This is a genomic window from Massilia frigida, assembly GCF_011682175.1.
Classification (GTDB): domain Bacteria; phylum Pseudomonadota; class Gammaproteobacteria; order Burkholderiales; family Burkholderiaceae_D; genus Telluria_A; species Telluria_A frigida.
This window is the reverse complement of sequence record NZ_WHJG01000029.1, coordinates 57672-98504: the sequence shown is the minus strand read 5'-3', so window position 1 is coordinate 98504 and position 40833 is coordinate 57672. Positions and strand designations below refer to the sequence as shown.

General features: G+C 63.0%; 33 protein-coding genes and 1 pseudogene (1 of these 34 cut by a window edge). 5 read left to right on the top strand and 29 right to left on the bottom strand.

Features of this window, described 5'->3' with window-relative positions; all coding sequences use genetic code 11:
- Positions 1–158: pseudogene (locus F2P44_RS23850) on the bottom strand (IS5/IS1182 family transposase); the annotation flags it as partial.
- Between the two features lie 226 nt (positions 159–384).
- On the opposite strand from F2P44_RS23850, the gene F2P44_RS23845 reads away from it, so the two are divergent.
- Positions 385–1029: a response regulator gene (locus tag F2P44_RS23845; protein ID WP_054263975.1), complete on the top strand. Its 645-nt coding sequence runs from the start codon at positions 385–387 to the stop codon at positions 1027–1029.
- A 458-nt stretch (positions 1030–1487) separates the two neighbouring features.
- Positions 1488–2294, top strand: a complete 807-nt coding sequence (locus tag F2P44_RS23840; protein ID WP_167090002.1) for a Crp/Fnr family transcriptional regulator — start codon at positions 1488–1490, stop codon at positions 2292–2294.
- A 61-nt stretch (positions 2295–2355) separates the two neighbouring features.
- On the opposite strand, the gene F2P44_RS23835 is transcribed toward F2P44_RS23840, so the two are convergent.
- The 27 genes from F2P44_RS23835 to F2P44_RS23710 form a co-directional block, all read right to left on the bottom strand.
- A complete protein-coding gene (locus tag F2P44_RS23835) occupies positions 2356–3444 on the bottom strand; it encodes an outer membrane lipoprotein (RefSeq protein ID WP_167089988.1) in 1089 nt (362 codons plus the stop codon).
- Between the two features lie 105 nt (positions 3445–3549).
- Positions 3550–4200, bottom strand: coding sequence for a ligase-associated DNA damage response endonuclease PdeM (gene pdeM, locus F2P44_RS23830; protein WP_167089986.1), 651 nt, complete (start codon positions 4198–4200; stop codon positions 3550–3552).
- Positions 4197–6671: a ligase-associated DNA damage response DEXH box helicase gene (locus F2P44_RS23825; protein ID WP_167089984.1), complete on the bottom strand. Its 2475-nt coding sequence runs from the start codon at positions 6669–6671 to the stop codon at positions 4197–4199. Before F2P44_RS23825 ends, pdeM begins: the two co-directional genes overlap by 4 nt.
- Positions 6668–8299 carry an ATP-dependent DNA ligase gene (locus tag F2P44_RS23820; RefSeq protein WP_167089982.1) on the bottom strand — a complete coding sequence of 544 codons (1632 nt, stop codon included), beginning with the start codon at positions 8297–8299 and terminating at the stop codon, positions 6668–6670. The genes F2P44_RS23825 and F2P44_RS23820 overlap by 4 nt, the downstream gene beginning before the upstream one ends.
- Positions 8292–9380 (bottom strand): ligase-associated DNA damage response exonuclease, encoded by a 1089-nt coding sequence (locus tag F2P44_RS23815; protein WP_167089980.1) that lies wholly within the window; start codon positions 9378–9380, stop codon positions 8292–8294. The genes F2P44_RS23820 and F2P44_RS23815 overlap by 8 nt, the downstream gene beginning before the upstream one ends.
- A 61-nt stretch (positions 9381–9441) precedes the next feature.
- Positions 9442–11142 (bottom strand): RecQ family ATP-dependent DNA helicase, encoded by a 1701-nt coding sequence (locus tag F2P44_RS23810; RefSeq protein WP_167089978.1) that lies wholly within the window; start codon positions 11140–11142, stop codon positions 9442–9444.
- A 409-nt stretch (positions 11143–11551) separates the two neighbouring features.
- Positions 11552–14107 carry an excinuclease ABC subunit UvrA gene (locus tag F2P44_RS23805; RefSeq protein ID WP_167089976.1) on the bottom strand — a complete coding sequence of 852 codons (2556 nt, stop codon included), beginning with the start codon at positions 14105–14107 and terminating at the stop codon, positions 11552–11554.
- Between the two features lie 169 nt (positions 14108–14276).
- Entirely contained in the window at positions 14277–15419 is a 1143-nt protein-coding gene (locus tag F2P44_RS23800) for an OmpA family protein (protein WP_167089974.1), read from the bottom strand.
- Between the two features lie 22 nt (positions 15420–15441).
- A complete protein-coding gene (locus F2P44_RS23795; protein ID WP_229423710.1) occupies positions 15442–16878 on the bottom strand; it encodes an ice-binding family protein in 1437 nt (478 codons plus the stop codon).
- 301 nt (positions 16879–17179) lie between these two features.
- Positions 17180–18319, bottom strand: coding sequence for an OmpA family protein (locus F2P44_RS23790; RefSeq protein WP_167089969.1), 1140 nt, complete (start codon positions 18317–18319; stop codon positions 17180–17182).
- A gap of 44 nt (positions 18320–18363) precedes the next feature.
- Positions 18364–19779, bottom strand: a complete 1416-nt coding sequence (locus F2P44_RS23785) for an ice-binding family protein (RefSeq protein ID WP_167089967.1) — start codon at positions 19777–19779, stop codon at positions 18364–18366.
- A gap of 201 nt (positions 19780–19980) precedes the next feature.
- A complete protein-coding gene (locus F2P44_RS23780; RefSeq protein ID WP_308610346.1) occupies positions 19981–21078 on the bottom strand; it encodes an OmpA family protein in 1098 nt (365 codons plus the stop codon).
- 248 nt (positions 21079–21326) lie between these two features.
- Positions 21327–21830, bottom strand: a complete 504-nt coding sequence (locus F2P44_RS23775) for an acyl-CoA thioesterase (protein ID WP_167089965.1) — start codon at positions 21828–21830, stop codon at positions 21327–21329.
- 116 nt (positions 21831–21946) lie between these two features.
- On the bottom strand, positions 21947–22888 hold the full coding sequence (locus F2P44_RS23770) for a LysR family transcriptional regulator (RefSeq protein ID WP_167089998.1): 942 nt from the start codon (positions 22886–22888) through the stop codon (positions 21947–21949).
- 57 nt (positions 22889–22945) lie between these two features.
- Positions 22946–23899, bottom strand: coding sequence for a glycoside hydrolase family 43 protein (locus F2P44_RS23765; protein ID WP_167089963.1), 954 nt, complete (start codon positions 23897–23899; stop codon positions 22946–22948).
- A 93-nt stretch (positions 23900–23992) separates the two neighbouring features.
- Positions 23993–24955 carry a galactofuranose ABC transporter, permease protein YjfF gene (gene yjfF, locus F2P44_RS23760; protein ID WP_167089961.1) on the bottom strand — a complete coding sequence of 321 codons (963 nt, stop codon included), beginning with the start codon at positions 24953–24955 and terminating at the stop codon, positions 23993–23995.
- The gene (locus F2P44_RS23755) at positions 24952–25992 is read right to left on the bottom strand and encodes an ABC transporter permease (protein WP_167089959.1); all 1041 of its coding nucleotides are present in this window, start codon (positions 25990–25992) and stop codon (positions 24952–24954) included. Before F2P44_RS23755 ends, yjfF begins: the two co-directional genes overlap by 4 nt.
- On the bottom strand, positions 25992–27506 hold the full coding sequence (locus tag F2P44_RS23750) for a sugar ABC transporter ATP-binding protein (RefSeq protein WP_229423708.1): 1515 nt from the start codon (positions 27504–27506) through the stop codon (positions 25992–25994). The genes F2P44_RS23755 and F2P44_RS23750 overlap by 1 nt, the downstream gene beginning before the upstream one ends.
- 20 nt (positions 27507–27526) lie before the next feature.
- Entirely contained in the window at positions 27527–28486 is a 960-nt protein-coding gene (locus tag F2P44_RS23745; RefSeq protein ID WP_167089955.1) for an ABC transporter substrate-binding protein, read from the bottom strand.
- An 84-nt stretch (positions 28487–28570) separates the two neighbouring features.
- A complete protein-coding gene (locus F2P44_RS23740; protein ID WP_229423707.1) occupies positions 28571–29977 on the bottom strand; it encodes a DUF6805 domain-containing protein in 1407 nt (468 codons plus the stop codon).
- A 28-nt stretch (positions 29978–30005) separates the two neighbouring features.
- Complete coding sequence (locus F2P44_RS35745; RefSeq protein ID WP_229423706.1) at positions 30006–30680, bottom strand: beta-L-arabinofuranosidase domain-containing protein; 675 nt, start codon at positions 30678–30680, stop codon at positions 30006–30008.
- Between the two features lie 6 nt (positions 30681–30686).
- A complete protein-coding gene (locus F2P44_RS23735; protein ID WP_167089953.1) occupies positions 30687–31700 on the bottom strand; it encodes an arabinan endo-1,5-alpha-L-arabinosidase in 1014 nt (337 codons plus the stop codon).
- A 94-nt stretch (positions 31701–31794) separates the two neighbouring features.
- Positions 31795–33351, bottom strand: a complete 1557-nt coding sequence (locus F2P44_RS23730) for an alpha-N-arabinofuranosidase (RefSeq protein WP_167089951.1) — start codon at positions 33349–33351, stop codon at positions 31795–31797.
- A 47-nt stretch (positions 33352–33398) separates the two neighbouring features.
- On the bottom strand, positions 33399–34166 hold the full coding sequence (locus tag F2P44_RS23725) for an SDR family NAD(P)-dependent oxidoreductase (protein WP_167089949.1): 768 nt from the start codon (positions 34164–34166) through the stop codon (positions 33399–33401).
- Positions 34167–34234: 68 nt separating this feature from the next.
- Positions 34235–35806 (bottom strand): aldehyde dehydrogenase (NADP(+)), encoded by a 1572-nt coding sequence (locus F2P44_RS23720; RefSeq protein WP_167089947.1) that lies wholly within the window; start codon positions 35804–35806, stop codon positions 34235–34237.
- On the bottom strand, positions 35803–36795 hold the full coding sequence (gene araD1 / locus F2P44_RS23715) for an AraD1 family protein (protein ID WP_167089945.1): 993 nt from the start codon (positions 36793–36795) through the stop codon (positions 35803–35805). Before araD1 ends, F2P44_RS23720 begins: the two co-directional genes overlap by 4 nt.
- Positions 36796–36905: 110 nt before the next feature.
- Complete coding sequence (locus F2P44_RS23710; protein WP_167089943.1) at positions 36906–38645, bottom strand: IlvD/Edd family dehydratase; 1740 nt, start codon at positions 38643–38645, stop codon at positions 36906–36908.
- Positions 38646–39846: 1201 nt separating this feature from the next.
- Here F2P44_RS23710 and F2P44_RS34930 point away from each other — a divergent pair.
- Positions 39847–39939 (top strand): class III lanthipeptide, encoded by a 93-nt coding sequence (locus F2P44_RS34930; protein ID WP_187363408.1) that lies wholly within the window; start codon positions 39847–39849, stop codon positions 39937–39939.
- Here the strand turns inward: F2P44_RS34930 and F2P44_RS23705 are convergent.
- Entirely contained in the window at positions 39936–40100 is a 165-nt protein-coding gene (locus F2P44_RS23705; protein WP_167089941.1) for a hypothetical protein, read from the bottom strand. The genes F2P44_RS34930 and F2P44_RS23705 overlap by 4 nt on opposite strands.
- Positions 40101–40131: 31 nt before the next feature.
- Here F2P44_RS23705 and F2P44_RS34925 point away from each other — a divergent pair, with 31 nt between their 5' ends.
- Both F2P44_RS34925 and lanKC read left to right on the top strand, forming a co-directional pair.
- Positions 40132–40224 carry a class III lanthipeptide gene (locus F2P44_RS34925; protein ID WP_187363407.1) on the top strand — a complete coding sequence of 31 codons (93 nt, stop codon included), beginning with the start codon at positions 40132–40134 and terminating at the stop codon, positions 40222–40224.
- 512 nt (positions 40225–40736) lie between these two features.
- A protein-coding gene (gene lanKC, locus F2P44_RS23700) for a class III lanthionine synthetase LanKC (protein ID WP_167089938.1) crosses the window boundary here: on the top strand, positions 40737–40833 show its 5' portion. 2582 nt of this gene lie beyond the right edge of the window; the window shows 97 of its 2679 coding nt (coding positions 1–97); it begins with the start codon at positions 40737–40739; the stop codon falls past the right edge of the window.

Genomic DNA, 40833 nt, shown 5'->3' with positions numbered 1-40833 from the left:
CCGCCCCCGGCATACCGAGCATGAAAAGCGGATAGGTCGAGCGAGTCGATCGTATCGCTAATGTAATAGGCAAGGTGCCCGTCAGGGAGCCAGTCCTGCAGTGCGTGGGGCAGCAGCATTTGCTGCTGCGGCTCGTAGGGAAGATAGCTTGATGTCATCGGTCAAAAATGCGTTTGCTCGGTTGACATGGATGATATCAAGTTTCTGCCGCGCAGACTCCTAGCAGTTAGCTAGCAGATTTGCATATAGCGCAAGCGACCATTTTGCCGTACCCTGTCCCGGGCTGCGGGGCGTCCGCGCTGGCGTTGCCGCCGTCTTGCTGCCCAGTCGTCTTTTTCAGCGGCGTGTTTGCCGTCTCATGCTCACTTATCTGATTGTAATTTTATGATACGCATTGTTGTTGCCGATGACCACACGATCATGCGCGAGGGCCTCAAGCGCATCCTCGACGGCGCCCTCGACATCGATATTGTCGGGGAAGCCATCAACGGCTTTGAAGTGCTGTCGCACGTGCGCCAGGGCGGCTTCGACCTGCTGCTGCTGGACCTGTCGATGCCGGGGCGCAGCGGCGTCGACCTGATCCGCCAGATCCGCAGCGAAGCGCCCAAGCTGGCCATCCTGATCCTCACCATGCACGAGGAAGAGCAGTACGCCGTGCGTGCCATCCGGGCCGGTGCCCAGGGCTACCTGACCAAGGAAAGCGCCGGCACCCAGCTGGTGGGGGCGATCCGCAAGGTGGCCTCCGGGCGGCCCTACATCAGCACCGAAGTGGCCGAGCAGCTGGCGCTGAACATCATGACGCCCAACGAACAGTTGCTGCACAAGCAGTTGTCGGACCGTGAATTCGAAGTCTTTTCATTGTTGGTGGGCGGCAAGTCGATTACCGAGATCGCCAACAGCCTGCACCTGAGCGTGAAGACGGTCAGCACCCACAAAACGCGCATCATGCAAAAGATGGGCATGACCTCGCTATCGGAAATGGTGCAGTACGCCGTGGCCCATCGCCTGCTGTCGCCATTCAAGACGTAACAGGGGGCGGAAAGTTTTAGACACCGGCGCGATAAATTCGTGCCGAGAAACCTCAAGTAATCGCCTTTTGTACCCATCAGTAGCACGCACTCCGCCTCGCTCCCACGATCATGTTTTCACTCTGTGGATCGGCACTCACATTAGGAATAGTCCTACAATAGCGCGCCCTATCCTACTCCCAGATTCAGCGTTCGCTGATATCAATGCCGGGCTCGTGTTGGCATACTTAAATCCAGCGATTCGGCTTTCCTGCGGTTCATAAATTGTTCTTACGCAAGCTAGCCAGCCGTGCTGTACATCACTTTTGAAGCTCCGGTCGCAGGTCGTTCAGATCGTTGTTCAAGCCTGATACCCGCAGCCTGAAACTTCGAATTTTCCTTACCCTGGAGATGAGCATGCTGACCACGCCACCGCAAGACAACCGCAACACCCCCACGTCGACCATGCATTCCTCTCCGATGGAAGCAGGCCGGCAGCGCCAGGGCCGCCTCTGGTCCAATCTCAAGGAAGTCTGCGACCTGCTGCACATCAGCGCGGCGGTGTCGATCAACAGCGAAGAACTGCTGTTCCAGCATGTGCAATTCAAGACCGGCCAGCGCGTCCACACCATCGGCCAGGCCTTCGACACCCTCTACATCGTCAACTCCGGCTTCCTCAAGACCGTGCTCATCGACGAATTCGGCAACGAACAGGTACTCAGCTTCCCCATGAAGGGCGACATGCTCGGCGTCGATGGCATCCACACCCGCCACTACGCTTCCGAAGCGGTGGCCCTGTCCGACTGCGATCTGATCTTGCTGCCGTTCAAAAAGCTCACGGCCCTCGGCCGCGTGCACCTGGAACTGGAAAACGTCATGTACGGCGTGATGAGCCGCGAACTGGTGCGCGAACAAGCCATGATCGGCATGCTGGGCGCGCTCAGCGCGGAAGCCCGCGTGGCGCGCTTCCTGGTGTCGCTGGCCGACCGTTTCGCCGCCATGGGTTATTCCAGCAAGCTGTTCAACCTGCGCATGACGCGCCATGAAATCGGCAGCTACCTGGGCCTGACCCTGGAAACCGTCAGCCGCACCTTGTCGGCTTTCAACGAAATCGGGCTCATCACGGTCGACCAGCGCACCATCGGCATCAAGGATGCCGATGCCCTCAAGACCCTGCGCCGCCTGCCGCCATCGCGCTCGCGCGCCAAGCAGAACAGCGCCGCCAAGGCCAAGGCCGAAGCCGAACAGGCTGGCGACGCCAAGGTGCTGGCCACCACCACCGTCTGAAACGTTTCCGCTTGCAAAAACGGCGCCCCGCGGGGCGCCGTTTTCATTGCATCACACCATGTTACTGGTCGCGCGACAGCACGCCGTCCGTGATCCGGACCTTTTCGCCCACGCGCAGGCCTGGGTCGTTTTCGTACGTCACGGTCTGGGTACCGCCGTTGTTGAAGCGGATCACCACTTCGTAATGCTGGGTCTTGCGGGCATTGCGCTCGATATTGCGGCCCACATAGGCGCCGCCGACTGCGCCGGCGATCTGTGCCGCGGTACGGCCGTGGCCCTTGCCGACCTGGCTGCCCAGCACGGCGCCAAGCACGCCGCCACCGATGGTGCCGAGATAATTACCGTCGCCATTGACCTCGACCACATTGATCGCGTCCACCGTGGCGCAATTGGTGCAGTAACGCACTTCGCGTGGCGTTGGCGTGGCGGCCGCGACACGCAGCGGCTTGCCGAGGACGGCGGTCGACACGCGGCCGCCCACGCGCATGGTGGCCGTCACGGCGCTGTTCGGTGCAATCCGGTCGGCGCGGCGGATCGTATAACCGCCGCTGTATTCGCCCGGATTAACTTCCGGCAAGAAGAACACGCCACGGGTACCGGCGATGGTCATGTCGACCTTGGCGCCCGGCGTACCGTAGACCGAAAACACCAGTTCATTGCCCGGCGTTAAATCATCATCGCCCTGCACCTCGAAGCGCGCGATACGCGGCACATCGGCGGCGCGTTCGCGGCCCTGGTTGTCGCGCGGATGGCGGCCAACATCGCGCAGCAGCGATTCGCTGAGCACGCCACTGGTGACCTGGTTACCGACGCGCAGGTTGGCGGTCACGGCGCTGCCGCCCGTGATGTTGTCGCGCCCGCCGAGGGTGTAGGTGCCTTCGTACTGGCCCGGCTCGGTTTCGGTCAGGTTCAGGTTGCGGTTGGCGCCAGCGATGCTCAGGGTCGCGCGTCCGCCCGGGGTGCCATACAGGTTGAAGTTCAGCTCCACGCCGGGTTTCAGGCGGCGCACCTCTTCCACGTCGAAACCACGGATCACCGGGGTGTAGGCGGCGGCATTGTTGTTGTATTGCTGAGCCTGTGCAGGCGCGGCCAGGGTCACGGAAAAGAGTGGCAGCGCAGCCAGGAATGCGACGCGCGATGCGACGCGCAATATTGTTGTCGTTTTGATGATGATCTCCTCGGAGGTTGTACAGCGAAGCCGGATATTTCCAGCAGTCATGTCAAGTTACGCGCAACGCATACGGACGTCGGTGCGCTAGCGTACGCAATGCACAGCCTCGCCCGAGCTGACGCACACCTGCTCCCCCGGCCCCGGCGCGACCACCAAGCCGCCCGTAAATGCGCCGAAGGATGGCAGCACCATGCGCGCCGCTCCGATCAGGAAGCACGGCAGGCGCAGCGAATCGAGCCGGGTCGAGAGCCAGTACACCGGATGCACATGCCCCGCCAGCACGTAGCCCGGCGCGGCGATGTCGGGATGGTGGCAAAACGAGAACGGCGCCACCGTGTGCGGCTCATCGACCATGCCGATCGCCAGCGCCGCCGCCGGGTCGCCCGCGTGCTTGTCGTGGTTCCCGCGCACCAGGGTCAGGACCAGGTCCGGATGGCGCGCGCGCCACGCCAGCATCGCCGTCAGCGTGGCCGAGGCATGGGCGGCGCGCGCGTGCAAAAAGTCCCCCAGGAAGACGATCTCGCGGGTTGCATGCGCGGCCATCAGCGCGTCGAGGGCGTCAAGGTTCTCGGTGGTGGTCCCGCGCGGCACCGGCACGCCCTGTGCGCGGAACGAGGCCGCCTTGCCGAAGTGGATGTCGGCGATGACCAGCATCCGGCGCGCCGGCCAGTATAAGGCCTTTTCGGGCAGCAGCAAGACCGCCTCGCCGGCCAGCTGCATCTCGCGGAACGTCATGGCAGGGCCGCTTTCTCCAGTTCGCGCAGCATGCGCGCCACGCGGTCCGACAGCTTTTCGGTGCTGAGTTTTTCGCGGAAGCGCTCGACCATCAGCGCAAAGCCGAAGGGCGTGGCGCGTTTGACTTCGCGAAAGGCCACGCCGCGCGCATGCAGCTCGATCAAGGTGTCGCGCAGGCGCGTCAATTCCAGCTCCTGTTCCATCACCTCGCGCTGCGCCTGCGTGAGCAGCAGGTTGCCCGCATCGTGCTTGCGGAATACCTCGAAAAACAGCGACGACGATGCCTGGATCTGGCGCGTGCTTTTCGGCTGGCCCGGATAGCCCTGGAATACCAGCCCGGCGATGCGCGCCACTTCGCGGAAATGCTGCTGCGAAAGCTGGGTCGCGTTCAGGCTCGCCAGCACGTCTTCGAGCAGCAGTTCGGTGGAAAACAAGGGCACCTCAAGCCCCGTCACGTTCGCCGACGCCGCCACAAACGCGCGCGCCCAGTCCACCGGTTCGGCCGCCAGCAGCTCGAAGCCATAATCGTTGATCGCGATCGAAAACGTGATTGGCTGCACGCGCGCGATGCGGTAGGCGAACAGCGAGGCCAGTCCCATGTGCACGGAGCGTCCCGCGAACGGATACATGAACAGGTGATAGCCCTCGCGGCTGGTCATGGCCTCCACCACCAGCGTATCGATGGTCGGCAGCGCGGACCAGCGCTGCTGGATTTCCAGCAGCGGGCGGATCGCCTCCATTTCCGGACCTCGGAACTCGCCACGTGCCGCGTGGCGTAATTCTTCCAGCGCGGCGTGCGCCAGTTCCGACGACATCGGCATCTTGGCGCCCTGCCAGCGCGTCACCGCCCCGCGCGCCCCGGTGGCGCGCTTCACGAATGCGGTCATCTCGTGCACCCGTATGAATTCCAGGATCCGTCCACCGAACAGGAAATGGTCGCCCGCCTTCAGGCGCGAGATGAACGATTCCTCGACACTGCCGATGCGCCCTCCGCTCATGTACTTCACCTGCATCGTCGAATCGGACACAATGGTGCCGATGCCCATGCGGTGACGCCGTCCCAGCGCCACGCTCGGCACGCGGTACACGCCCTCCTCATCGGCGATCACGCGCTGGTATTCCGGATACGCGGTCAGGCTTTGCCCGCCGCGCGCCACGAAATCGAGCGCCCATTGCCACTCTTCCTGCGTGAGCGCACGGTACGACCAGGCGCTGCGCACCTCCTGGTACAGCTGTTCGGCGCGAAAGCCGCCGCCCAGCGCCACCGTCACCAGATGCTGCACCAGCACGTCGAACGGCTTGTTGGGCACCAGCCGCCCTTCGATGCGGCGCGCCGCGACAGCGTGCTTCGCGCCCGCCGCTTCCAGCAATTCCAGGCTGTGGGTCGGCACCAGCGTCACGCGCGAGACGCGCCCCGGCGCGTGGCCGCTGCGCCCGGCGCGCTGCAGCAAGCGCGCGATGCCCTTGGCGCTACCGATCTGCAGTACCCGTTCGACCGGCAGGAAGTCCACGCCCAGGTCCAGGCTGGCGGTGCAGATCACCGCTTTCAGTTCCCCCTTTTTCAAGCCGTTCTCGACCCACTCGCGCACCTCGCGGTCGAGCGAGCCGTGATGCAGCGCGATCACGCCAGCCCAGTCGGGGCGCGCTTCCAGGATGTTCTGGTACCACAGCTCCGACTGCGAACGGGTATTGGTAAACACCAGCGTGGCGTTGTATTCCTCGATTTCGTCGATCACCGGTTGCAGCATGGCGATGCCCAGATGTCCGCCCCATGGAAAGCGCGACACGTTGGCGGGAATCAGGGTATCGACCCGGATTTCCTTTTTCAGGTCGCCCTCGACCAGCGTGCCCTTGCCAACGCCGAGCAGCACATCCTGCGCCTGCGCCAGGTTGCCCATCGTGGCCGACAAGCCCCACACCACCAGTTGCGGGTTCCAGTAACGCAGGCGGGCCAGCGCCAGCTGCACCTGCACTCCGCGCTTGCTGCCCATCAGTTCATGCCACTCGTCGATGATGATCATGTCCAGGCTGGCGAACTGGGTCTGGGCCGCCGCGTGACTGAGCAGCAGCGAGAGGCTCTCGGGCGTGGTGATCAGCGCCGACGGCATGGCGCGCGACTGGCGTGCACGCTCGCTTGAGCTGGTGTCGCCGGTGCGCGCGCCGATCGTCCAGCCGGGCGCCAGCGCCGCCGCAGACTCCTCCAGCGCGCGCTGGGTATCGGCAGCCAGCGCGCGCATCGGCGTAATCCACAGCACGCGCAGGCCGGACGCCTTGCGCTTGCCGGCCAGCGCACCGCGCAGCAGCGCCGCCAGCCATACCGCGTACGTCTTGCCGGCGCCCGTGTTCGCGTGCAGCAGGCCCGATTCACCGGCCAGCGCGGCGCGCCACACCGCGCGCTGGAACGGGAATACCTTCCATTTGCGCTCTGCGAACCAGGCGTCGATGGCCTGCGCCATCTGGCTCTTGCTCATGAACCGGCGGCGGCCAGCAGGCCCTTGAGGGTATCGAGCGAATCGGCGTCGTCGACGGTCTTGTCGTCGCGCTTGCGCAAGATGCGCGGAAAGCGCACCGCGATACCGGCCTTGTGGCGGCTGGAGAGCGCAATGCCCTCGAAGCCGATTTCGAACACCATGGTCGGGCGCACCGAACGCACCGGCCCGAATTTTTCGACCGTGGTCTTGCGGACGGCATTGTCGACCACCGCGATTTCGGCGTCGGTCAGGCCCGAATACGCTTTGGCAAACGGCACCAGCTTGCGCTCGCCGTCCTCGCCGTCCCACACCGCGAAGGTGTAGTCGGTGTAGAGCGAGGCGCGCCGCCCGTGGCCCGCCTGCGCGTAGATCAGTACCGCGTCGATGGTGTACGGATCGACCTTCCATTTCCACCACGTGCCCACGTTCTTGGTGCGGCCAACGCCATACTGGGCGTCGCGCGCCTTGAGCATCATGCCCTCCACGCCGCGCGCGCGCGATTCGGTGCGCACCCTGGCCAGTTCGTGCCAGCTGGCCGTGCGGATCAGGGGCGACAACTTCAGTTGCGGCTTGGCCGTCTCGCGCACCAGCACCTCCAGCAGGGCGCGCCGTTCGTGCTGGGGCAGCGCGCGCAGGTCCACGCCATCCTGCTCCAGCAGGTCGTAGGCCACCAGCACCGCTGGCAGTTCGGCCAGCAGCTTGGCGGACAAGGTCTTGCGGCCGATGCGCTTTTGCAGGTCCGCAAACGCGGCCGGCGTGTCTTCCCCGGTCCAGATCAGCACTTCGCCATCGATGACCGTGCCTTCGGGCAGAGGCAGCGCCGCCAGCTCGGGAAAGCGTTCCGTGATCAGGTCTTCGCCGCGCGACCACAGGAAGTTTTGCGCGCCGCGCCGCACCAGTTGCGCGCGGATGCCGTCGTACTTCCATTCCACCTGCCAGTCGCCCACCTCCCCCAGTCCTTCCGGCTCGCCCTGCAACTGGTGCGCAAGGAAGAAGGGATAGGGCTGGCCGCCGCGCAGTTTGTGCTCATCGTCCGACTGGGCGGCGATCAGTTGCAGGAAGCCGGCCGCCGTGGGCCGCACACTGCCATCGGTCCAGCCCATCAGGCGCTGGGCAATCAGCTTGCTGTCGACCGCCGCCAGCGAGGACAGCGCGCGCGTGACCAGCAGTTTCGACACGCCGACCCGAAAGCCGCCACCGATCAATTTGGTCAGCAAAAAGCGTTCGCGCCAATCGAGTTCGTTCCAGAACCCGAACAAGGCCGTGCGAATGGTGGCCGGATCGGCGCCGCGCAAGGGACCGATGCGCTCCTGCATCCACTCGGCCAGGCCGATGTCGCTTTGCCGCCCGGGCGGCGGCAGGATGTGGGCGATGGTTTCGGCCATGTCGCCGACGGCGTGGTACGACTCCTCGAACAGCCACTCGTCGAGCTGCGCGTAGTCGATGGCGTACTGGCGCAGCAGCTTGCTCGGCACGGCCTGGCGCGGCTTGCCGCCAGCCAGGAAGTAGACCGCCCAGGCCGCGTTGTCGGGCGCCGCGCTGCCAAAGTAGGCTTGCAGCGCCTCGAGCTTGCGGTTGGTGGCGGTGGTCTCGTCGAGCTCGGTGTACAGGCGGGCAAACTCACGCATCCGTCACCTCGGGCGTCCCATAGGGCGTCCCATAGGGCGTCCCATCGGGCGTCCCATCGGGCGCGGGATCGGCCACCGGCGCCGCCACTTCCACGGCTTCATCCTCGTCGCCGTATTCGGTATCGAAACCCGAGGCGTCCAGGCCCACCTGGCACAGCCAGCGCACCATGATAGGAATCGAGCCGTGGGTGACGATCACGCGTAGCGCCTCGGTGGCGCGAATGGCCGTCATCAGGCCGGGCCAGTCGGCATGGTCGGACAGCACGAAGCCGCGGTCCACGCCACGCCGGCGGCGCGCGCCGCGCAACTGCATCCAGCCGCTGGCGAAGGAATCGCTGTAGTCGCCAAAGCGCTTCATCCAGGTGGAATTGCCCGCCGATGGCGGCGCGATCACAATCGAACGCCTGATGGCCGCCTTCTCGACCTGGGTCACCAGCACGGTGGGCGGCAGGGCCACGCCGCCTTCGCGGTAGACGCGGTTGATCGGTTCGGCCGCGCCGTGGCAGATGATGGTGCCGATCGATGGATCGAGGCCGGACAGGATGCGCTGTGCCTTGCCGAACGAATAGGCGAAGACCACGCTGGCGCGGCCCTGGTCGGCATTCTTGCGCCACCAGCGATTGATGTCGTCGAAAATTTCCTGCTCCGGCTGCCAGCGGTAGATCGGCAGCCCGAAGGTCGATTCGGTGATGAAGGTATCGCAGCGCACCGGCTCGAACGGCGCGCAGGTGCGGTCCGGTTCGACCTTGTAGTCGCCGGAAGCGACCCACACTTCGCCGCGATGCTCCATGCGCACCTGGGCCGAGCCAAGCACGTGACCGGCCGGATGCAGCGAGACCGTCACGCCGTTGTGCACGATGCGCTCGCCGTATTCGAGGCCGTCGATGTGGATGTCGCCCAGGCGCGAGCGCAGCACATTCACGCCGCTGGCTGCCGCCAGGTAGTGGCCGTGGCCGACGCGCGCGTGGTCGCCATGCGCGTGGGTGATCACGGCGCGGTCCACCGGCCGCCACGGGTCGATGTAGAACTGCCCCGGGACGCAAAACAGTCCCTCCTTGCGTACCACTACCATGTCCGACATGCGTGCACTCCTATGTTTTTCTCCTCGCGCCGCTGGACGGCGCTGACGCTCAGACCGCTGCTCAGGCGACTTCCACGTAATCGGCCAGGAAGGTCTTTTCGCCATGTTCGGGGAAGACGATAGTCACCTGGTCGCCCGCCATCGACACCACCGTGCCGACGTCGAACCTGGGCACGCGCACCTGGGTGCCCGGTTCAAAACGCGGCGCGGCCGGCGCGGGTTCGGGATCGCGCTCGAATTCGTCGTCGCGGATCGCGATCTCGGCCACCGCCGGCGGATTGAGGCAGTTATCGCAGCGGCAGCACTTGTCGAAGCCCTCGACTTCATCCTTGAAGTAATCGAGCAGCACCTTCCAGCGGCAAAAGCCGCTCACCGCGTACGACACCATCTGCTCCAGCGATTCGCGGTCGCGCTCCTGCTTGTGCGCGTAAATGGCGGACAGCTCCTCGAACAGGCCGGCGCTGGCCACTTTCGGCGTCACGATGTAATCGAGCTTGCGGTTCTGGCGCAGCAGCTTGCCGTCCTTGAGCAGCTTGAGGCAGATTTTCAGTTTGCCCGATGCCAGTTCATCGAGTTCACCGTTCAAGCGCTCGAAACCGACCTTCTCTTCCTGCGCCATCGCGCACACGGTATCGTAGACCGCTTTCAGGTCGTTCGCAGTCGGGTAGTGCTTCACGAGGAAGAACTGCTGCAGGCGCTTATCGTCCTGGAAGTACAACAGGGTGCACTCGGCGTCGAGCCCATCGCGCCCGGCGCGGCCGGACTCCTGGTAGTAGGCTTCCAGGTTGGCCGGCAGCTGCAAGTGCAGCACGAAACGGGTATCCGGCTTGTCGATCCCCATGCCGAAGGCGTTGGTGGCGACCATCACGCGCTTTTCGCCGGACATGAATTCATCCTGGTTGCGCTTGCGCACAGCCGCAGGCAGCTTGCCGTGATAGAGCGTGGCGCTTTCGCCGGCATTGACCAGGATGGCGAGCATCTCTTCGGCCGCCTTGACGGTGGCCGCGTAGACGATGCCCACGCCCTGCGAGGCCTGCACATAGTCCAGCGCGCGCGCATAGCGCTCGTCGTTGTTGGTGACCTGCGCCACGCGGTAATGCAGCTTGGGACGGTAAATGCCGGTATTGACCACGTTCATGCGCGCGCGGCCAAGCTGGCGGGCGATGTCGGTCATCACGTCGTCGGTCGCGGTGGCGGTCAGCGCCAGCAGCGGCGGGCGTTTCAAGGCATCGATGGCGGCCGCCATGTCGAGGTAAGCGGGCCGGAAATCGTGGCCCCACTGCGAAATGCAATGAGCTTCGTCGATCACCAGCAGCGCCACCTCGATCTGCCTGAACGCGTCGAGGAAAGATGGCATCGACAGCCGCTCCGGCGTGCAGAACACGATTTCGTGAAAGCCGCTGCGGATGCCCTCCATGGCCGCGTCTTCCTCTTCGCGCGTCAGGCTGCTGTTGACCTGCACAGCACGCACGCCGAGTGCGTCGAGCTTTTCAAGCTGGTCTTTCATGAGGGAAATCAACGGCGAGACGACAATCGTCGTCCCTTGCAAGATGCGCGCTGGAATCTGGTAGCAAAGCGATTTACCGCTACCGGTCGGCATGATCGCAAGCGTATCCTTGCCGTCGAGGACGCTGTCGATCACTTGTTGCTGGCCATCCCGCAAACTCTCCACCCCAAAAATCGAGCGCAGCAGTTTGTTGATGGTATGACGGCGGGCGGCGCGGGCGCCGTTGTGGAGGAGTTGTTGGTTGTGAGTAGTCATGGCACAACTTTATGGCGCACGCCAACGGTTCACCATAGGACGTCGCCTACATTTTTCGTAGGATAATGGCAACAGCGAAACTGGCGAGCCAAAGTCCTACATGTCGTCGGACGTTTTACCGATAGTTTCTACAGAGAACATTGACTAAGATGATCACATACCGAAAGCAATTCTCTTAACGCACGACCGGAGGACATCATGATGCGCTTATTTCCACTGACTTGGGCTGCCCTGCACGTCGCCCTGGCTAGCGCCGCAACGTATTTGTTGTGCTCCACCGATGTGTTAAGCGGTACCGCGGCGGCCTTGTTTTTTCATTAAACCGGTGAACGCTCCAAGCGGTGCGCCCTTGGCGCGCATCTGGAGCCGCCGCAAGCGTCACGACTGACCTTCCTTTCCCTACGCCGCATCAGCTTTTCGCCGCCAGGAATTTGACCAGATACGGTGCGGTGCGGCTGCGTTTCTCGCGCGCCAGCACGGCCGGCGGCCCTGAGCACACCACCTTCCCGCCCGCGTCCCCGGCGCCCGGACCGATATCGATCACCCAGTCGCTGGCGGCCACCACCCGCATCGTGTGTTCGACCACGATCACGCTGTTGCCCGCTTCGACCAGCCGTTCCAGCTGCACCAGCAGCTTGTCGACGTCGGACGGATGCAAGCCGGTGGTCGGTTCGTCGAGGACATACAGCATGCTGCCGCGCGCGGCGCGCTGCAATTCCGTAGCCAGCTTGATGCGCTGCGCCTCCCCGCCCGACAGCTCGGTGGCCGGCTGGCCGAGGCGCAGGTAGCCCAGGCCGACATCGCGCAGCACGTCCAGCGAACGCGCCACCGGCGCTTCCTGCGCGAAGAAGGCGGCGGCGGCATCGACCGTCATGGCCAGCACCTCGGCGATATTCTTGCCGTTGTACGTCACCTCCAGCGTTTTCGCGTTGTAGCGCGCGCCGTTGCAGGTCGGGCATGGCGCGTACACGCTGGGCAGGAACAGCAGTTCGACCATGACCTGTCCCTCGCCTTCGCAATGCGCGCAGCGTCCCTTGGCCACGTTGAACGAAAAGCGGCCCGCGTCGTAACGCCGCGCGCGTGCGGTGCCGGTGGAGGCGAACAGCTTGCGCACATGGTCGAACAGGCCGGTGTAGGTGGCCAGGTTGGAACGCGGCGTGCGCCCGATCGGCTTCTGGTCGACCCGCACCAGGCGCTTGATGTGCTCCATGCCCGACACGATGCGCCCCTCGGTGGCAATGATCTCTTCGTGTTCCGGCTCCTCGGCTTCGTCGGCCTGCGCCGCCTGCGGCTGGCCAAGCGCGGCGCCCACCAGTTCCACCAGCACCTGGCTGACCAGGGTCGATTTGCCCGAGCCGGAGACGCCAGTCACGCTGGCCAGCACGCCGAGCGGCAGGTCGATATCGAGGCGGTCGAGGTTATTGCGGCTGACGCCTTCGAGACGCAGCCAGGCGCCTGGCGTGCGTGGCGTGCGCGGCGCCGGCGGGTCGGCCGCGAACAGATAGCGGCGCGTGTGCGATGCCTCGATATGGCGCAGGCCGTCGGGCGGGCCGCTGTACAGGACATGGCCGCCCTGCTCGCCCGCCTCGGGGCCGACGTCGACAATCCAGTCGGCGTGGCGGATCACGTCGAGCGCATGTTCGACCACGAACAGCGAATTGCCGGCCGCCTTGAGCTGGGCCAGCGCGGTGAGCAAGGCTTCGGTATCGGCCGGATGCAGGCCGGCGGACGGCTCGTCGAGCACATACACCACGCCGAACAGGTTGGAGCGCACCTGGGTCGCCAGGCGCAGGCGCTGCAACTCGCCCGGCGACAGGGTCGGCGTGCTGCGTTCGAGCGAGAGGTAGCCCAGGCCCAGCGCCAGCAGCACGTCCAGGCGCGCGACCAGGTCTTCGGCGATGCGGCGCGTGACGATGGTTTTTTCGGGATGCAGCGCCGCCGCCCTGGCATTGCGCGGCGCGCTGCCATCGGCGAAGGGCCGCAGCAGTGTCGACAAGCGTTCCAGCGGCAGGCGCGCGATGTCGGCGATGTCCATGCCCCCAAACGTCACCGACAGCGATTCCTGGCGCAGGCGCTTGCCGCGGCATAGCGGGCATTCGGCGCTGACCATGTAGCGCGCCACGCGCTTTTTCATCGAGGCGCTTTCGGTGCTGGCAAAGGTGTGCAGCACGTAGCGGCGCGCACCCGTGAAGGTGCCCTGGTAGCTCGGCGTTTCCCTGCGCTTGAGCGCCGCGCGCACTTCGTCGGGCGTGAAGCCCGCGTACACCGGCACGCTTGGCTGCTCGTCGGTGAACAGGATCCAGTTGCGCACCTTTTTGGGCAGGTCGCGCCAGGGCCTATCCACATCGTGGCCGAGCGTGACGAGGATATCGCGCAGGTTCTGGCCGTGCCAGGCGGTGGGCCAGGCGGCAACGGCGCGTTCGCGGATGGTCAGGCTGTCGTCGGGGACCATCGATTGTTCCGTGACCTGGTACACGCGGCCCAGCCCATGGCACTCGGTGCACGCCCCTTCCGGGGTATTCGGCGAAAACGATTCGGCGTACAGGAGCGGCTGGCGCGCCGGATAGTCGCCGGCGCGCGAATACAGCATGCGCAGGGAATTGGACAAGGTGCTCACGCTGCCGACCGACGAGCGGGTGGTGGGCGAGCCGCGCTGCTGCTGCAGGGCGACGGCGGGCGGCAAGCCGTCGATATCGTCGAGGTCGGGCACCGGCATCTGGTGGAACAGGCGGCGCGCGTAGGGCGACACCGATTCGAGGTAGCGCCGCTGGGCCTCGGCGTACAGGGTACCGAAAGCGAGCGAGGACTTGCCCGAGCCGGACACGCCGGTGAACACGACCAGTGCGTCGCGCGGTATGTCGACATCGACGTTCTTGAGATTATGCTCGCGCGCGCCGCGCACCTGGACGAAGCCGGGCCGGGCCAGCGCTGCGATGGCGTGGGCGTCGCCGTTTTTCTTGCGCATGGGGAGCTGCCGATGATATGCCAGCCGCCATTACACCCCCGCCAGCCTCGGCCGACCGTACGCTGCCACACAAAAATTGATCGATGGCATGCGTAAACGCCGCTCATCGACGAAAAAAAACCGCAAGGCGCGCAGCCCGGCGGTTTTTTGCACAGCAAGCCGGATCGGCTTAGCGGCGCGTACCGACCACTTCCACCGTCACGCGGCGGTTCTTGGCGCGGCCTTCGGCCGTTTTGTTGTCGGCCACCGGCTGGGTTTCGCCCTTGCCTTCGGTGTAGACGCGCGCGGCGTCGACGCCCTTCGACACCAGGTAAGCCTTGACCGACTCGGCGCGGCGCAGCGACAGCTTCTCGTTGTAGGCGGCGCGCCCGATCGAGTCGGTGTGGCCAACCGTGATCATGACGTCCGCATCCATGCCTTGCAGCTTGGTCAGCAGCCCATCGAGCGATTCCTTGCCCGCCGGACGCAGCACGGCGCTGTCGAAGGCAAACGCGGCTTCGGCCGAGAAGGTGGTTTTTTCGGCGACCGGTTTCAGCGGCTTGGCTGGTTCAAGCTGTGGCTGGGCCGCTTCCGGCGCCACGGTCGGCACCACTGGCGCCGGTGCCGGCGCAACCGGTGCCGGTGCGGCCTTGGCGGCCGGACGGCCGATCTTGTAGACCAGGCCGAACGAGAACAGATCGACATCGCCACGGTTGCCCACGGCATCGTTGACGCGGTAGCGCTCGACTTCGCCGCGCAAGGCCAGCGCTTCGCTGAACTTGTATTCCAGGCCCAAGCCGGCCTTGGCGTTGAGCTTGCGCTCGCTCGGGCTCGGATTGGTCACCGCGAACAGGCGGTTACCATTGAAGCGCGTGCTCGCCTTGGCATAGTTCATGCCAGCACGGCCGAATACCGAGAAGCGCTGCGACAGCGGCACTTGCGCCACCAGGTCCAGATTGGCGCCACGGAAACCGGCTTCGCCGTTGAGTGTGCCGTTCTGGGTGGTGGTCGACTTAAAGCTGAACTTGCCCAGGTCGAAGAAGCCGGCCTCGACCGCGAAGTACTGGTTCAGCTGCTTGCCGACGTACAGCTTGTAGCCGACATCTTTCTCGTCCGCGTTGAACGAGTTCAGGCCGGCGCCGTTGGCGGTCAGGCTGCGGATCAGGCGCACGTCGTCGATGTTGGCGCGCGACTGGCCGATGTTGCCACCCACGTACCAGGCGCTGTTGGCCCACTCCGGGTTGATGAAGACGTCGTCCGCCGCCATTGCCTGGCCAGCCACCAGGGCGCAGCCAATGGCGCCCATGAGGCCCGCTTTTTTAGTAAATGTCATTGCTCTCTCTCGAAAATTATTATTATTTGGTGATCTTGTTGTTGCGCAGCGTTACAGCCTTGCCGCTCAGCAAACGACCGTTCAACACCGTCGCGCCGTCGCCGACCGTGATGTCTTCGCCACGGCTCAGGATCGTTCCCTTGAACGCGCTGTTGGCGCCCAGGGTGGTCGCTTCGACCGGTACCCAGAACAGATTGTCGGCGCGTGCACCGTTGGTCAGCTCAATGCTGGAGTTGGCCATCGTGGTCAGCGTCGACTTGGCGCGGAAGATGTAGGTACCGTTGCCGCTCAGGGTCAGTTTGCCGGTCAGGCTGATCGCGCCGGAATAGCAGTACACGCCAGGCTGGAGCACCAGTCCGCCGAGGTCGATGCCGGCGTCGGACAGGATGGCGCAAGGACGGTTGTTGGCATTGATCACGGCCACTTGCAGATCTTCATATGGACCACTCAGCTCGAAGCCGGACTTGACGTTGCGGAAGCCGATAGGCTGCGGCGGTTCGACATTCTGGACGGGCGCACCGACGTCACCGGTCACCAGGGTGGTGCCGCCAGCGTTGTTGGTGATGGTGGTCACTGCCAGCACGGCAAATTCGCGCGCGCGGCCAAGGCCGATGCCGCCATCGGCAGGCACGTCAATGGCGGGTGGCGTCACCACTGGCGGGGTGGTCACTGGCGGCACCACTGGCGGCACGACCGGTGGCACCACTGGCGGCACGACTGGTGGAACGACTGGTGGAACGACTGGCGGAACGACGGGTGGAACCACCGGCGGCGGGTCGATAATCAATGCCGGGGTGACGGTCAGCGCGCCGCTGGCGCTCTTGTCACCCGAGGTGGCCGTGATCAGGGTATTGCCAACGGCAACGCCGGTCGCGCTGCCCGAAGCGGCAACGGTAGCGATGGCGGTGCTGCCCGAAGCCCACTTCACGTCATTCGTGACGACGGCGGTCGAGCTGTCGGAATACGTGGCGATCGCGGTGAACTGCTGGCTGGCGCCAACGCGCACGCTGGCAGCGGCCGGGGTGACCGACAGGCCGCTCAGGCTGATGACCACAGGCGGATTGACCGGTACTTGTGCGTTGACCACCAGGGTCGCCGCGCCGGTTTTGGCGCCGAAGGCGGCGGTGATGGCGGCGCTGCCAGGGGTCAGGCCGGTGGCCAGGCCGCTGGACGGGGTCACGCGGGCGATGGTCGGCGAGGCCGAGGCCCACACCGACACATCGGTCACATTCCGCGACGTACCGTCGGCGTAGCTGGCGGTTGCCGTGAATTGCTGGCTGGCGCCGGTCAGTACGGTGGCCGTTGGCGGCGTGACCGTGACGCTGACCAGTTCCGCAGCCGGCAGGCCAAGAATCGGATCGCGGCCGTGGTCACTGCTACCGCCGCACGCTGCCAGCAGGGACGCGGCCAGCAGGCCGGTCGCGCATAACAGGGTTGTTGTATATTTTGTAATGTTCATCAAAGCATCCTTGGGAATGAAAATTTCTTGCCGCTACGAAGTGCATTCAACACTATTCTCCTACGCATCAGGGTCTTCCGTGCGTCAGCGAACATAACGACTTAAAGATTGGCAACATTGTACTAAAACGCAACGGGAAAGTCCTGCGGGCGCCATGGAACGCCCTTTCCGGGCAAAAAATGGGCCGCTGGCCCATTCAAAGTTCCTGCCGCGCATGCAACTGTCGTCATCAATGCGAAGGGGTCTGACCCCGATGCAAAGGGGGTCTGACCCCGGTCAGACAACAGTTGCTGGCGGCGCTTTATTGATTGACGCTGCGGGTACCGACGACTTCCACCGTCACGCGGCGGTTCTTGGCACGTCCTTCGGCTGTCTTGTTGTCGGCAACCGGCTGCGATTCGCCCTTGCCTTCCGTGTAGACGCGTGCCGCCTCCACACCTTTCGAGACGATGTAGGCCTTGACCGCTTCGGCACGGCGCATCGACAGCTTCTGGTTGTAGGCATCGGTACCGACCGAATCGGTGTGGCCAACCGTGACCATCACTTCGGTGTTCATGCCTTGCAGCTTGCCCAGCAGGTCGTCGAGCGCGGCCTTGCCTTCCGGCTTGACCACCGACTTGTCGAAGTCGAACAGCGCTTCGGCGGCGAAGGATACTTTTTCCGATACGGCAACCGGTGCGGCAGACGCTGGCGCAACGGGCGCCGGTGCCGCCGCGACCGGCGCTGGCGCCGGCATCGGCTCGACCGGGGCCGGCCGGCTCGCGGCCGGACGACCCAGCTTGTACACCAGGCTCACCGATGCCATATCGACATCGCCGCGATTACCGACGGCATCGTTGACGCGGTAGCGTTCGACTTCGCCGCGCAGGGCCAGCGCTTCGCTGAATTTGAATTCCAGACCCAGCCCGGCCTTGGCATTGAGCTTGCGCTCGCTCGGGTTCGGATTGGTCACCGCGAACAGGCGGTTGCCCCTGAAGTGCGTGCTGGCCTTGGCGTAATTCATGCCGACCCGGCCCAGTACCGAAAAGCGGTCCGACAGCGGCAACTGCGCCACCAGATCCATGTTGACGCCGCGGAAGCCCGCTTCGCCGACCAGACGGCCATTCTGGGACGTGCTGGCATCGAAGCCGAACTTGCCCAGGTCGAAAAAGCCTGCCTCGACCGCGAAGTAGCGGTTCAGTTGCTTGCCGACAAACAGCTTGTAAGCCAGGTCGCGCTCATCGACCTTGAAGGAGTTCAGGACCGCGCCATTGGCCGTCAGGCTGCGCGTCAGGCGCTCATTGTCGATATTGGCGCGCGATTGGCCGATCCCGGCGCCGATGTACCAGGCGCTGTTGGCCCACTCCGGGTTGACGAAGGGCTCGTCGGCGCGTGCCGCCTGGCTTGCCAGCAGGGCGCAGCCGATGACGCTCAGGGCGCCGATGTGTTTTGCTAATGTCATGATGTGCTTTCGAAAAATGGAGGTCGGCCTGGGGGGGGGGCGGATTATTTGCTGATCTTGTTATTGCGCAGGGTGACCGCGGCGCCGCTCAGTACACGGCCGCTCAACAGGCTCGTGTTGTCGCCGACGGTAATGGCGGCGGACTGGCTCAGGACAGCTCCCTTGAAGACGCCGTTCGCGCCCAGGGTGGTCGGGCCAGCCGGAATCCAGTACAGGCTGCCGTCCGATGCGCCGCCGGTCAGCGCCACGATGGCATTGGCCGTGCTGTTGAGCGTCGAGGCGGTGCGGAAGATGTAGACGCCGGGACCGTTGAGCGTCAGCGTGCCGGTGATGCTGATGGCGCCGGCATAGCAGTACACGCCCGGCGTGAGCACCAGCCCGCCAAGATCGACACCCGACGCCGAGCTGACAGTACAGGTCTGGCTATTGGCGCTGGTCACGGCAATTTGCAAGTCTTCCAGTGCACCCGCCAGGATCGCGCCGGAGCTGTAGTTCGCGTAGCCGGCGGACTGGGTTGGCGCGGTGGTTTGCGATGGGGCACCAACGTCACCGGTGACCAAGGTGGTGCCGCCGGAATTATTGGTGATCGAGGTACCGGCGAGCACGGCAAAGCTGGCGGCGCGGCCCAGGCTGATATCGGTAGCTGGTGGCACGACCGGTGGAACGACTGGCGGCACGACTGGTGGCACGACCGGTGGCACGACTGGCGGCACGACTGGCGGTACGACTGGCGGTACGACCGGTGGTACGACTGGCGGAACGACCGGCGGCACGACTGGCGGCACGACCGGCAACGCGGTGACCGTCAGGACGGCGCTGGCGGTTTTGCCGCCGCTGCTGGCGCTGATCGCAGTGGTGCCGGCAGCGACGCCGGAGGCCATGCCGGACGCCACGATGGTGCCGCTGGCATTCGTGGCCGAGTTCCAGGTCACCGCGTTGGTGATGATGGCGGTCGAGTTGTCCGAGTAAGTGCCGATCGCAATGAATTGCTGGGTCGATCCCACGGTAATGGACGCAGTCGCCGGCGTGACCGCGATGGACGACAGGGTGACCACCGGCGGTGGCGGCGGCAACGGTGTCGTCACGGCCAGGGTGGCGGCGCCGGTCTTGCTGGAAAAAGTGGCGGTGATGGCAGCGCTGCCGGCAGTCACGCCGGTGGCCAGGCCGCTGGCGGGGGCCACGCCGGCAATGCCGGGCGAGGCGGACAGCCAGGCCGAGGCCGATGTCACATCGCGCGACGTCCCATCGGCGTAGGTGGCGGTGGCGGTGAACTGGCGGGTTTCAGCGGTGAGTACCGTGGCGTTGGCGGGCGTGACGGCGACGCTGACCAGGGCCGCGGCCGGCTGGCCCAGGATCGGATCGCGTCCCTGGTCCCCGCCGCCGCCGCATGCGGCTAATAGGGAAACGGCGAACAGTCCTGCGGCGCAGATGAGCCCCCTCGCGTGTGTCGTAATTTTCATTGTGGTCCTTGGGTGTGAGCATGTAGCCGGAAAGCAGCAACGTCAGTCACTATTGCCCTTTACCACTCGCCACTCCGTTCGCCACCGTACATAGCCTTTTAATCGTGGAAATATCCATTACCACAGCAACACACTCATCTGTAAACGTAAAAAAAGCCGCCGGCCCTTGCGGGCACGGCGGCTTTTTAGTACAGCGGAAGATTACTTGGTGGTGGTACGGGTACCGACCACTTCAACCGTCACGCGACGGTTTTTAGCGCGGCCTTCTGCCGTTTTGTTGTCAGCAACTGGCTGGGACTCGCCCTTGCCTTCGGTGTAGACGCGCGACGCTTCCACGCCTTTCGACACGATGTAGGCTTTGACGGCTTCAGCGCGGCGCAGCGACAGTTTCTGGTTGTACGCGTCCGAACCGACCGAGTCGGTGTGGCCAACGGTAACCATGACTTCGGTGTTCATGCCTTGCAGCTTGTTCAGCAGATCGTCCAGAGCGGCTTTGCCTTCTGCCTTGACGACCGATTTGTCGAAGTCGAACAGGGCTTCAGCAGCGAACGAGACTTTTTCCGACACTGGCACTGGTGCGGCCGGTGCTGGTGCTGGCATCGGTGCCGGTGCTGGCGTTGCTTCCGGCATTGGCGCTGGTGCTGGTGCTGGTGCTGGCATTGGCGCCGATGCTGCCGGACGGCCCAGTTTGTAGACCAGATTCATCGAGTACAGCTTGGTGTTGCCGTTGCTGCGCAGAGTATCGTCGATGCGATAGTTTTCAGCTTCGGCGCGCAGTGCCAGCGCTTCGGTGAACTTGTATTCCAAGCCCACGCCGAATTTCGGATTCAGCTTCTTCTCGCTCTTTTCGCCTGCGAACATGCCAACAGCGCGGGTCCCCGTGAAGCGGGTCGATGCCTTGGTGTAATGCATACCGGCACGGCCGTAGACCGAGAAACGCTCGCCCATCGGCACTTGTGCGATCAGGTCCAGGTTGACGCCCTTGTATTTCTGTTCGGCGTTGACCGTGCCACCCAGGTTGTTGGTGGTTTTCACGTTGAAATTGCCCAGGTCAAAGAAACCAGCTTCGACGGAAAAGACACGGTTCAGTTGCTTACCAACGAACAGTTTGTAACCCATGTCTTTTTCGTCGGTATTCCACGAATTGACGAAACCGCCCTGGGCATTCAGGTTCTTGATCACCGGAGCCGCCTTGGTGTAGCTGCGCGACTGGCCGATACCGGCGCCGATGTAGGTGGCGCTGTTTGCCCACTCTGGATTCACGAACTGGTCTTGTGCCGATGCTTGTCCTGCCAGCATGGCGAGGCCGATTGCGCTCAGAGTACCGATTTTCTTAGTCAAGGTCATGTTGTATTCTCTCGTTTGTGTGTTGGGGCAGGCTTGGCCTACCCATTGGTTTATCGCTGATTGGGTCATCGCTAATGCGTTTGTGCTTAGCTCGGTGACCACTATTCCTTATCCACAAGAGTGGTTCGGTTCGGTAGCGTACATAACTGTTTGGAAATTGAAAAGTTTTCACCAAAAAACCACGAACTGTGGCATTTCAGTCACACCGGTGGCGTCGTTTCGGTCGCCTGCAACTCGTCTTCTTGCTCTTTACGCAAGGCGGCCATGTGAATGGCGTACTGCTCGAAACGCTGGTCATCCTCGCTCACCGGGGTCCAGCCCGGCACCTTGACGGTATCGCCCGCATTGTCGACCGCCACGAACACGATCAGGCAGCGCGTGGTGCGCTTGCGCGCGCCGGTCTTCGGTTCCGTGGCCGAGACATCGATGGCGATGTGCATGCTGGAGTTGCCCGTATGCACAACCATCGCCTTCACTTCCACGATTTGGCCGATGAAGATGGGTTTATAGAAGCGGATGCCGCCGATATACACGGTGACGCAGTAATAGCCGCTCCAGCCGACCGCGCAGGCGTAGCCGGCCTGGCCGATCCATTTCATCACGGCGCCGCCGTGCACCTTGCCGCCGAAATTGACGTCGGTCGGCTCGGCCAGGAAACGCAGGGTGATTTCGCGCGGTCGCACGGGGGTAATGTCGTTGCTCATGAAAGTACTCGCAAAGGTGGTGTTTCAGTCGTCCCCGCGCAAGGCTGGGCGCCCCCGCGGCAACCCAAGTTCGTCGTTGCGCCAGCAGTTGCCCGCCTGAAGCCAGGCTCACCAGTTCAAACCATTTCCTGCGCGGTGTCGCGCACCGCCTGCAGCAGCAGTTCCGCGCCCGGCGAGAGCAAATGGTCTTTCTGGCGGATGATACCGAAGGCATCCATCTTGCACGGCAACTCGATCGGCAGGATGCTCAGCACATTGAGCGAGGCGTAATACTGCGCCACGTCGACCGGCATCACGTGCAGCGAATCGGTCTGCTGCAACAGCGCCGTGATCAGGAGCAGTGCCGTGGTGTCGACCACATTCACCGGAATGTCGAGTCCGGCGCGGCGGAACATCATGTCGAAGCGGTGGCGCAAAATGCTGCCGTGCGGCGGCAAGATCCAGGGCTGGTCGGCGATGTGCCTGAGCTCCAGCTTGGGCACGTCCAGCAGCGGATGGCCGACGCGCACGACCGCGCAAGCCGGTTCCTCGTTCAATTCTTCATAGATCAGGCCAGCGGAATTCTCTTTTTCAAGAATGCGCCCGATCATGAAGTCGAGCGTACCGTGCTGCAGCTTGTCGAGCAGGATATTGCTCGCTTCCACGTGCGCGCCGATGCGCAGCATCGGCGCGTGCTGCTTGATGCGCGCAATCGCACGCGGCAGCAGCGCCATGGCGGGCGTCATGATCACGCCCACCTCCACCTGCCCCGCCAGCCCGGCCTTGAGGGCCAGGATATCGTCATGCGCCAGTGCCAGGCTGGTCAGTGCCATGCGGGCGTGGCGCACCATGGTTTCGCCGAACATGGTCGGCTCCATCCCACGCGGCAAGCGCTCGAACAGCTTAACGTCGAGCATTTCTTCCAGATCCTTGATCTGCTTCGACGCCGCCGGCTGGGTCATGTGCAGCGCCTCGGCGGCGCGGTGGATATTGCGGTGGTCGTCTAGCGCGATCAGCAGCAGCAATTGACGCGTTTTCAAGCGCGCCTTTAAAAACCAGTTGGGGTTGAGTGTCTCCATCATGGAATCATACCCCTAAATAATATCGGTACGCATCGCAACATACCGATCCGGATATCATTGGCAGCCCGGTGACGGGTTGGCGGCGGGACCGGCGGCCGTCTGCGGCACGAACCGGATGCTACCGTCTGCCTCGTAATGCAACTCTTCCACCGCCACCGAACGCCGGAATTCTCCGCCACCGGGCAATGTGGCGTTGTGATAGAACACGTAGGACTTGCCGTTGAAGTCGATGATGGCCTGGTGAATGGTCTTGACCTTCTCGTTCTTGTCCATGATCACGCCTTTGAAGGTCCATGGGCCGGCCGGGCTGGTGCTGGTGGCGTAGACCATCTCTTCCGGGAAGTAGCGCGAGTACGACAGGTAATACGTGGCGCCGCGCTTGTGCACGTAAGGCGCTTCGGTGAAGGAATCGATCGCATGGCTCATGATCGGCCCGTCGAGCTCGGTCATATTGCTCTTCAGCCTGGCGTATTTGAGCACGGTGTTGCCCCAATACAGCCAGGCCTGGCCATCGGTATCGACGAACACGCCCGGGTCGATGTCATCCCACAAGATGTCGGTCTGTTTCGTCATGTCGTTGCTCACCAGGGCGCTGCCGCGCGCGTCGACGAACGGTCCGGTCGGGCTATCGGACATGGCCACGCCGATGGCCTTGCCGGGAATGGTCTTGTGGTCGACCGTCGAATAAAAATAGTATTTGCCGTTGCGCTTGGTAACGTCGCCCGCCCAGGCATCGCGCCCGGCCCACTTGAAGGTCGAATACTGCACCGGCGAGCCATGGTCTTTCCAGGTTCTCATATCGCACGAGGAATACACGCGCCATTCCTTCATCACGTAATCCTTGCCTTCCGGTTGCGCTTCGTCATGGCCGACGTACAAGTAGACGCGGCCCTTGTCGACCAGCGCCGCAGGATCGGCCGTGAAGATATGGCTGACGATGGGGTTGGGCGCCGAGGCGACGCCCGTGGCGAAGCCGAGCGCGAGTGCGCTCAATCCGAATCTGATCAATGTTGTCTCCTGTTGCAGGTAGTTAGAATGAGGCCGGGCCGCGCCGGGCCGGGCCGGGCCGCGCCAGGCCAGGCCGGGCCGCGCCAGGCCGTGTCAGGCCGCCGCGCGCCGCGCCGCGCCCATGGCCATCAGGCGCTGGACCACGCAGAACACGAACAGCAAGGCGCCGATGACGATCTTGGTCCACCACGAGCTGAGCGTGCCGTCGAAGGCGATCAAGGTCTGGATCGTGCCCAGCACCAGCACGCCGGACAGCGCACCGGCCACATAGCCATAGCCGCCGCTGAGCAAGGTGCCGCCGATCACGACCGCCGCGATGGCATCGAGCTCGGTGCCCTGCGCATGCAGGCCATAGCCCGACAGCATGTAGAACGAGAACAGCACCCCGGCCAGCGCCGCGCAAAAGCCGCTGAAGGCGTACACCAGCACCTTGGTGCGCGCCACCGGCAAGCCCATCATCAGGGCCGACTGTTCGTTGCCGCCGATGGCGTACACGCCGCGCCCGAAGGCGGTAAAGTGCGCCAGGAAAATGGCCAGCGCCAGCATCAGCAGCGCGATCAGCGCGCTCGGCGAGACGAAGCCACCCAAAAAGCCCAGCTGGGTTTGCGACATGACCAGGTACAGTGGGTCCTCGATGGTGATCGAGTTAATGCTGATCAGGTAACACAGGCCACGCGCCAGGAACATGCCGGCCAAGGTCACGATGAACGGTTGCAGCTTGAAGTAATGAATCATCGCGCCCATGCCGCCGCCGAACAGCGCGCCGAGCACCAGCACGAGCGCGATCACCGCTTGCGGCGGCCAGTGCGCCACTTGCAGCAGCCAGGCCGACATCATGGTCGCCAGCGCCAGCACCGAGCCGACCGACAGGTCGATGCCGCCGGACAGGATCACAAAGCTCATGCCGATGGCCAGCACCAGCAAGAACGCATTATCGATCAGCAAATTCAGGATCACCTGGACCGACAGCAAGCCCGGATACACGGCGCCGCCGATGCCGAGCATGGCCAGCAGCAGGACGACCGTGACCAGCGGAGTAAAGTAAGGCGATTTCATGCAGCCCTCGCACGCGAAAACATTTTTTTAAACTCGGCCGATTGCGACAGGCATACCAGGAACACGACCACCGACTTGACCACCATGTTCACTTCCGGCGGCACGCCCAGCGAGTAGATGGTGTAGGTCAGGGTCTGGATGATGAGCGCGCCGATCACGCTGCCGACCAGGCTGAACTTGCCCCCGGCCAGCGAGGTGCCGCCCAGGGTGACGGCCAGGATCGCATCGAGTTCGAGCAGCAGGCCGGCATTGTTCGCATCCGCGCTCTTGATGTTGGAACTGATCATCAGCCCGGCCAGCCCGGCGCAGGCGGCGCAGAACACATAGACAAAAATGATCAGCGACGCGGTCTTCAGGCCCGCCAGGCGCGCCGCCACGGGGTTGATGCCGACCGCCTGGATGAACAGGCCGAGCGCGGTTTTGCGCATCATCAGCGCAATGCCCGCGAACACGACCGCCACCACCGTCAGCGAAAACGGCAGGCCGGCAAAGTAGCCGCCGCCGAGGAAAAAGAAAGGTTCGTAATACACGGTGACGATTTGGCCATCGGTCAGCAACTGGGCCAGTCCCCGGCCCGCCACCATCAGGATCAAGGTGGCGACAATCGGCTGCAAGCCCAGCGCAGAGACCAGCACCCCGTTCCACAGCCCGCACAGCAGGGCCGCGCCGATGGCGGCAGCCATCGCCCAGATCAGCGGCAATTCAGCCTGCGGACCGCCGCCGATCAGCATGGCTGCCACCGTACCCGACAGCGCCACCACGGCGCCGACCGAAATATCGATGCCGCGCGTAGCGATCACCAAGGTCATGCCGAGCGCGGCCAGCATCAGCGGCGCGGCGCGGTTGACGATATCGACCAGGCTGCCGTACAGGTGGCCATCCTTGATGGACAGGTGAAAGAAGCCCGGGATAGCGATCAGGTCGATCAGCAGCAGGACCGCCAGCGCGGCCAGCGGACGGAATAGCGGATGGCGCAGCAGCAATGCGAATGCGGGTGATGCGCTTTCTTTCGAGACGGCCTGTGCCGGTGCGGCCATCACGCCGCTTCTCCCGCAATGACTTGCAGCACCGACGTGTCGTCCAGTTCGCCGCGCTGGTACTCGCCGCAAGCCTTGCGCTCGCGCATCACGACCAGCCGGTCGCTACAGCGCAGAACTTCCGGGAGTTCGGAGGAGATGAACAGAATTGCCATCCCTTTGCGACAAAGTCCACTAACGTAATCCATGATTTCCTGTTTGGCGCGCACGTCGATGCCGCGCGTTGGTTCGTCGAGGATCAGCATGGCCGGCGCGGTCACCAGCCAGCGCGCCAGCAGCACTTTTTGCTGATTCCCGCCGGACAATGATCGAATCGGCGTGTCGATGTCCGCCGTTTTGATGCCCAGCCACTTCACATAGTCTTGCGCCAGCGCCTGCTGCTGGCGCAAGGGGATCGCGCGCAGCATGCCGGCGCGCGCCTGCAAGGCCAGGATCATGTTCTCGCGCACCGACAGTTCCAGGATCGCGCCCTCGTGCTTGCGGTCTTCCGAGCAAAAGCCGATGCCGGCCTCGATGGCGTCGCGCGGCGAGCCGAACGGCTGGGTGCGTTCGCCGATGCGAATCGTGCCGCTGTCGGCCTTGTCCGCCCCGAACAGCAGGCGCGCCGCCTCGGTGCGCCCGGAACCGAGCAGGCCGCACAGGCCCAGCATTTCGCCGGCACGGATATCAAGGTCGAGCGGCGCCAGCGCGCCCTTGCGTCCCAGGGCGCGGGCTTGCAGCAAGGTGGCCGGTGCCGCCGGCGCGGCGCTCGCATGGACCATCTCGGCCGGATGCTCGCTGGCATCGGGCGCGCCGACCATCTTGTTTACCAGTGCCAGGCGCGATAGCTCGGCGCAGGCGTACTCGCCCTCGCGTTCGCCGTTGCGCATGACGGTGATGCGGTCCGAGATCGCATACGTCTGGTCGAGAAAGTGGGTAACGAACAGGATCGCCATGCCCTGGTCGCGCAGCTTGCGCAGCACGCGGAACAGCAATTGCACTTCCGCCTCGTCGAGGCTGGATGTCGGTTCGTCGAGAATGAGTACGCGCGCGGAAATGTTCAGCGCGCGGGAAATCGCCACCATCTGCTGGATCGCCAGCGGAAAGCTGGACAACTGGGCGCGCACATCGATGCGCACTTCCAGCTGCTCCAGCAAGACGGCGGCCTGCGCGCGCATGCCGGTCCAGTCCACCATGCCGAACTTGCGCGGATAGCGGCCGATGAAAATATTCTCGGCCACCGACAGGTTCGGGCACAGGTTCACTTCCTGATACACCGTGCTGATGCCGAGGCGCTGCGCATCCTGGGTCGAGCCCGGGCGGATCTCCTGCCCTTCCATCACAATGGTGCCGCTGTCGGGCGCATACACGCCCGTCAGCACCTTGATCAGGGTCGACTTGCCGGCCCCGTTCTGGCCCATCAGGGTGTGGACTTCCCCCGGATACAGCTGAAGGCCCACGTCGCTGAGTGCCTTCACACCGGGAAACTGCTTGCTGATGCCGCGCAGCTCCAGCACCGGAGACTCGGCTTGCATTGCCTGACTCATGTCCCAGCCTAGTATTTGCGGTTTGGCAGTTCCTTGGCAGCCACTTCAGCCGGGAACACGCCCTCGACCGTCGTGATGCGCTTCGGTACGGGCTTGCCTGCCACCACGTCGCGCGCGATCGACATCAGCTGCGGTCCGAGCAGCGGGCTGCACTCGACGGTGACGTTCATCTTGCCGGCGATCATGGCCTGGAACGCGCCTTTGACGCCGTCGATCGAGATCACCAGGATATCGACGCCGGGTTTCAGGCCTGCCTCTTCGATCGCCTGGATGGCGCCGATGGCCATGTCGTCGTTGTGCGCGTAGAGCACATTGATGCTCTTGCCTTGCGCCTTGAGGAAAGCTTCCATCACTTCCTTGCCCTTGGCGCGGGTGAAGTCGCCGGTCTGGGAGCGCGTGATTTTCAGCTTGGGATTGGCGGCGATGACTTCGGCAAAGCCGTTCTTGCGGTCGATGGCGGGTGCCGAGCCGACGGTGCCCTGGAGTTCCACGATGTTGAAGGTACGATCCGGGGTTTTGGCGGCGCGTTCGATGAGCCAGCGTCCGGCGCGGCGGCCTTCCTCGACGAAGTCGGAACCGATGAAGGCGGCATACAGCGACTGATCGGTCACGTTGACTGCACGATCGGTGAGGATGACGGGGATTTTCGCGTCCTTGGCTTCGCGCAGCACGGTTTCCCAGCCCGATTCCACCACCGGCGAGAAGGCAATCACATCGACGCGCTGGGCGATGAAGGAACGGATCGCCTTGACCTGGTTTTCCTGGCGCTGCTGGGCGTCGGCAAATTTCAGGTTGACGCCTTCCTTCTTGGCGGCATCCTTGATCGACAGGGTATTGGCCGTGCGCCATTCGCTCTCTGCGCCGACCTGGGAAAAGCCGATGGTCAGTGGTTTAGCGGCCAGCGCTGGAAAGGTGGTGAAAGCGCCAAGCAATGCGGTGGCCAGAACGGCCCTGCGGGTAGTGTTCATGTGTTGTCTCCTGTTTTTGTAGGGGGGGAATTCGGGACTCCGTTTTATTATTGTATGTTAGGAGAAAGTCACATAGCCATCCAATCAATTTTTTGACGCATGAGATATCGGAATCGGTATCCCTCCTTGCTGAGCCCCGCGCAATAGCCTGAGTCCATACAATCGACCCGCTATCGACCCCGGCCTGGCCACGAATTTCACGACCAGTTTTCCACCCGAGGCTGCGACCATTGCCTTCGGAATTGCAACATCGCGCGTATACATCTCTTGCCCCGGTGGCGCATCGAGCTCCACCGCGGCAATCGTCTGGCCATTGAGCACCACGTCGAACTTGCGTCCCGCATCCAGCGTCGAGAAACTGAGCCTGAGCGCTGCCGCTTCCAGCCTGGGGTCGCTCAGCACATAGCTGAACCAGCCGCTCGCGCGCCGCCAATGGCGGCCCTGGTTCACGCCCGCATCGCCGCCGTCCGCCTGGTAGCCGTGATCGGACTCAGGCTGCTGCTCTCCAGGTGCCACCTGATCGATGGTCAGCGCGTCCAGCGCCAGCCGTTGCGCCTCGCCGCGCGCGGTTGCCGCCTGCGTCAGCGCCAGATTGGCCGGCGTCGAATACGGCCAGTACACCATGTAGCGCGAGTCGTGCAAACGGAAAAACGGCATCAGCCGCAAACTGCCCGCGCCCTTCCCCCGGATCAGCCCCGGCGCCGTGAAGGTCAGCGGCTGGCCCTTGACCGGCTTGAACCGGGCGACGAAATCGCGCGTATCGCTCACAAAAATGGGCGCCGCTTCCAGCGGACACACTGGCCCCGACGCAATATGCCCCATGCGCGTGGCATCTGCGGCAAAGTTCAGTTTGTCGTCCGCGAACAATTGGGTCTTGGCCGCCAGTACGATCGGACCGTGCAGGACGGCGTAATAGTCGGTCTTGTCCGGCATTTGCTCCAGCGTCGTGTGCATCGGTAAGATCACATCGACCATGTCGCCCTTGCGCCACGCGCGCCGCAGGCTGACGTACGCACCCGGCTCGCCGTCGACCTTCACGGCCGTGCCATTGACCTTTACTTGCATCGCCCCGCGCTTGACCCAGCCCGGATAGCGCAGCTTGAGCGTGAACTGCTGGTCCGATTCAATCGTCAGCCGCGTCTTGCCTTGGTCCGGAAAGCGGGTGCTCTGGGTCAGCTTCACGTCCTGCGCGCGCCAGTGCAAGGTCGAGGCAATGAACAGGTTCACGAACAGCGCGTCGCCATCGTGCGCGTAGATGAATTCGCCGTGCTTCGACTGGCTCTCGATGCCGGACCCGACGCAGCACCACATCGCCTGGTCGGCCTGCGAATACACGCGGTAATGGTTCGGCCGCATCGGCGTGAAGTACACGAAGCCGCCGTCCGATGGCCGCTGCGACGACAGGATGTGGTTGTATAGCGCACGCTCCACATAATCGGTGTAGCGCACTTGCTGGTCCTTGAGGAACAGCATTTCCGTCAGGCGCAGCATATTGTAAGTGTTGCAAGTTCCCGGGCCTTCAACCTGGTTCACCATCGGCGAAGACCTCGTTCATGCCGCCGTGCTCGCTGCGCAGCATGGTTTGCATCTGTTCGGGCGTGAGCGTGGCGCTCAGCTTCAAAGCCCAGTCCGACAGCGAAACCAGCATCGCGCGCGCGTCCTCGTTGCCGGCATAGCGATAAGCGTCGCGCAGGCCGGCGTAGACCTTGTGCAGCTTGTACCAGGGCACCCACTTGCCGTTGACCGAGAAATTATCCGCCTCCAGCTTGCCCTTGGCGATGGCCTGCCATGCATCGCTGCCGCCCGGAATGCCGCCCAGATAGCCGTTGCCGTTCGCTTCCTGGCATTGTTTGAGTTTGGCGATGGTGTAGTTCAGGCGCGCCAGCACTTCCCTGTCGCCAGTGGCGGCATACATCAGCGCCATCGCGGACAGGTAATGGCCGCCCATGTGGCCGTCGAGCCCGCTCGACTCCCAGTTGCCGTAGCTTTCCTGCTTGAGTGGCAGGCCGGCTTCGCGCATGAATGGCGCCAGCAGCTTGTCAGGTTCGAGCGCCATCAGGTAGCGCAGGTTGGTGCTCTGGGCGTCGAGGAAGGGGCCGGCGGCAAGGCGCACGTCGGCCAGCGGAAAACGTTCGGCGGCGACGGCTGGCAGCGCGCACGCCGCCATCAGCGCGGCTGCAAGGAGGTGTCTCATGGCGCCTTATTGTTGCTTGCTCTGATAGCGGTCAAGGTCTTGCGGGTCGACCGACGGCCAGCCATCCTTGTCCCATTTCATGTCGAGGATTTTGAGCTTTTGCAGGTAATTGTCGGCCGTTTCGTAGGCGTGCATGACCAGCAAGTCCTGGCCGTCGATGGTGTAGGCGCTGTTGTGGCCGACACCCTTCCACTGCGCATTGCCTTCGATGAGCAGCGAGCCGCCGCCCTTGGCCATGTCCCTGCCCGCACGGTCGAGGTAGGGTCCGGTGACGTCTTTCGAGCGGCCCATCACCACGTGGTAGGTGCTCGCTTCGTTCTTGCAGCACAGGCCCCAGGAAACGAATAGATAGTAGTAGCCATTCTTCTTGAGGATGTGCGGGGCTTCGATTTCCGCCGGGCCCGCTTCTTCCTCCGGAACGCCGGCCGGCCGCGTGCGCTGGGCGATCGTATGCCAGGCCTGTGGCTCGGCCAGGCGCGTGCGGGAGGCATCCAGCTTGACCAGCTTGATGCCGCTCCAGAACGAGCCAAACGACATCCACGGCGTGCCGCTGCTGTCATCGACGATGTTGGGGTCGATGGCATTCCAGTTGTCGCGCCCGGGGATCGATTGCAGGACCATGCCCTGGTCTTGCCATGCATAGTTGGGCGCGCGCGGGTTCAGGGTGGCGTTGCTGGTGACGCCGATGCCGGACGTGTTTTTGCCGAAGCCGGAGACGGAGTAGTAGAGGTAGTATTTACCGTTGTGGAAGGAGATGTCGGGCGCCCAGATGTGGTCGTTGAAGGTCGGGGCGGCCTTTTTGGCCCAGCTGGGTTCGCCTGGGAAGACGCGCCCTTCTTCCTTCCAGTTGCACATGTCCGTGGAACTGTAGAAGGTGATGCCGGGGCCGGTGCTGAACAGGTAGAAGGTCTTGCCTTCCTTGGCCATGACGGGGTCGTGGACGCTGACTTGTTTGGCGTGGGTAGCGGTGGTGAAGAGCAGGCCTGCGATGCAGACCAATTGCTGGATGGATTGACGCATACGGATTGCCGTTAGTCTCAAAACCGTCGTTCCCGCGCCAAGGCGGCACTCGGCGGGAACGACGGAGCTTAGGATGAGGGGGAATGGAAGCCGATCAGCCTTCCAGCGCTACCACCACCACAGCTTTCGCCGGCACCGTCACCGTCAGCTTACCGCCACTCGCCTTGGCACTGAACGGCGCCGGTTTGATGGCCTGCGGGTTCTGGAAGGTGTTGTGCGCATCCATTGCCGTTGCCGTCAGCACGCGGCCATTCGCACCCGCCAACTGTTTGCCCGCCACATTCACCACCACATCAGCCGGCTGGCCCGGATTCGTATTCACCAGCGACAGGTACAGCTTGCCATCCTTGGCACGCGCCGCCGAAGCACTGATCCCCGGAATCGTCGTCTCACCCAGCGTGTAGGCCTTGTCGTCCGCCACCGTCACCGGCAGCGAGGTCGCATCCTGGAACGGCACATACATGTGGAAGGCGTGATACGTCGGGGTCAGGAGCATCTTGTCCTTTTCCGTCAGGATCATGGCCTGCAGCACATTGACCATCTGCGCAATATTGGTCATCTGGACGCGGTCGGCGTGCTGGTGAAAAATATTGAAGTTGAGCGCAGCCACCACGGCGTCGCGCAGTGTGTTCTGCTGGTACAGGAAGCCCGGCGTGGTGCCGGTTTCCACGTCGTACCAGGTGCCCCATTCATCCACGTACAAGCCGATCTTTTTCTCCGGATCGTTCTTGTCCAGCACCGCGACGTTGTTCTTGATCATCGACTCGATTTTCAAGGTGTTCGCCAGGGTCGAAATCCAATGCGGCTCGGCAAAACCGGTGGCCGCGCCCTTGCCTTCCCACTTGCCAGTGGGAATAGTGTAATAGTGGAAGCTGATGCCCGCGGTCTGGGCCTTCGCATTCTTGCTGATCACGTCGGTCCACTTGGTATCGTAGTCGTTGCCGCCGCTGGCGATCATCAACGGCCGGCTTTCCTTCGGCGCCTTGAGCATCGTTTCGTAATTCTTGTACAGATTGGTGTAGTGCTCTGGCGTCATATTGCCGCCGCAACCCCAGGCTTCGTTACCAATCGCGAAATACGCCACCTTGAACGGTTTCTCGCGGCCATTCTTGCGGCGCAGATTGGCCAGGCTCGATTTGCTGTCGGACGTCATGTACTCGACCCAGTCCGCCATTTCCTGCACGCTGCCGGAGCCGAGGTTGCCGTTCACGTAGGCGTCGGCCCCCAGCAAATCGACCAGGTCGAAGAATTCGTGCGTGCCGACGGCGTTGCTCTCTTCCACTGCGCCCCAGTTGGTATTGACCTTGACCGGCCGCTTGGCGCGCGGGCCAACGCCGTCTTTCCAGTGGTATTCATCAGCGAAGCAGCCGCCCGGCCAGCGCACCAGCGGCACGTGCAATTGCTTGAGGGCGCCGACGACGTCATTGCGCCAGCCCTTGGTGTTCGGAATTTTCGAGCTGGTGCCGACGTACATGCCTTCGTAGATGCCGGTACCGAGGTGTTCGGCGAACTGGCCGTAGACATTCTTGTTGATGACCGGACCCGGCTTGCCGGCATCGATCGTTACGCTGACCTGATTGGCGGCGAACGCGGGCCACGTGCTGATGGTGACCAAACTGATGGCGGCGATGCTTTGTTTGATGATATTCATGCTGTCTCCTGAATCGTCTTTATTTTGGGTAGTACGTGAAAGCGGTTTTAGATCCAGCCGGCATCGACGATGAAATCCTGCCCGCTGCACATGGCGCTGTCGTCGGACGCGAGGAACAGGATCATGGCCGATATGTCGTCCGGCATCAGCGGGCCGGGCAGGCACTGGTTGCGCTTGATGTCGGCCTTGCCGGCGTCGTCCACCCACAGGTCGAGCTGGCGCTGGGTCATCACCCAGCCGGGCGTGACCGTGTTGACGCGGATGCCATGGGCGCCGAAGTCGCGCGCCAGGCCACGGGTCAGGCCGACCGTGGCCGCCTTGGTGGCCGCGTACACCGGGTAGCCGCCGTTCTTGGCGTGCCACGACATGGAACCGACGTTGATGATGGAACCGGCGCCCTTCTTCTTCATGCCGGCCAGTACCGTCTGGCAGGTGAAAAACATGGGGCGCTGGTTGATGGCGATGCGCTGGTCGTAGAATGCAACGCTGACCTCTTCGGTCTGGTGGCGCTGGTCGTTGGCGGCGTTGTTGACCAGGATGTCGAAGTCGCCCAGCTGGGCTGCCAGCTCGGCCATCGTCGCTTGCAGGGCCGGGATATCCGTGATGTCGCAGTAGCGGAAGACCGGCGCCGGCGCGCCGGATTCGGCGATGCGCACGCACAGCGCTGCGCTGGCGTCGCGCACGATGTCGACAAAGGCGACCTGCGCGCCCTGGGCGGCGAAGGAGGCCACCAGCGACTCGCCGATGCCGGTGCCGCCGCCGGTAATGAAGACCCGTTTTCCTTGAAGGCTCGGGTAGGTGGCTGATTTTTTCATGCTATCTCCAACTAATTTACTTACCGCGACGGAGCGGAATTTAGCGGCACGGTTATTGGGGCCGGTGCTTAGGCCTTCGTCAACGCCCCATCCCGACGGCGCCAAACACCCTCATTATCGTCGCGCAGCACTTCCGGCAACAAACCCTGCGCCAGGTTCTGGTAGCACAGCGGCCGCAGGAAGCGCTGGATCGCCGCCGTCCCAACCGAGCTGCTGCGCCCATCCGAGGTTGCCGGGAACGGCCCGCCGTGCACCATGGCGGTCGACACTTCCACGCCGGTCGGCATGCCGTTGGCCAGAATCCGTCCCACCTTCCGCTCCAGCACAGGCAGCAAGGCACGCACCAGTTCCGTATCGCCCTCATCCATCTGCACCGTCGCCGTCAACTGCCCTTCCAGGCTTTCGGTAATGGCGCGCATTTCATCGATACTGTCGCAGGCCACCAGCAGCGACGCCGGTCCAAAAATCTCGCCATGCAGCGCTGGTTCGGTCAGGAATGCCTTGCCGCTGGTACGGAACAGCGCGGGACCGCCCTTGCCTTCCGTGTGCGACGCCTCTTTCAAGGCATCCACCGCCGCGTGCTGCGCCAGCTTGTGCACGCCGCTCTGATACGCCGAAGCGATACCCGCCGTCAGCATGGTCCCCGCTTCGATGCTTGACAGCGCCTGCGCGGCCTTGTCGGCAAAGCGGTCGAAGTCCGGTCCCTTCAATCCCAGCACGAGGCCCGGATTGGTGCAGAACTGGCCTACGCCCATCGTCATCGACCCGGCAAAGGCAGTGGCGATCTGCTCGCCGCGCGCGGCCAGCGCGTCCGGCATCAGGAAAAAGGGATTGATGCTGCTCATTTCCGCATACACGGGAATCGGCTGCGGACGCGCGGCGGCCACGGCCATCAGCGCTTGGCCGCCGGAACGCGAACCGGTAAAGCCGACCGCCTTGATCGATGGATGCGCCACCAGAGCCTGGCCGATGCCGTTGCCGGTGCCGGTCAGGAGCGCGAACACGCCGGCCGGCAGCTTGCACAGTTCAATCGCCTTGACCACGGCGCGCGCTACCAGTTCGGACGTGCCCGGATGGGCGGAATGGGCTTTCAGCACAACCGGGCAGCCGGCTGCCAGCGCGGCAGCCGTGTCGCCGCCAGCCACCGAAAACGCCAGCGGGAAGTTACTTGCCGCGAATACTGCAACCGGACCCAGTCCGATCATGCGCAGGCGCAGGTCGGGACGAGGTAAAGGCTGACGGTCAGGCAAGGCGCTGTCGATGCGCACATCGGCCCACGAGCCTTCGCGCAGCAGGTCGGCGAACAGCTTCAGCTGGCCCATGGTGCGGCCGCGCTCGCCTTCGAGACGGGCACGCGGCAGGCCGGATTCGGTCATCGCGCGCACGATCAGCTCGTCGCCGAGTTCCAGGATCTGGGCGGCGATGGTTTCCAGGAACGTCGCGCGTGCCTCGTTGCTGGTGGCGCGGAATGGGTCGAACGCGGCCTCCGCCAGGCGGCAAGCCTCGTCGATCTGGGCGCCATCGACCATGTGGAAGGATGGCTCGATCGGCGCACGGGTGGACGGGTCGAACGCCTGGAATGAGCCGCCATTGCCGCGAACTGCGTGTCCGCCAATCAATGCTTCACCGGTCATGGTCATAAGGCGTTCACTTTCGTAAAGGTGGATGTTTCGCGGTCGAGGCGGTTGCGCAGGGCCGGACCGAAGACGGGCGATACGATCTCGAACGTTTCGCCGGCCAGGACCGTGATGTTATCGGCCACGCTCAAGGTGGCGGTACCGAAGAAATGGATGTGGACGTCGCCGGCGCGCGTGAACAGGCCGTATTTGAAATGGTGGTATTCCAGGTTGGCGATTGAGTGCGACATATTCTGCTCGCCGCTCACGAACGCCTTTTCCCAACGCACCTTGCCATCGACGCCGATGATGCGCGAGGTGCCGGACACGTGGGCCGGCAGTTCGCCGACCAGCAGCGCAGGACCGAGGCCGCAATTGCGCAGCTTGGAATGGGCCAGGTACAGATAATTCTGACGCTCGGTCACGTGGTCCGAGAATTCATTGCCGATGGCGTAACCGAGACGGTGCGGCTGGCCATCGTCGCCGATCAGGTACAGGCCGGCGATTTCTGGCTCTTCACCGCCATCGAGGGCGAAGTCGGGCATCAGCAAAGGCTGGCCGCTGGCGCGCACCACCGAGCCGTCGCCCTTATAGAACCATTCCGGCTGCACGCCGCGCGCGCCGTCGGCGGGTTTTCCGCCTTCCACGCCCAGGCGGAACATTTTCATGCTGTCGCTCAGGGTCCCGACGTCGCCGCCGATTTTCTTGTGCATCGCGTCGCGCGTATCGGCGCTGCCGAGGTGGGTCAGGCCGGTGCCGGTGACGTAGCAGTGGGCCGGATCGGCATGGTCGAGCGGGGCCAGCAGGCGGCCGGCGGTAGCGACCGCGTCGTACGAGTGCGTTTCAGTGCCGATGGCGGCGGCCGCCAGTTCGGCCAGTTTGGTCTTGCTGGCGATCGCCTGGCGCGCCAGGGCGTAGGTGCTGGCGTAGCCATCGACGACGCGCAGCCGGTCTTGCTCAAGCACGGCAACGCGGCGCGCGCCGGCTTCATTGGTAAATTGGACGAGCAACATGGTGGTCTCCGGTAATGACAAGCCTGCGGCGCCAGCTCCGGCAAATGGACACAGGCTCAAGCGCTAAGCGGATGAGCCCGTGTCCGGATGGCAGGCCGGCACCGGGCGCTTTAGTGGGAATGGCGCGGGACGGCCGGGCCGCGGCTGCCGAGCAGGAAGTCGAAGTCGCAGCCTTCGTCGGCTTGCAGCACGTGGTCGATATAGAGCTTCTGGTAACCGCTCTTGGCTACCGGCGCTTGCGATCCGGCACGGGCGGCCAGGCGGCTGGCCATTTCTTCATCGGAAATTTCCAGGTTCAGGCTGCCGTTGTGGCAGTCGAGCGCGATGACGTCGCCATCCTGCACGATGCCCAGCGGTCCGCCGGCCATCGCTTCCGGCGCCACGTGCAGCACCACGGTGCCGTAGGCGGTGCCGCTCATGCGCGCGTCCGAGATACGCACCATGTCGGTCACGCCCTGGGCCAGCAGCTTGGGCGGCAAGCCCATGTTGCCGACCTCGGCCATGCCGGGATAGCCCTTCGGTCCGCAATTTTTCATCACCAGGATCGAATCGGCATCGACATCCAGGTCCGGGTCGAGAATGCGGCTCTTGTAGTGCTCGAAGTCTTCGAACACGACGGCCTTGCCGCTGTGCTTCATCAGGTGCGGCGAGGCGGCCGACGGCTTGAGCACGGCGCCACGCGGCGCCAGGTTGCCGCGCAGGATGCAGATGCCGCCATCCTCGATCAGCGGCTTGGCCAGCGGACGGATCACCTCGTCATCGTAGATCGGCGCTTCTTCGCAGTTCTGCCACAGGCTCTTGCCGTTGACCGTCAACGCGCCCTTGTGCGGCAGCAGCATGCCCTCGCCCAGGCGGCGGATCGCGCCCGGCAAGCCGCCGGCATAGTAAAACTCTTCCATCAGGAAGCGGCCGGACGGCAGCAAGTCGACGATGGTCGGGGTGCCCTTGCCGATGGCGGTCCAGTCTTCCAGTTCGAGCGGCACGCCGATGCGGCCGGCGATGGCTTTCAGGTGGATCACGGCGTTGGTCGAGCCGCCGATGGCGGCGTTGACCTTGATCGCGTTCTCGAACGCTGCGCGCGTCAGGATCTTGGACAGGCGCAAGTCTTCCTGCACCATCTCGACGATGCGGATGCCCGACATATGGGCCAGCACGTAGCGGCGCGAGTCGACTGCGGGAATGGCGGCGTTGTGCGGCAGCGAGGTGCCGAGCGCTTCGGCCATGCAGGCCATGGTCGAGGCCGTACCCATGGTGTTGCAGGTGCCGGCCGAGCGCGACATGCCGGATTCGGCGGACATGAATTGGTGCAGGGTGATGGTGCCGGCCTTCATCTGTTCGTGGAGCTGCCAGACGGCGGTGCCGGAACCGATATTCTTGCCGTTCAGCTTACCGTTGAGCATGGGGCCGCCGCTGACGACGATGGTCGGCAGGTCGACGCTGGCCGCGCCCATCAGCAGGGCTGGCGTGGTCTTGTCGCAGCCGACCAGCAGCACCACCGCATCCATCGGATTGCCGCGGATCGATTCTTCCACATCCATGCTGGCCAGGTTACGGGTGAGCATGGCGGTCGGGCGCAGGTTCGATTCGCCGTTGGAAAACACCGGGAACTCGACCGGGAAGCCGCCGGCTTCGAGAATGCCCTTCTTGACGTGTTCGGCCAGTTGGCGGAAATGCGCGTTGCAGGGGGTCAGTTCGGACCAGGTATTGCAGATGCCGATGATCGGCTTGCCTTGAAACTCGTGGTCGGGAATGCCCTGGTTTTTCATCCAGCTGCGGTACATGAAACCGTTTTTATCCTGGGTACCGAACCACTGCGCGGAGCGCAATTCCGGTTTTTTCGTCTCAGACATGTATTCCTCCTGTTTATTCTGATGCCATCTCGAACTCATGTCGTCGTCCGGTCAGCGATAGAGGAATACTAAAGATTCTTGGGATGCCTTTCCAATCACTTTTTCTGCGATAGTGATATCGATTATGGTATTAATCGGCGTGCCGGCCACAGGGATGGCCGATGCCATGGCGACCAAAAAAGGCCCACTCCCCGCCAAGGAAATGGGCCTGTTCACTACGCGTTTTCGGCTGGAGCCTGGCGCAGACACTATTGCATCTAAGAAATAATTTCCACTCCAAACCATACGCCCTTGGAAGGGCGCAGTCGGGACCTGGCTTTTCGGCGCAACGGACATGAGCCTTTGCCACACTAGCCGTCGGAGAAGACCGGGAACTCGGCCGGGAAACCGCCAGCTTCGCGGAGACGTGGTTTTTCCTCCAGCCGCAGCACGTGCGAGCGTTTTTATCATGGCTACCGAACTCTCGTTTTCCGCAGGCGCCGTCAAATTCATGCATACGATCCGCAACCTCGCGGCAGGCCATCCGGAAGCCACGTTTAAAAGATAAGCGCTGCCGCGATGAGGCATCGATAAACCACGCGGACTGGAAAGCAGGCGACCGATTCGCCACGCCCGCCACGGCGCACGCATTCAAGCGTTGCGATTACTGGCAATCGTAAAAGCACGGCTATTCCGAGCACGCCTGGATTCACGCAAAAAGGGTAATGATGCACCTTCCGGATCGGAAGCAACACATGCTCCGATATTCCGAAAACCCTTTAAGCAATGCAATGCGGGTAACGCCGCGCGTCCCGCGCCGGAAAAACAAAAGCACCGCTATTCCGAGCATCCGTCTATTTATGTAATGCGGGTAAAGACGCGCGTCCCCGGCCGGTAAGAACATAGGGAAAAGCCCGCCGTTGAGGGCGCTATGCCGCATATAAAAATTTTCAACTATGATAGAAAAAAAATGTTGACTTAAAAAAAAGACTCACATATAGTGAATCTGCTTTTGACAATACATGAATTGATAAGCGATCACCGGTCCGGGGCTATTCGTATAACCGAAAAAGAAACTGGCACCAGAGGGTGATTGCTTATTCTGCAGGTATGCAATGTCGAGGGTTTTTAAGCGTAGGGCATTTTATCCGGAGCGCGATGCGCAGCCTGCTGCCTATCGGTTTCGGAATCACATCCATAACTAAAAATTAGGAGTTTTAAAATGAACCGTATCTTGAATCTGCAACGCCTGGACTACAGCAAAGCCGTCGAAGAAGTGAAAAGCTGCACCAGCTCCGGCGCAGGCTGCTGCTAATTCGAATCCGCATCAGATTCATAAATCATCATTTTTTCAGGAGACTTAAAATGAACCGTATTTTGAATTTGCAACGCCTGGACTACAGCAAAGCCGTTGAAGAAGTGAAAAGCTGCACCAGCTCCGGCGCCGGCTGCTGCTAATCCGATGCAATTTTGCATTCACAAATCACTATTTATTAGGAGAATTAAAATGAATCGCATCTTGAATCTGCAGCGCCTCGACTACAACAAAGCCGTTGAAGAAGTAAAGAGCTGCACCAGCTCGGGCGCGGGCTGCTGCTAATCCAATCCGGCATCGCATCCAGAGACTGTCATGTTTGATTTTCAGTGTCTGGATGTCAGCCTGGAAGGGAGCAACAGCTCAACAGCCGCATGTCGCTGCGCCTGATCGCGACCGGCTTTTCATTCGGGTAACTTTTTTTATAGTTACCCGAATTGTTTTTTCAAGAAATCATCCGAGAATATAAATTCCAAAGCGATCTTTCTTGATTCTAGCCGTAGCAGCGCATCAAGCCGCAAGCCAGTAATGACCGCTTTATCGCCAAACGACCTTGGCAGCATGCAGGAAGGACGTCGCTGGCGGTGTGCCATGTATACAACGGATATCCAGCGCGATGTTGCCGTAAAAAAATTAGATCCGGCGATATAGTGATGCAAGTACCCCGCTTCACCCCGCATGTGCGATCGACCTGCACGCGCGCTCGCGCAATGCGACGCGGCAGAAATAAACAGCTTTTCAATTCAGAGACAAACTGCTTTAAAAAACAGTCGAATTAAAACAAATGGAGCTAGAATATGGTGAAGAAGCTTAGGGGCATGCGCGATCTGCGCCACATCGACAAAATAGCCTATCTTCGGCCCAGCAAGCGTTTTTACGAACACGGTTACACGC

Coding starts and splice junctions, on each gene's coding strand:
- F2P44_RS23845 (WP_054263975.1), top strand. CDS start 385: ATGATACGCATTGTTGTTGCCGATGACCACACGATCATGCGCGAGGGC.
- F2P44_RS23840 (WP_167090002.1), top strand. CDS start 1,488: ATGGAAGCAGGCCGGCAGCGCCAGGGCCGCCTCTGGTCCAATCTCAAG.
- pdeM (WP_167089986.1), bottom strand. CDS start 4,200: ATGACGTTCCGCGAGATGCAGCTGGCCGGCGAGGCGGTCTTGCTGCTG.
- F2P44_RS23825 (WP_167089984.1), bottom strand. CDS start 6,671: ATGAGCAAGAGCCAGATGGCGCAGGCCATCGACGCCTGGTTCGCAGAG.
- F2P44_RS23820 (WP_167089982.1), bottom strand. CDS start 8,299: ATGCGTGAGTTTGCCCGCCTGTACACCGAGCTCGACGAGACCACCGCC.
- F2P44_RS23815 (WP_167089980.1), bottom strand. CDS start 9,380: ATGTCGGACATGGTAGTGGTACGCAAGGAGGGACTGTTTTGCGTCCCG.
- F2P44_RS23810 (WP_167089978.1), bottom strand. CDS start 11,142: ATGACTACTCACAACCAACAACTCCTCCACAACGGCGCCCGCGCCGCC.
- F2P44_RS23805 (WP_167089976.1), bottom strand. CDS start 14,107: ATGCGCAAGAAAAACGGCGACGCCCACGCCATCGCAGCGCTGGCCCGG.
- F2P44_RS23800 (WP_167089974.1), bottom strand. CDS start 15,419: ATGACATTTACTAAAAAAGCGGGCCTCATGGGCGCCATTGGCTGCGCC.
- F2P44_RS23795 (WP_229423710.1), bottom strand. CDS start 16,878: ATGAACATTACAAAATATACAACAACCCTGTTATGCGCGACCGGCCTG.
- F2P44_RS23790 (WP_167089969.1), bottom strand. CDS start 18,319: ATGACATTAGCAAAACACATCGGCGCCCTGAGCGTCATCGGCTGCGCC.
- F2P44_RS23785 (WP_167089967.1), bottom strand. CDS start 19,779: ATGAAAATTACGACACACGCGAGGGGGCTCATCTGCGCCGCAGGACTG.
- F2P44_RS23780 (WP_308610346.1), bottom strand. CDS start 21,078: ATGCTGGCAGGACAAGCATCGGCACAAGACCAGTTCGTGAATCCAGAG.
- F2P44_RS23775 (WP_167089965.1), bottom strand. CDS start 21,830: ATGAGCAACGACATTACCCCCGTGCGACCGCGCGAAATCACCCTGCGT.
- F2P44_RS23770 (WP_167089998.1), bottom strand. CDS start 22,888: ATGGAGACACTCAACCCCAACTGGTTTTTAAAGGCGCGCTTGAAAACG.
- yjfF (WP_167089961.1), bottom strand. CDS start 24,955: ATGAAATCGCCTTACTTTACTCCGCTGGTCACGGTCGTCCTGCTGCTG.
- F2P44_RS23755 (WP_167089959.1), bottom strand. CDS start 25,992: ATGGCCGCACCGGCACAGGCCGTCTCGAAAGAAAGCGCATCACCCGCA.
- F2P44_RS23750 (WP_229423708.1), bottom strand. CDS start 27,506: ATGCAAGCCGAGTCTCCGGTGCTGGAGCTGCGCGGCATCAGCAAGCAG.
- F2P44_RS23745 (WP_167089955.1), bottom strand. CDS start 28,486: ATGAACACTACCCGCAGGGCCGTTCTGGCCACCGCATTGCTTGGCGCT.
- F2P44_RS23740 (WP_229423707.1), bottom strand. CDS start 29,977: ATGCTGCGCCTGACGGAAATGCTGTTCCTCAAGGACCAGCAAGTGCGC.
- F2P44_RS35745 (WP_229423706.1), bottom strand. CDS start 30,680: ATGAGACACCTCCTTGCAGCCGCGCTGATGGCGGCGTGCGCGCTGCCA.
- F2P44_RS23735 (WP_167089953.1), bottom strand. CDS start 31,700: ATGCGTCAATCCATCCAGCAATTGGTCTGCATCGCAGGCCTGCTCTTC.
- F2P44_RS23730 (WP_167089951.1), bottom strand. CDS start 33,351: ATGAATATCATCAAACAAAGCATCGCCGCCATCAGTTTGGTCACCATC.
- F2P44_RS23725 (WP_167089949.1), bottom strand. CDS start 34,166: ATGAAAAAATCAGCCACCTACCCGAGCCTTCAAGGAAAACGGGTCTTC.
- F2P44_RS23720 (WP_167089947.1), bottom strand. CDS start 35,806: ATGACCATGACCGGTGAAGCATTGATTGGCGGACACGCAGTTCGCGGC.
- araD1 (WP_167089945.1), bottom strand. CDS start 36,795: ATGTTGCTCGTCCAATTTACCAATGAAGCCGGCGCGCGCCGCGTTGCC.
- F2P44_RS23710 (WP_167089943.1), bottom strand. CDS start 38,645: ATGTCTGAGACGAAAAAACCGGAATTGCGCTCCGCGCAGTGGTTCGGT.
- F2P44_RS34930 (WP_187363408.1), top strand. CDS start 39,847: ATGAACCGTATCTTGAATCTGCAACGCCTGGACTACAGCAAAGCCGTC.
- F2P44_RS23705 (WP_167089941.1), bottom strand. CDS start 40,100: ATGCAAAATTGCATCGGATTAGCAGCAGCCGGCGCCGGAGCTGGTGCA.
- F2P44_RS34925 (WP_187363407.1), top strand. CDS start 40,132: ATGAATCGCATCTTGAATCTGCAGCGCCTCGACTACAACAAAGCCGTT.